Raw genomic sequence first — 55,412 nt, 5'->3', positions numbered from 1 at the left:
GGAGTTATAGGACAAAAAGAGTTGGTAGAAAACCCCGCAACGCTAGTAGAATCAAGCGTTGCGGGGTTTTCATCTTCTTTAAAACAAGATGAAGGGTGGACAAAAAGAGTTGGTAAAAAGTGCTTCAAACCCCTGATACACAAGGCTTTTCGCTGCTTACATCTTCGGTGAAACAAAGAGACGAATAAGAGCGGCTTTCCGGTGACGCTATATACACTCACCAGAGCCGCTTTCTGCAAAGGAACTGTTAAAGGTAATGCCGACAGATGGAAGTATTGCAGAGATATACAAAAGACTCTCGCAACAGAAAAAGGTGGAGAGTTCAATCCCGATGTGGGGTGATGCAATCGTATGGAATGAACTCCATAGGACAACTCCCTACCCCGAACTCTGGAGCCAGCACCAACTCTTTTTGTCCGCTTAGCCTCTTTTTGTGCGGAAAGCGGTTCGCTTGGTGTCTCAGTTTCTGAAATTGTCGCGAATCAGGGAGATCAGAATACTTCCCCAGAGCAGCAGCATGTAGACGGACTGTTGATGGTTCTGTTCAAAGCGCTGCAGGGCTTTTAGCTTGGGGTTCCCATCCGCCGCGTTTGGATTTCGGGCTGCAAGCTTCCTACACCTGAAACGCAGCACTTCGGACAGGCAGAACAAGAGGCCGGCAAGCGCAAACAGCGGAATTTTCCGGTCGAGCGCAATGCAAAACGCGCCTGCCAGAACGCTGAGATTTGCGGTGAGTACGCGCACCACAGAGAAAATATAGAGTTGCTTTGCACCGGACATAGCAGAAACCTCCTGTTTCGGTGAAATCAACCGGACGCTTCGAAATGCATTCCGCAAAACAGATTGATTATTGTTTTCCGAAGAGCATGGTTGCGAGCGAATCCCGCTTCAATTCGCGGGTCAGTCTCGACTCCAGATCGGCGAGGTAGGCGCGGGTCTGGCAAGGCTTTTGCGTCGCCTCGATCCACTCGCAGCAGTAGCCGCCGGCGGTGCAGTGGTTCACGCGCTCTTCCGGCTCAAAGACTTTCAGAAGGTCAAAGAGCGTGAGCGCGGAGAGATCCGCCGTGAGGCGCACGCCGCCGCCCACGCCGCGCACGGCGTGAATATAGTCGGAGGCCGCGAGCTTTCGTATGATTTTATAAGCAAATTTTTGCGGAATCAGTTCTTCTTCGCAGAGTGCGCGCATGGTGTGCATATCGCCGTCGCCGAGACCGCGCAGAATGCGGAGCGCGTAGTCGAGTTCCCTTGAGATTAACAAAACAATCCCCCCTCTTCGTGTGAATCCTAAAAGTATACCGAAAAGGGGGGGGAAGAACAAGCTGTTTTTTTCAGAGACTCAGTCGTAGGTTGTCTCCACATCCATCGTGAACAGAATCAGAACGAGGCGGAAGATGTAGTAGGCGGGCAGAAGCCGCGCGACCAGAAAGTAAAGCAGATAGCGCGGGTCCCCCGCTGCGCGGAGTGCCTTCGGATCCAGGTAGACATGGTTCTCATTGTTCTTCGCGTGCAGCGCATAGAAGAAGAGCGCGAGGAAGAGGAGCAGCACCTTCAGGCCGATGCAAAGCAGCGGATCGATGGGCGCATAGGACAAGAGAAGCGCCGTCACAATAGAAGCAACATAGAGATAAAATGCGACGAAACAGAGTTTCTTCCGACTTGCCGGACTCATATTGGTCCCTCCTTCCGAAAACGGTTGCACGCAGCTCTTTTGTATATATTTAGCATAGTACAGAAGGGAGAAAAAACAATAAGTTTAAGCAAGGTGTAAGAAAACTGTCAGAATCAAAACAGTAGCGCCACTCAAATGACGAGCTCACCGCGCTTCATGACGCGGGACACGATGTTCACGCCGGTCCGGTAGGGCAGGAACTGAATTGAGGGATAGTGCAGGAAGATGAGGTCCGCCTGCTTGCCCGGGTCGATGCTGCCGATTTCTTTCTCTCTGCCGACTGCCGCCGCGCCGTTTAAAGTGAGTGCCGTGACGACTTCTTCAATCCGCATGTTCATGTAGATACAGCCGAGCGCAATGAGGAGCGGAATCGAATTGCTGAAGCAGCTGCCGGGATTCAAATCCGAGGCGAGTGCGACCGCACAGCCCGCGTCGATCAGCTTCCGCGCGGGTGCATAGGGTTCCTTTAAGCAGAAGGCCGTGAGCGGCAGGAGAGTCGCAATCGTGTTGCCCTCTGCGAGAAGACGTATGCCCTCATCGGAGGCCTTCAAGAGGTGGTCTGCGGAGTGTGCGCCGCAGCGCACCGCCATCTCGGAGCCGCCGAAGTTTTCTGCAATCTCATCCGCATGGACTTTCAGGCGGAAACCGAGTTTTTTTGCCTCCTGCAGGTACCAGGTAGAGTCCTCGATGTTAAAGACGCCGGTCTCGGTGAAGATATCGGCAAATTCCGCAAGGTCTTCTTTTTTTACCTCCGGCATGACTTCGGTCAGCATGTACCGGAGAAACGCGCGCTCCTTGCCCTTCCATTCGGGGAGTACACTGTGGGGGCCTAAAAAGGTGCGCACCACATCGACTGGGTGGCTCTCGTCGAGTATCTTCATTGCGCGGAGCATGCGGAGTTCGGTGTCCTTATCCATGCCGTAACCGCTCTTGCCCTCGACCGTGGTCACACCGAAGCGGAGCATGGTGTCAAGCCGCTCTTTGCCGACTGCCACGAAATCCTTGACCGAGGCAGCGCGGGTCGGGGTCACGGTCGCATTGATACCGCCGCCCTTTTCCATGATCGAGAGATAGCTCTCACCCTGCAGGCGCCAGCCGAATTCATCGGCGCGATAGCCGCCGAAGAGAAAGTGAGTGTGGGAATCCACGAAGCCCGGCAGAACTGCCTGTCCGCCCGCATCGATGAGCTCCGCCGCCTGGAAATCCACTTTCTTGTCGAGGTCCTCGGTGCTGCCGACCAGGGCAATGTGTCCGTCCTCAATCAGAACGGCACCGTTTTTGATGATGCCGACCTCTTTCATTTCGCTGCCGTGCTTTGCCTTGTCGCCGCTGCAGGTCACGAGCTCTGCTGCGCGGCGGATGTAAGTTCGCTTCATATGCGTTGTCCTCCTCAGAGAGTTAATGTGCTGTCAAATAAAAACCGCGGCGCAGGGGAACTGCGCCGCAGTGAAAACTCAGTGCTTTTCGGTTGCGCGCCGGAATGCCTGCTCGACAAGGCTGTCGCTCGCAATATAGGGCATGGTGATGTGGTCGCTGTCCTTGAACTTTTCGTTGTAGGCCGCAACCGTCTCGATGGAGTGCTCGTTCCGCGCCCAGTTTCTGCGGGAGACACCGACCATGGTATCCCACGGAATCGACTCGCGGATAATCTGATCTGTGAGCTCGCTGCCGTCGAGAACCAGGCCGAAGCCGCCGTTGATGGCCTTGCCGATGCCAACGCCGCCGCCGTTATGGAGTGCAATCAGGCTCATGCCGCGCGCCGCATTGCCGGCGAAGCAGTGGGTTGCCATGTCAGCCGTGAACTGTGAGCCGTCGTAGATGTTGGAAGTCTCGCGGTAGGGAGAATCCGTTCCGCCGGTGTCGTGGTGGTCGCGGCCCAGCATGACCGGTCCGATTTCCCCGTTCCGCACCATCTCGTTGAAGCGGAGCGCAATGTCTCTTCTGCCGAGCGCGTCCTGGTAGAGAATGCGGCACTGGGTGCCGACGACCAGCTTGTTCTTGTCCGCGTCGCGAATCCAGACCCAGTTGTCTCTGTCCTGGAAGCGGCGGTTCGGATCTATGATTTCCATGGCTGCGTGGTCGGTCTTTAAGAGATCCTCGTGCTTACCGGAGAGGCAGCACCAGCGGAACGGACCGTAGCCGTAGTCAAAGAGCATCGGACCCATGATATCCTCGACATAGGACGGGAAGATGAAGCCCTCGGTCGTGTCGCGCTTGTTCTTTGCGATTTCCGGGTTGCCCGCGTCGAAGATGGCCTTCATGAAGGAGTTGCCGTAGTCAAAGAAGTAGGAGCCGCGCTCCACGAGCTTCTGAATCAGGTGGAAGTGCTTTGTCAGGGTCTCATCGACCAGCTTGATAAACTGTTCTCTGTCCTCGGCGAGAAGACGCGTTCTCTCCTCAAAGCTGATGCCCTGCGGGCAGTAGCCGCCGTCGTAGGGGACGTGGCAGGAGGTCTGGTCGGAGAGAAGTTCGATCTTCTCGTTGTGATCGACCGCGTACTGCAGGAGATCCACGATGTTGCCGTGGAAGGCAATCGACATGGGCTCCTTCTTCTCGAGGGACTCGTGTGCGAAGCGGAACGCTTCCTCGGGGGTCTCCGCGACTTTGGAGACCCAGCCCTGGCTGTGTCTGGTCTCGATGCGGGAGTAGTCGACTTCCGCGACAATGCCGACGCCGCCCGCAATCTCGACTGCCTTCGGCTGAGCGCCGCTCATGCCGCCAAGACCGCTGGTCACGAAAAGGTGGCCTGCGAGATCGCCATCCGCCGGTACGCCGAGATACTTACGGCCGGCATTCAGAATCGTATTGAAGGTGCCGTGGACAATGCCCTGCGGGCCGATGTACATCCAGCCGCCTGCGGTCATCTGACCGTAGCTCGAGCAGCCCATCGCGGTGATGCGGGTCCAGTCCTTTAAGTTATCCGCCTCGCCGACCAGCAGACCGTTTGTGATGATGACGCGCGGCGCCTGCTTGTGGGAGTGGAAGAGACCCAGCGGGTGGCCGGACATCACGACTAAGGTCTGCTCGTCGGTCAGCGCCTCCAGGTACTTCTTTAAGAGCTGATACTGCATCCAGTTCTGGCATACCGAGCCGGTCTCGCCGTAGGTCACGAGCTCGTAGGGATAGAGCGCGATCTCGGGGCTTAAGTTATTGTCAATCATGACCTGGAACGCCTTGCCCTGCAGGCAGTTGCCGCGGTATTCATCGATCGGCTTGCCGTGCAACGGCTCCTTCGGCATGAAGCGGTAGCCGTAAATGCGGCCGTGGGTCAAAAGCTCTTCCATAAATTCGTCCGCGAGCGCCTCGTGGAGCTCTTCCGGAACATAGCGGAGCGCGTTTTTCAGCGCTAGCTTTTTCTCGTGATCGGAGAGCTCGAGGTCTCGCCGCGGTGCGCGGCGAAGCTTCGGGTCGAATTTCGGATATTCGGGGAGCACAGCGTCAAGCTTGATGGTCATGCAAGCGCCGATTTCCTGGTTGGTCATGGGGCACCTTCCTTTCTGCAGATCGTGCAAACACAGTCAGAACTATTTCATGATTGAGACCCAGTATAAACGGGTAGAGTCGAAAAAACGTCTAATTTCGGAGGAATAAAAGGATTAAATTTGACGGTTATGCTGGACTTTGCTGTCGGCTCGCTCCTATAATAAGGGCAGAATGAAAGAGGAGGCAGGGAAGTTGGAGACAATCGAGATTCGGTTTCTGGGCAATCCGGAGATTCGGAGAAACGGAACCCGCGTGAGTTTTCCGTACCGCAAGGCAGAGGCCTTTTTCTATTACCTTGCCTACCGGCAGCGCGCAAGCCGCGAGGAGCTGATTCATCTGCTCTGGGGCGACGAAGAGGAGAGCACCGGCAGAAAAAAACTCAGGGACGCGGTCTATCAGGTGCGGCGTCAGCTCGGCAGCGAGGTGCTGACGAGTCAGGGAAACGCGGAACTCGCCCTCTCCGCAGAGGTGCGGCTCTCGACCGACTTATCGCGCTGCGACGCACCGTTTCTCGAGCATTTTTTTGTGAAGAACTGCTACGAGTTCGAGGAATGGGCCGAGGGTGTCCGCAGTGAGCGGCAGCGGCAGGACAGCGCAGTCGCCAGACAGCAGTATGAGGTGGCCTATCAAGAGGAGGATGTCGCGGGGATGCAGCGCGCGGCAAAAGTGCTGCTCGCGGAAGACCCGTTTAACGAGGCTTTATATCTGGAACTCATGCAGCGCTATGCGACCTGCGGGCAGCATCACATGGCGCTCCGCCTGTATCGCGACATGGAAAAACTGTTCCGCGAGGAGCTCGAGACAGCCCCCTCCCACGAGGCGACACAGCTGTTTCAGCAGATTTTTACCATGAAAGAGCAACTTCCGCCGGTCGAGGAGAAGAGCAGCGGTCCGGGCCACATCGGCCGCGAAAAAGAACTGCTCGAAATCAGCGGTTTTTTGCAGGCGGGCGGCACAAAGAGTATCGCCCTGATTGAGGGCGAAGAGGGATGCGGCAAGACCGGTTTTCTCGATGCCTGCCGGAAGCTCGCGGCGGGGAACGGGATGCTTGCGCTCCACGCAATCTGTTACCGCCAGGGCGCCGAGTTTTTCCTGAGTCCGTTCGGCGATATCTTTGAAGAGCTGCGTCAGCTCGCCGCGGAGGGGAAGCTCGGCGATATTTCGGAGGAGGAGACTGCTTTGACGATTGCCGAACTTGCGGGCGGCGTGGAGGAGGGCAGCGGCTATCTCCGCTACCAGGCGGTGGAGCAGCGGCTCCTGGGTCTCTTGCAGTCTCTGTGCCGGAAAAAGCGCGTGCTCATCACCATCGATGAAATTCAGTGGATGGATGAGGTGAGTTACCGTCTGCTCCTAAAGTTGTTGCAGAGTCTCGACGCCGCACAGCTTCGGCTGATCTGCACTTACCAGGGGCAGGAGGAGGCAAAAGTTGTGCGGCAGCTGGAGCGCCCGGTTCGCGAGGATCGCGTCCGGTTTCTCGCGCTGAAGCCGTTTTCGCGGGCGGAGTCTGACCGCATTGTGCTCCGCGTGTTTCCGGAATTCCGGGAGACGCCTGAGCGCCTCGCCGCGCTTTATGAGATGACTGAGGGCAATGCCTTCTTTTTACAGGAGATGATTGCGCTGATTCGGGAAAAGGGCTTTGTGCTCCGGAAGACCCCCAAGATTGACCGTCTGATTGCGGCCAGACTCTCCGGTCTCACGGGCGCCGAGCGAGAGGTACTCTCCTGCATGGCAATCTTTCCGGAAAAAATCAATATGGAAGAACTCGAGTACCTCCTGCCGCATATGAATCGTCTGGAACTACTCGGGCATCTCGAGAGTCTCGAGGGCAACCGGCTGATTCAGGAGCTCACGGTCGGATTTGAGGTCTGCTACAAGTTTGTGCACCGTGTCTTCCAGGAATATCTCTATGAACAGCAGAGCGCGGGGCGCACGCGGCTTTATCACCGCATGCTCGCCGAGTACTATGAGCGTACACAAGGCGGGCGCTACGCAGCACTGCCTGTCATTGCGCACCACTGGATGCGTGCCCTCTGCCCGGTCAAGGCCTACGGCTACCAGATTCGCTATTTGCAGGAGTTCTATACGATACTGAACGAGAACTTTCCGATTGTGCACTCGGAGATCACCGATCTCGACGGGCAGTTCGGCGCGCTCGCGGAGGCGGAGAAGATGCTGGAGCTCGCCAAGAACGTGATACGCCTCGAGGACAATTCGCCCGAAGTGAGCCGCATGAAAATGCAGATGTTATATATTCTCGGGCGGCACGACATCGCGGCCGGACACTACGACAGCGGTATCGCGGCGATCGAACAGTGCATGATGGCGGCGCGGCGCTACGCGGACCTCGATATGCTCTTTTCCTGTTATCTGCAGCATATTTTTCACGGCATTCAGACTTTAAACCTCGAAAAAGCGGAGCGCTATACAGCGCTCGGATTAGAAGAGTCGGCGGAAGGTCACGCCGAGATGCACGCGGCGTTTCGGCGTCTTTGCGGCTGGTGCCTGTTAAGACGGGGGCAGTTTGAAGCGGCGAATGCAGCGCTTCGGGAAGCGCGCAGTGCGTTTGAGGCGCTCGAAGCGGAACAGGCGGAGAAGTCTCCGAAGTACCGCGCGAGCATTGCGGCCTGCATTGCCTACTGCGGAGACATTGAGCGGTTGCAGGGCAAGCTCGAAGCGGCGCTCGCCGCCTACCGGGACGCCGCGACCATCGGCAGTGTCTCCGGAGAGACAAACGGGATGGCGCAGATTTATTCCGGCATCGGGCAGCTGCTCTATCTGCTCGGGCGGGATGCCGAGAGCGGCGAATACCTGACCCGGGCTGCCGGCATCCTCACGGCGAGCAACTATCGCTGGGGGCTCGAGCGAACCGAGTGCTACCTCGCGCTGCTGGCAATCCGACAGAGACAGACTGCGGCAGCGGCGGAACATCTCAAAAAGGCCCGCTACATAGCGGAGCGAATCCGGAATCCGGAGACGGAAGAATTGCTTCGGGAAGCAGAGGTCGCGCTTGCGCGCGCAGAGGGGCGGTAGTCCCGCCCTTTTTGCATGTAATTGAGAGGGGCAGTCGGCTGCGCTGTCCTATTTTGCGGACTCGGATTGATGCAGTGTCACTTTGCGGCGGACAGAGCGGAGCGGCAATTCCTAAATTTTTCCACAAATATTTCTCTAAAAAAACATAAATAGACGCTTTTTTGACGGGACTTCTGTAGACTGTACTTGAAAAAATTGCTGAAAGCACACAGCTTTGCAGACAGGAGGACATAGAGAGATGGAGAAGATTCTGATTACCGGACAAGATCTGACCGTGGAGCAGATTGTTGCGGTCTGCCGGGAACACGCGGTCGTGGAGCTCTCGCCGGAGAGCAGAGAGGCAGTTCTGGCTTCCCGGAAAATTGTCGATGATCTGGTCGCCGAGAAAAAGGTGGTCTACGGCATTACGACGGGCTTCGGCAAGTTCAGCGATGTCGTCATCAGCACGGACGAGTGCAAGGAACTGCAGAAGAACCTGATTATCACGCATGCGGTCGGCGCGGGCGATCCCTTCCCGGAGGATGTGGCGCGCGGCATGCTGCTGCTCCGCATCAACAATCTCTCGAAGGGGTACTCCGGCATTCGCCTCGAGACGCTTGAGACCATGATTGCGATGCTCAACAAGGGCGTGACACCGTTCATTCCCGAGAAGGGTTCGCTCGGCGCATCCGGTGATTTGGCGCCGCTTTCGCACATGGTTCTCGTGATGCTGGGACTCGGCAAGGCTTACTACGAGGGCGAGTTGCTCTCCGGCGCAGAGGCGATGAAGAGAGCCGGCATTCCGGTTGTTGAACTCTCGGCAAAGGAAGGGCTTGCGCTGAACAACGGCACCCAGGCGATGACTTCGGTCGGCGCTCTCGCACTTCACGATGCGACACAGCTCTTAAAGATTGCCGACATTGCGGATGCGCTCTGCTTTGAGGCGCAGAACGGTGTCATGGATGCACTCGAGGACAGAGTCCATGCGATTCGCCCGCACGAGGGCCAGGGCAAGACCGCAAAGAACCTGCGCCGTCTGCTCGCAGACTCGAAGAATACGACCCGTCAGGGTGAGATTCGCGTGCAGGACGCTTACTCGCTCCGCTGCAGCCCGCAGATTCACGGTGCTTCGAAGGACGCGGTGAAGTATGTGCAGGGCAGAGTGGACATTGAGATTAACTCGGTCACGGATAACCCGCTCATTTTCAAAGAGGACAGAGCCGGTATTTCCGGCGGTAACTTCCACGGCCAGCCGATGGCACTGCCGTTTGACTTCTTAAAGATTGCGGAGGCAGAGCTTGCAAATGTCTCGGAGCGCCGCATCGAGAGACTGGTGAACCCTGCGTACTCGGCACTGCCGGCTTTTCTGACCCCGCACGGCGGCGTCTGCTCCGGTTTCATGATTGTGCAGTATTCGGCGGCGGCTCTGGTCTCGGAGAACAAGGTTCTCGCACATCCGGCGAGCGTGGACAGCATCCCGAGCTCGGCCGGTCAGGAGGACCATGTCAGCATGGGCACCATTGCGGCGCGCCAGGCAGCGGAAATCGGCAAGAATGTGCGCAGAGTCCTCGCGATGGAACTCATGGTTGCCTGCCAGGGCATTGATATGCGCGGCAACAAGGGACTGGGACGCGGCACGCAGGCGGCGTATGACCTCGTGCGGAAGGGGTGCGCATACCTCGACGATGACAGAGAGCTCTACGAGGATATCAACTACTGCGAGCGGATTCTCACGGACGGCTCCCTGATTCGGGCGGTTGAGGCGGCCATCGGCGGAGAACTGGAAGTCTGACAAAAGAGCGCTCTGAGGCGCAATCAAACAGAAAAGAGGAGAGTATGGAAGAGACAAAGACAGGCAGCAAGAAAGTAAGACTGCCGAATTTCATTGAGGCGCTTATTCCCATCGTCGTCATGATGGGACTCATGTTACTCGGGTATGTCGGAAAGACGGGCTATACGGATGCGCATATGCCCCTGGTCGTATCGATTTGCGTCGCCTGCATCATCGGCGGCCTCTGCGGCCACAGCTTCTCGGATATGCTTGCAGGTATGCTGGATCGTCTGAATGCGACGATGGAAGCAATTTTGATTCTCTGCACCGTCGGTATTCTGGTTGCATCCTTCATCATGTCGGGAACCATCCCGGCTGTCATCTATTACGGGTTGGATCTTCTGACCCCGCGGCTTTTCCTGCCGGTCGGCTGCATCATGTGCGCGATTGTAGGTCTTGCCTGCGGTTCTTCCTGGACCGCAACGGCGACCATCGGTATTGCCTTCCTCGGCATCGGTGCGGGGCTCGGCATCAACCCCGCAATCACCGCCGGTATGATTATCTCCGGCGCATACCTCGGCGATAAGTTCTCGCCGCTCTCGGATACCACCAACCTCGCGGCGGCGGTTGCCGGCACGGGACTCTTCGATCACGTGACGGCAATGGTTTCCACGACGGCGCCGACTTTTGTGATTGCCCTGATTCTCTATACAATACTCGGCATCAACATCAACACCGCGGGCTACGACCCGGAGGTTGCAGCAGGTCTGCAGACTGCGCTCGCTTCGAAGTTCAACATCAACCCGCTGTTGCTGATTCCGATTATCGTGGTCATCGCAGCCTGCGTGATGAAGCTCCCGGGTCTGGTCGGTATTGCCGTCTCGGTCTTCTGCGGCGTGCTCTTTGCGGCGATTTTCCAGGGTATGACCGGCATCGGCACTATCTTCAACACGCTGCACTACGGCATCACGGTTGAGACCGGAAACGAAATCGCGGACAAGCTCTTAAACCGCGGCGGTATGGATCACCAGATGTGGACCATCAACCTGATACTCCTTGCAGTCGCCTACGGCGGTGCGCTGGAGCGTTGCGGTTGCGTCGACGCGCTGTTTGGCGGCCTCAAGAATAAACTGCACTCGGTCGGTCAGCTGGTGCTTGCAACCCTGCTCACCTCGCTCTTCTGCGATGCGACCATGTGCGACCAGTTCCTCGGCATCGGTGTTCCGGCACCGCTCTACAGTGACAAGTACGATGAGATGGGACTTGCGCGCAACATGCTCTCGAGAACCCTCGAGGACTGCGGCACCCTCTGGGCGGTTATGTTCCCGTGGACGGGCTGCGGCGCATATCAGATGGGCGTGCTCGGTGTACACCCCTTCGCATACTTCCCGTTCGCTTTCGTGAACCTGCTGAACCCGATTTATGCGGCAATCACGGCCTTCCTGGGACGCAATGTCTTCTGGGCAGACGGCGCGTATACCAATATCTTCGGCAAGACCACGATGCATAAGCCGGCGGCCGCACCCGAAGAGGCGCATGAGGTAGCCCTTAAGAATCTTGAGAGACTGCGCGCGGAGGGCAAGGCGCCGAAGGTTAGCAAGTAAGGTGCCCCTGCTCCGCAGAAAGACGGAGCGATAAGACAAATCAAGACAGAAAGGAAAACACATGCTTCCATGGGAGAATGAGGGGGGCGTCGTCTATACGGCGCGGGAGTTGCGGCCCCGAAAACGCTGGGTCACTTACGGAGGCTACTGCCTCGCGGTGCTCTTACTCGCGGCGGGCCTCCTGACCCGCTACCGCATCGCCCTGCTCTTCGGCGCCCTTTACCTCTTGGCGCTCCTCATGGACAAGCAGGTGGTTGTGAGCGAAAAGGGAATCGAGCAGTTCTATCAGATGCGTATCACGACGCACTACGAGTGCTATCCCTGGAATGAGATCGATACCGTGGTTCTCGAGGACAGGGGGCATCCCACACTTGCAGCCTTATATTTCCGGCGGGGCGACAAGACAAAGCGGCTCTTTTTTGACAAGGAGGACGCGGAGAAAATCCTCTTGCTCGCCCGCAAACAGAATTCCGCAATGCGCATAGAGCGCGTGGAGAAAAAGTAAAGAGGAAAGAGCGCCCGGCGTGCCGGGCGCTCTTTCCTTCCGCCTTGCGAAAGACTACAATGCGTAGTATAGAAACAAGTTAAAGCAAGCAGAGGCGGGGCGTATGACGGACAAACCGGTTTTAGACATCTTTTCAGTCGAACGGAGGAGAAAAGCGATGAAGGTGAGAAAGAGAACCGCAAAGGATTACCGCGTGAGCCGCTGGAGCGGCGGGGAGACCAGAGAGTTTTTGCTCTTTCCGGAGGGCGCAAGCTATGCCGGACGGGATTTTCTCTGGCGCGTGAGTTCGGCGACCGTGGAGCTTCCCGAGAGTGATTTTACGCCGCTGCCGGATTACCGGAGGTTTCTCACGCCGCTCAGCGGCGCACTTCGCCTCTCGCAAAACGGCGGCGCCTTCCGGGCGCTCGGCGCGCTCGAGGTGCTCGAGTTCGACGGCGGGGCCGAGACCAAGTCCCGCGGCGAGGTGACGGACTTTAATTTGATGCTCCGGAAGGGCGCGGCGACCGGCGGTATGACAACGGCCGTGCTGGGGGCGGGAGAGAGCTGCCGACTCGCCGACCTGTTCCCGGCAGAAGCGGCAAAGAGCGAGGCCCTTCTGCTATACTGCTATGCGGGAGCGGCAGCGCTCCGGAGCGCGGAAAAGGAGTGGGTCGCAGAGGTCGGCGCCTATTTGCTGCTCTCGCCGGAAGAGGGAGAAACTGCGGGACTTCCGCTCGCCGATATGGAACTGTTGGCGGTCGCGGAACATACGATTCTTGCCTTTGCGTGGATGCGGAGGCTCTGAGAGGAAGAGATGATGAAAGAAATTTTTGAGAGAAGAAGTGTGAGAAAGTTTGCGGCGCGGGAGGTGGAAGCGGAAAAGTTGGAGGCAGTGCTCCGCGCCGGTATGGCAGCGCCCTCGGCGGGAAACCAGCGCCCCTGGGAGTTCTATATCGTGAGAGACCGTGAGAAGCTCGAGGCCCTGTCGCAAATCAGCCGCTATGCGGGACCGGTCGCCGCAGCCCCGCTCGCGATTGTCGCGGTCTGCGACCCGGCGGGCAAGCGTTTTGCCGAGGTTGCACCGACCGACATGGCAATCTGCACCGAACACCTCTGGCTCGGCGCCGTCTCTGAGGGGCTCGGGGCTGTCTGGATCGGTGTGTATCCCTTTGAAGATCGCGTGAAACTGGCGAATCAGATTCTGGGAATTCCGGCGGGACAGTTTGTGTTCTCCGTTTTGCCGCTTGGCTATCCCGCGGAGGAAAAAGCGCCGGAGGATCGCTTTGATCCCGCGCGCATCCATGAGGTGTAAGCAAAAATGTATGAAACAATAAGATTTAAAACGACTAACCGTTATGAAATACATAAGTATAAAATCTAAAGGATTTCTAAACAAATATTGAAAAACAGAGGGAACTGTACTAATCTGTCAAATGTTTATCAATCCCAAAGTCTCGGGATTGCAAGTGTCTGGAAAGGGAGGAACAGTTATGGCAACATTTATGATTGGCCTCGCGATTCTGATCTGTGGCGGATTTTTGTACGGCTCTCTCTGTGAGCGCGTCTTCGGCCCGGACAACCGTGAGACCCCTGCGTATGCGAAGCAGGACGGCGTGGACTATGTCCCGATGCCGACCTGGAAGAATGCGTTAATTAACCTTTTGAACATTGCGGGAACCGGCCCCATCCTCGGGCCGATTCAGGGTATTTTGTTCGGACCGATTGCGCTGCTTACGATTCCGATCGGCAATGTGATCGGCGGTGCGATGCACGACTACTTCGCGGGCATGATCTGCACGAGAGACGGCGGCATCCAGATGCCGGACATGGTCAAGAAGTACACGAACAAGGGCGTCTTCTGGGTCTATGACATCTTTGTCTGCGTTCTCTTGCTTCTGGTTGGCGCGGTCTTCATTTATACGCCCGGCGATATTGCGGCGACGCAGGTCTTCGGTTTCTCGGGCGGCGCAACCGATCCGACAACCTGGATCATCTACGGCGCGATTTTTGTCTACTACTACATCGCAACGGTGTTCCCGATCGATAAGATCATCGGCCGCGTCTATCCGATTTTCGGTGCGGTTCTCGTGTTCTCGGCAGTCGGTGTCTTCATCGCGATGGTTGTCTTCCGCTATCCGCTTGTGAACATCTGGGACAGCTGGAACACCGGTGCGTTCGCATACGGTGACTACTTCTTCGGCGTCGGCGATATGAAGTCCTTCGGTCACTTTATGCCGATCTTCTTCGTGACGGTGGCCTGCGGTATTCTCTCGGGCTTCCACTCGACGCAGACCGCACTGATTGCGCGCACCATAAAGAGCGAGCACGAGGGCAAGATGACCTTCTACAATATGATGATTGTCGAGGGCTTTATCGCAATGGTCTGGGCAGCGGGTACGATGGCGCTGATTCAGATGGGTGCCGCAAAGGGCGGCCTCACGATGCAGTTTGACAACGGCGTGCTGAAGTACTTCCAGCAGGCGGCGGACGGTAGCATGAAGGCAATTTCCGCGACCTCGGTGGTCGGTGTGCTCTGTCGAAAGGCACTCGGCCCGGTCGGCGGTGCGATTGCTCTGATCGGTGTCATTGTGCTCCCGGTTACCTCCGGTGACACGGCACTTCGCGCACTGCGCCTCACGATTGCGGATACCTTCCACATCAAACAGGATAACAACGCGCGCCGTCTGGCGCTTGCAACGCCGATTTTTGTGCTGGTCTTCGGCATTCTGATCTGGTCGAAGTTTGACGCAAACGGCTTTAACCAGCTTTGGAGATACTTCGCTTGGTCGAATCAGGCGATGGCACTCTTTGCACTCGCAGCAGCTGCGATTTACCTCCTGATTGAGAAGAAGGGCGCCTATGTCTGGATGCCGTTGATTCCGGGTATCTTCTATACGATCGTCTGCGGCAGCTACATTCTGAACGCAAAGATCGGTTTCCACCTTCCGTGGAATGCGGCTTACATCGGCGGCGTTCTGCTCGCGGTGCTCTACACCGTCGCAGTTTTTGTGCGAGGCAAGAGACCCGCAAACACCCTTTGACAGTAGAAAGAGGTCCGGCATTGACCGGGCCTCTTTTTTTCAGATTTTGAGACGAAGAGAGGAAAAGAGATGAGAGAAGAAAGTCTGGATTTTTTGCGCGCCGAGGGGGTTTCGGCGCAGTTGCTGGATGAGGTGCTCGCGTTTCGCAAGTACTATAAGCTGGATGAGGCCGAAGCGGCGCGTGTGCCGGTGCCGCTCTATCCCTACTACGGCCGGGAGGTCTGGGAGGAGGCGCTGAGCGCTCTGCTCGCGGGAGAGCATCTGCTCCTTACGGGCGGCAAGGCGAGCGGCAAGAATGTGCTCGCGGAGGGACTGGCGGCTGCTTTCGGGCGCCCGCTCTGGGACATTTCCCTCTATGTGAACGCGGATGCCGCGAGCTTAATCGGGACGGACACTTTTCGGGACGGTGAGGTGCAGCTTCGGAAGGGACCGGTGCTTCGCGCGGCCGAGTGCGGCGGTTTCGGTGTGCTCGATGAAATCAATATGGCGAAGAATGAGAGTCTCGCGGTGTTGCACGCGGCTCTCGACTTTCGTCGCGTCATCGATATCCCCGGCTATGACCGCGTGCAGCTTCACGAGGCGACCCGCTTCATCGGCACGATGAATTACGGCTACGCGGGTACGCGAGAATTAAACGAGGCACTTGCCTCCCGTTTCCTCGTGATTCAGATGCCGGTGATTCCGGAGGCCGATGTGCAGCGCCTATTGCTTGGCAAATATCCGACGCTCCGCCCCGAATATGCGGCGCAGTTTGCGGCACTCTTTGACGAAATCCGAAAGAAGAGCGAGAGCGGCGAGATCAGCAGTCGCGCGCTGGATCTCCGCGGTATGATTGCCGCCATCGGCATGATGGCGCGCGGGCTTTCGCCGGTGAGAGCGCTGCGCCTCGGCGTCGTGAACAAATGTTTTGACGGCTACGAGCAGACCCTGGTCAGCGATCTCGTCGCAGCGCGGCTGCCGGAGAGCCTCGAAGCGGGCCGTATTTTCGCATGAAACTGAACGAATTCGAGAAGCGGCGCGCCGCAAATCTGATCTGGAATGCCGCGGGCAATTACGGCATATCCCCGGGCTTCCGGATGTATGACGCGAAGGGGAGAGCGGATCTCTACTGGAACAGCATCATCGGCGCCGCGCACCGCTACTATGACTGGGACAGGCTGATGGAATTTTATCAGAGCTTTCATGAGACCGTAGACCAGGGCGTCTATGAGAGCTTGTTCTGGCTCGCGCTCGAGAACAGCACCTTTGAGAAGATGCGCGCGGAGCGCCCGGCTGCGGCGGTGCTCCGCGAACACTATGCGAGGGAACAGTTGAAAAATTTCATGCCGAGCATCGCGGAGAGCCGCGAGGGCTGGATTCTGGAGGGACATTACCGGACGGCGCTCGGCGAGGATTCGGGACTGCCGGACCTCGTGGACCGGAAGCTGCTAAAGGCCTTGGAGCTGCCGGGAGATCTCGACACGGAGGCGTGGATACAGGAAGTCGGCAAGACCCTCGCCCACTATTTTACGTATTTGCCGGGCGCACCGGCATCCGCGCAGAAGCACAGGCGCTTTGCGCTGCCGAAGTTTGTCTTCCGGAAGCGGCGCACGGCGGAGGAGGCCGAACCGCTGCAGCCGAATGTGCGGCGACTCGCGATGGGATTCGGCGAGGCGCTGCCGAAAGAGGGCAGTGAGACGGGCATAAAAAACTTCGGCGAGCGTTATCAGGAGAAGACCGAGGCGCAGCTTTGGCAGTATATTCACGACTACTTCGGCGCGCCGCTCTACGAAAAAGCAAAGGAGCGGGAACTTACGGCCGAATTTTGTACGGGTGCCCACGCGGGGAGCCGCCTCTATCTGACTGACGGGCGACTGCCGAAAGAAGAGCGCGACAAACTGAAGGGTTTTCCGAAGCGCATGCGCCGCGAAATGGAACTGCGCTATGAAAAGACGAAGCGCGCGCACGAGGGCGACCTCGCGCGGGACCATGTGGCGGTCACAGAACTCAGAGAACATCTTAAAAATGCGCTGCAGCAGCTCCGCGACCCCGTGGACATTCCGAGCAAAGCCGGGCAGCTGATCCCGGGGCGTCTGTACCGTGCACTCTGCCTGAACGACAACCGGATTTTTGCGAAGCGGCTGCCGGGTGACGAGAGCCAGGTGAGTGTGGACATACTCCTCGATGCGAGCACTTCGCAGGAACAGAGGACAGAACTGGTCGCGCGGCAGGCTTACATTCTGGCCGAGAGCCTGAGCGCCCTGAAGGTACCGCTTCGCGTCTGGGGCTATCTCTCGATGAGCGGCTACACGGTGCTGACCCGGTATCTCGACTACGGCGAGCGGGGCAAAAATCAGGAGATTTTTCGCTACTTCACGGCGGGCGCGAACCGGGACGGTCTCGCCTATCGCGCGGTCTGCGGTCTTATGGAAGAGTATCCCGCCGAGCGGAAGATTCTGATTGTCTTAAGCGATGTGAAGCCGAATGATATGGTGAAGATACGCTACGAAGGGCAGGATCAAGCTTATAGCGGCAAGGCTGCCGTCGAGAATTGCGCCGAAGAGCTCAGACAGGCGCGGGGGAAGGGCATCACGCCGCTCTGCGTCTACACCGGAGATGAGGCGGGGATAGCGGATGTACAGCGGATTTTCGGGCAGAACTTCGTGAAGATCAATTCGCTGAACCGCTTTGCGGCGGCTGCTGGGAAACTTCTGGAAGGGGCGCTCTCGAATCCTGCTTAGCAGCGAGGCGGAGTTTTCGCCGGATCTGGTTCAGGCGCCGCTCGAGATAGCCGCGGTTCATGTACTCGGCGAGCACATACTGGTCGAGTGCCGGGACGGTGCAGGCGTAGAAGCCGAGATGCTCGCGGTAACTTTCGAGGAGGCGTTTCGGGAGCACCATATAGGCGATGCGCATCGAGGGCGCGAGCGTTTTGGTAAAGGTATTGAGGTAAATCACAGAGTCGTTGGAGTCCATCGCATAGATGGTCTCCAGCGGCTTTTTTTGGAGCGAAAACTCGGAGGCATAGTCATCCTCCACGAGAAAAGCAGTTCTCTCTTTGGCCCAGCGGAGGTATTCCCAGCGCTTCGCGGCGTTTGCGGTCACGCCGCTCGGAAAGCTCTGATAGGGTGTCACATGAAGGAGAGCGGCACGGGAGGAAGCGAGTCCCTCGGCGCTCACCCCGTAGGCGTCGAGCGGCAGGAGTTCGTAGGGGCGGGCGTAGGCGCTGTAGACGAGGCGTATCTTCTCATAGGACTGCGCCTCGATGCCGTAGAGTGCCGCGCGGGGCAGGAGCTGCGCGACCAGTCCGTAGAGGTACTCGGTGCCGGAGCCGATTACAATCTGCGCGGGATCCGCCTGCATGCCGCGGTAGCGGAGCAGATAGGCGCTGATTGCCGCGCGGAAACGAAGTACGCCTTGGTTTTCGGGGCGGGCGAGGAGCTCATTCGGGAAGCGGAGCAGCACATCGCGGACAATGTGGGAGAAGGGCGTAAAGGGGAAGTCGGCCGCGAGTTCGCCGAGGGAGGCGTGCGGTGCGGTGCTTTCGGCTTCGGAAGTCGCGGGGGCGGAAGTTGTGTTTGCGTCCGCGGCGGGGCCTTCGGGCGCAGGCATCGGTTCCGCGGTGAGAGCGGGTTGCAAGTCCGCCGTCGCAGCCGGATTTGCACTGCCGCTTTCCGGAATCGTGAGTGCGGAGACAAAAAAGCCGCTCCGCGCCTTGACCTCGAGATAGCCCTCGTCGAGCAGGGCCGCGTAGGCGCTGCCGACGGTCGAGAGACTTAGGCCGAGGTGCTCCGCGAGCGCGCGCTTGGAAGGCAGGCGCTCGCCGGGAAGCAGTTTCTTTGCGAGAATGTCGCGCCGTATGGCGTGGTAGAGAAAGCGGTACTTGCGCTGCTTTCCGCGCGCGTCCATGAAGTAAGTGAGCATGAGAGCCTCCGTTCAAGCTGCTGTGATTTTGCTGACTGGTATGATTTTATCGCAAACTGATATCATTAAAAATATGAAAACTGAATCTTTTTTATATCCAGTTTTGCGCTACAATCGTACTCATCGAAACAAAGGGGGATGATGTCATGACAGGAAAACAGATAGCAACAGCGACAAACACAGATCAGAGACTTCATAAAATCGTATTGACGGGACTCATGGCGGCGCTCTGCTACGCGGCCTTTGCGTTTTTGAAAATTCCGATTCCGACGCCCGGCGGCGGTATGGTGGCCCTGCATGTCGGCAATGCCTTCTGCGTGCTCGCGGCGCTCTACCTGGGCGGCGTGTACGGCGGTCTTGCGGGCGCCATCGGCATGACGATTGCGGATTTAATGGATCCGAAGTATGTGACGTCCGCGCCGAAGACCTTTTTGCTCAAGTTCTTAATCGGTTTGATTGCGGGCTTCATCGCACATAAGCTCGGCCACATTACGGAAGATCACGACAGAAAATATCTCTTTTTCTGGACGCTCCTCGCTTCGGCGGTCGCGCTCGGCTTTAATGTGATTGCGGATCCGATTGTGGGCTATCTCTATAAGACCTATCTGCTCGGCATTCCGCAGGATGTGTCGAAGATTATGGCGACCTGGGCGGCCGGAGTGACTGCAATCAACTCAGTCGCGGGCACTGTGGTCGTGGTCATTGCCTATGCGGCGCTGCGTCCGGTTCTGAAGAAAGCAGGGCAGTTCTTCTACTTGGGGTAAAGATATGCGGCGCTTCGAAGCAAGGAAGCGGGGCGTAGAGACAGAGAGATATCTGACAGTGATTTAGGCTGCGGCAGGTTGCCGCAGCTTTTCTTGTTGTCAAAGTGGCAGAAACAGGCTATACAAGATAAAAACGGCGAGACAGTCAGGAGGGACGGAATGAAACGGGTGTATCTCTTTGATGTGGACGGGACGCTCTGGGACAGTGCGCGGGTGGTCACGGATTCCTGGAACGAGGTATTGAAAGAGAGACGGGGGAGAGGGACGCTCACGGTCGACGACATGCACAGCTTTATGGGACACACGATGGACGAGATTGCGGTGCGCATCTCGCCGGACGCAGACCCTGAGGAGCAGAGAGAAATGATGGACGCCTGCATGCGCCATGAGATTCACTATCTGGAGTCGCACAGCGGCTATTTTTATCCGGGGGTGCTGAAGACGCTCCGCGCCCTGCATGAGAGCGGCAAGGAACTCTACATTGTCTCAAACTGCCAGGAGGGCTATATTGAGTCCCTGCTCGCAGCGGGAAATTTAAGCAGCGGCGAGGACGGCGTGATTCGCGATTTCATTTGCTACGGCGAGACGAGACGCCCGAAGGGAGAAAATATAGAGCTGATTCTCGAGCGGAACGAACGCAGCCCGGAGGAGGCCGTGTACATCGGGGACACCGAGATGGATCAGGCCGCGGCTGCGGAGGCCGGCGTCGATTTTTACCATGTGCGTTACGGCTTCGGGCGGGTTCACGGGGCGCTCCGCGAGCTCGACTCCCTCGAAGAACTCTTAGAGGACTGAGGCAGAGCGGTAAACTGAGGCTTGTCAGAAGGGAGGCAGTCTGCTATGCTGAATAGGCATTTTGGGCTGTCGCCAAGCGGTAAGGCAAAGGACTTTGACTCCTTCACTCGACGGTTCGAATCCGGCCAGCCCAGGCACGCAGCGGGAGCGCAAGCTCCCGCTGTTTTTTTCGCAAGGTATTTATTTTCTTTTGCGCAGGCGGCTCTTATAATACTGCTGTCAGGCAACTGTGTTTTGAAATGAGGTAAGAGACATGTATCTGGAGAACATCAACAGCCCTACGGATGTGAAGAAGCTGAGCATAGAAGAGATGACTGTGCTCGCGGCCGAGATGCGCGAGGCGCTCATCGTTCGCGCGAGCCGGCACATGGGGCATGTGGGGCCGGATCTCGGCTTTATCGAGGCGACGATTGCGCTCCACGCGGTATTCTCCTCACCGGAAGATAAAATCATCTACGACATCTCCCACCAGACCTATCCGCACAAGATGCTGACCGGGCGGCGGGAGGCCTACACGGACCCCGCGCACTACGACGATGTCTCGGCCTACTCGAATCCGAAGGAGAGCCCGCACGACTTCTTTGAACTCGGGCATACCTCGGTCTCAATCGATCTCGCGCTCGGGATGGCAAAGGCTAGGGATTTGCTCGGCGGAACGGAAAAAGTAGTCGCGGTCATAGGCGACGGCTCACTTTCGGGCGGCGAGGCGCTCGAGGGGCTCAACACCGCGGGCGAATTCAGGGGGCAGTTTCTCATCCTGGTGAACGACAACCAGATGTCAATCGCCGAGAATCACGGCGGGCTCTATGCTTCGCTGAAGGCGCTCCGCGAGAGCAACGGGACTTCCGAGAATAACTTGTTCCGCGCGATGGGCCTTGACTACCGCTATGAGGCGGCGGGCAATGACATCGGCGCGCTGATTCGGGCACTGAATGCGGTGAAGGACTTGAATCATCCGGTTGTGCTCCACATCAATACCCTTAAGGGCAAGGGCTATGGTCCTGCGGAGACCCGGAAGGAGGAGTTCCACTGGCACTTCCCCTTCGACCGGGAGAGCGGCGAGACCCTGCCGGACTTCCGCTTTGAGGGCGAGAGCTATGAGGAGGCGACCGCAGACTTTCTCTTACAGGCAGCGGCGGAAGATCCCGCCGTGCTCGTTTTGACTTCCGGCGTGCCGGGCACCATCGATTTAACGCCCGAGCGCCGCGCTGCGCTCGGAAGGCAGTACCTCGATGTCGGCATTGCGGAGCAGACAGCGCTCGCCATCGCCTCGGGCGCGGCAAAGCGCGGGGCAAAGCCGGTCTACTTTACAGAGGCAACTTTCTTACAGCGCGCCTACGACCAGCTGGTTCACGATATTTGCATCCAGAAGAGCCCGGTCACGATATTGCTCGGCAGCGCCTCGCTCTTCGGTATGAGCGATGTGACGCACAGCGGCGTACTGGCACTCCCGATGCTTTGCAATATCCCGGAACTCATTGTGCTCGCGCCGACCTCGGTCGAAGAGTACTTGAGCATGCTCCGCTGGTCCCTGAAGCAGAGAGAAAATTCGGTCGCGATCCTGATTCCCTCCACCGAACTTTGCCACGCGACGGTACCAGTACGGGAGAATTTTTCGCTGCCCGCGCGCTATGAAATTGTGCAGCGAGGTAAGGAACTCGCGATTCTCTCTCCCGGCGATATGCGACTGCTCGGCGAAAAGACAGCCGCAGTGTTCGAAGAGAAGTACGGCATACGCCCGACTCTTATGAACCCGGGCGTGGTCTCGGATCTCGATGAAGCGCTGCTGGAAGCGCTCAGGGAGGAGCACCGCGCCGTGCTGGTGCTGGAAGACGGTCTGCTCTCCGGCGGCTTCGGGGCGAAAGTGGCGGGCTTCTACGGAGACAGCGAGATGAAGGTCTTGCTCCGCGGCCTTCCGAAGGCCTTTTATGACCGCTACCGCATCTCCGCGCTCTTAAAAGCGCAGGGCATGACGCCCGAACAGCTTGCGGAAGCTTGCGCGGCGGCAATCGAGGCGAAATAATCTTTGAGAGGAGGCCGGATGAAGCGCTATATCTCAGATTTACATTTTTTTCACGACAAGTTAAACCGCGAGATGGACTGCCGGGGCTTTGCCTCCCTCGAAGAAATGCACGCGCATATGATTGACGCCTGGAATCAAACGGTGTCGCCGAAAGATGAGGTGTTCATCCTCGGCGACTTCTCGGTGGGGAAGGCCGAGCAGACCAATGAAATTGTGCGGCAGCTGAAGGGTGAGCTCTATCTGATTCGAGGCAATCACGACTATTTTCTTAAAAAGAGCACCTTTGACCGCAGCCGCTTTCACTGGATTCAGGACTACGCGGAATTTCACGACGAGGGGAGAAAGGTGATACTCTCGCATTATCCGGTTTTTTGCTACAACGGGCAGAACCGGCTGACCGCAGAGGGGGAACCGCGGAGTGTCATGCTCTACGGCCATCTGCACGACACGTTCGACGAAGTGCTTGTGAACCGCTTCATCGCGGAGACGCAGGCGGCGAAGCGCCCACAGAGAGACAGAGAGACAGGGGAAATCCTCGAAAAGGACATCCCCTGTCTCATGATTAACTGTTTTTGTATGTTTTCGGAGTACCGTCCGCTCGGTCTTCTCGAGTGGATTGCGCTTGACCGGGCGCGGCGCCTCAGTGCACTGCAACGCGATAGCCGATAATCATGCCGTTTTGCTCGGCATAGAAGCAGTCAAGGCCGCCCGCCGGCCGCACCTCGACCGAAGCGGTCTGAAACGTCTCCCGAATGGCGCTTGCCAGCGCCTCGGCGACCGGCTGGTTCAGGCAGTGTACAATCACGACTTCCTGAACGGCGCGTCCTTTTTCTTTCAGGTCCTGTACGATTGCGTCCAGGACTTTTTTTGTGCCGCGAACCTTGCCCTTGATTTGTATGGTTCCCTCGGGGCTCGCGATGCCGATGCCCCAGAAGCCGAGCGTATTCGCAAGAAAACCGGTCAGGCGGCTCATGCGCCCGTTCCGAATCAGATTGTTAAACGAGGAGAGCGCATAGACAATGAAGGTGCGGTCTATGAGGGTCGGGATGCGGGAGATAATCTCCGCATAATCCAAGCCGTCCAGAATCATGCGCGCGGTCTCGCGGATTAAGAGCATAATCGAGGGACCGTCCGTCCGCGTGTTAAAGACGGTGATGCGTTTTCCCGGTTCCTCTTCCTCGACCATGAGGCGCGCGGTCTCGGCACTCTGAAAGCTGCCCGAGAGCTCGGAGGAAATGGTGAAGGCAATCACATCGCCGGGTTTCCGGAAGGCCTCGGCAAAGGCAGCCGGAGAGGGGCAGGAAGTGCGGGCGGTCTTACTCTTTTGCAGGTCCGCCATCATCTCCGGAATCGAAACAGTTCCGTCGTCCACATATTCCTTCTGATCGGTATAGAGGTAAAAGGGGACGCTCTGGTACAGAATATCTTCACGCTTTTCTTCAAAGCGTATGTCGTCGCAGCTGGAATCGGTCACGATATTCCACATAGCAGACCTCCTGAAAACAATGTCATCGGTGATTTTATTATAGCGCGAAAGCAGTATGTCGTCAAAACGGATGCATTCGGAAATTGTTGCGGAGTTCTTACGAAATAAAGTCGATTTAATAACTTCTATTGACCCGAGGTGCCCGTTTTTTTATGATAGCGCTGTCAAATGAATTTTGCTTTTGCCTGTGCCAGAGTTAGGGCGCAGGCCGGAAAGAGGGGAGTCTCACTTATGAAGAAGAAGGGAATGTTCGGAAAGTTTGCGCGCAGTCTTGCTGCCTGCGCGATGACAGCATCGCTCGCGGCACTCAGCCTGCCGCTCAGTGCGTTTGCGGCCGGCAATGCAAAGCTGTCGCTTCGTCACTTCACGGCGGGAAGCGGTGTTGCGGTACAGGGAGATGCAAGCGTGCAGGTATTTCTCACGAGTGCGCCGGGCACCTATTCGCTGGAGAGAAACGGCGAAAAGCAGGAGATTCGCTTTGCGACGCTCTCGGATGCGGTTCGCGCGCAGTACGGCGTGGATAGCGCGTACGCGAGCTATGCGACCGTGAACCTCTACGGCAACGACGCGGCGAAAATCGACGGCCTTGCGGACGGCACGAGCTATTTTGTGAAGGAGGATACCGCAAATCTTTCGAGTGTCTACGCGAGAGAACCCTACTACTTCAGCAACCAGGGTTCGGTTTCCGCGCATGCGGAGACCGAGACGGTCAGCGTTGACCACAGAACGGGCGAGACCCCGGTCGTGATTCGAAAGACCTGGGATGACAGCAATAATGTCTCGGCTCGTCCGGCGGAGATCAAGGTCCGCTTCGATGCGCTGGACGCGGAGCAGAATGTGATTCCGGGCAAGTCGAGAATTGCGACTGTTCGGCCCAATGCGGACGGACAGTGGTACTTTGTCGAGGGTCTGCACCAGCTCGAGAGAGCGACGGATGCCAATGCGGTGCGCGCTTCGCGCTCCAACGCACAGCTTGCGAGCGCCTCGGAGGCAGAGCGAGAGGGCGAGGTGCAGTCGGTGCATTCCTACAGACTGTCCGAGGTTCTGGGCGGCGGAAACTATGTGTTGCGTTTCCCGGCGGCAAGCCGAATCCGCGCGGTGGGGCAGGATATGAACTTTGACCTCGTAAACAGCTACTATTTCTCGAGCAGCAGCAGCGGCGGCGGAAGCTACACCGGCAGCGGCAGAATGTCGGGGAGGAGCGCAGCATACCGGGGCAGCGCGACGAACACGAGCGCGACAGTGCCGGGCAGCGGTGACAGCAACTTTACGCCGTCGGCCAATGCGACGGTCGACGGTACCGGCAGACTGACGGCGCCAAGCACAGGGACGGCGCTCCGCAACGCGGGGAACAGACTTGCGGGACAGGCGCGTGTCAGCGGCAGAAAGGGCAGAATGCCGAAGACAGGTCAGCCGGCAAGTGCGGCGGCAGTTTTCTGCGCAGCCGGTCTCGGTGTCCTTCTTTTCTTCCGGAGAAAAGAAGAGATCTGAGTCATCTTTTCAAAAGTACAGTCGGGTTTGATGAAAACGCCGCGGGGCACAGAGGTCCCGCGGCGTTTTTTCGTGCAAGTTCTGCCTTCGGAAGGTATGGCATGAATTTGCGTGCCTGTGCTAAGATAAAAGCGGAGAAATGCTTATCCGCATCGGAAAGGAGAGCAGAGATGAGAAGAGACCGGAGAAGGGTATCTGTGACCGCACTGGGGATTGCGCTGGCAGTCGGCGCACTCACCGCCTGCGGCGGGAAACAAGCGGAGAGCCCGGCGGAAAGTCAGACGACAGCGAGTGCGGAAATCACGCAGGCAGCGGCGAGCACAGCCGTTTCGACAGAAGAGAGCGTGCAGGCCGCAAATCCCTGGATCGATGTCCGGGACCTGAAGGAAGCGCTGAAAGAGACCGGCGTGGAGCTGAAGGCACCGGAGGAGATCGGGGACTTTCACCTGAGCCATATCCAGGCAATACAGGACGGCGGTATTGTCCAGGTCTTTTACGGCAGCCTCGCGGATCAGACCGAGACGCAGGCACTGCTCCGTAAGGCAAAGAGCATGGAAGATATCAGCGGAGACAACACGGTCTATCCGGAGGACCGCAGGGTCAGCGATAGCGAGGGAGAGGTGCGTCTCCGCGGCCAGGACGGCAGAGTGTATCTCGCAACCTGGCAGCGCGGCGACTATAGCTATTCGCTGAGCCTCGCACAGGGAATGGAAGAAACAAAGGTCATGGAGGTTATTACAAGGATTCAATGAGCAAACAGAAATTAGAAGAGAATCGGGATTTAATTGTCAACAACCGTTTTGCGCTGCACAATCATGTGGTGCTCACGGATTTGGAAGAAGAGAGCGCCGAGGGCTATCTGGACGTTGAGGACGATGTAACCAATGCCTACGGCATGGTACACGGCGGCGCATTTTACGCACTCGCCGATGTGATTGCCGGGATGACGGCGCGCGGCAGCGGTCACGCCTATGTGACGCAGACCGCGGATTTGCACTATCTTGCGTCGACCGAGGAGAAGCGCATTTACGGGCACAGCTATGTGCTGCGCCGCGGCAGCAAGACTGCCGTGATTGCGGCCGAGGTGACCGATTCCGAGGGGAAAAAGTTATTTCTCGCGACCTTCACGTTTTACTGCGTGGATGGCCGCGTCGCTGTAAAGAGAGAGGAGAATACGCGTGCCGACTCATAACCGGAGAAAGAAAATCAATATTGTGGGACACAAGAATCCGGACACGGATTCGATTTGTGCGGCACTCAGCTATTGCTGGCTGAAAAAGCAGATCGATCCGAAGGGAGAGTACGAGGCGCGGCGAGCGGGCAGTGTGAACCGCGAGTCGCAGTTCGTACTCGACTACTGGAAGATGAAGGCGCCGCGTCTCATCATGAGCGTGAGCCCGCAGATGAAGGACATCGACTTCCGCATTCAGCCCGGCATTGACGGAGAGATGAGTCTCCGAGAGGTCTGGAAGAAGATGCGCGAGGAGGACATTGAGACCCTCTGCATCACGACGCCGGAGCAGGAGCTCCAGGGACTGGTCTCGGTCACCGACATCATGAATATCAACATGAATCTCCTCGACAACGGCATTCTCGCGACAGCGAAGACGCCGTATAAGAACCTGATTGCGACCCTGGAGGCAGAGCTGATTTCCGGCGACCCGGAGGCCTGCATCGAAGAGGGACATATCTATATCGGCACGAGCCCCGAGGTCATCGAGGAGTTCGTCGGCGAGAACGATATTGTACTGGTCTCGAACCGCTATGAGGCACAGATTTGCGCAATCGAGTGCGGTGCGTCCTGCATTGTGGTCTGTTGCGGCGCGCTCGCGGGCAAGACCATTTTAAGCCGCGCGAAGGAGAAGAACTGCACGGTGCTAACAAGCCCGTTCGACACCTACACGGCGGCGCGTCTCATCAGCACGGCAATTCCGGTGCGCCACATCATGCAGAGCAACAATATTCTGCAGTTCGGCCTCAACACCTATGTCGAGGACGCGAAGAAGATTATGGCTTCCGTGCGTCACCGTTACTTCCCGATTCTCGACTCCGACGGCAAGTATGTCGGTGTCGTGAGCCGCAGAAACCTCTTAAATCTGCACCCGAAGCGGGTCATTCTGGTGGACCACAACGAGTTCACGCAGACCGTGGACGGCATGGAGCAGGCGGACATTCTCGAGATCATCGATCACCACAGAATCGGCAATCTGGAGACCGGCAGCCCGGCCTACTTCCGGAACGAGCCGGTCGGCTGTACGAATACCATTATCTATACGATCATGCAGGAGAAGAACCTGACACCGCCGAAGGAAATCGCGGGACTCATGCTCTCGGCAATTCTCTCGGACACTCTGATGTTCCGCTCGCCAACCTGCACGGCGCGGGACCGCGCGGCCGCAGAGGCGCTCGCAACCATCGCCGAAGTCGATATCGAGAGCTACGCGAACCAGATGTTTGAGGCCGGAGAAGATCTGACCGGTCGGAGCGCCGAGGATATTTTCTTCGCGGACTTCAAGGTCTTCACCTTCGGCGACATCCGTTTCGGCGTGAGCCAGAGCACCTTTATGACCGAGAAAAACCGGAAGATGGCTGAGGAGCTCGTGAGACCCTTCCTCGAGAGCGCGGCAAACCGCGCGGGTGTCGATACGGTCTACTACATGGCGACCGACACGCCGTCGGAGAGCACCGAACTCTTCTGGTACGGCAACATGGCGGAGGAGTATGCGCAGCGCGCCTTCCGCCGCAAGCCGGAACAAGAGGGTTACTTCTATCTGCCGGGTGTCGTGAGCCGGAAGAAACAGATGATACCGCCGCTCCGCATGGCAATGCAGGCGGAGGCATGAGAGGAGAGCGTATGAAACGGGTGAGTGCCCTGCTCGCACAGGGCTTGGAAGAAGTGGAATGCCTGATGGTCGTTGATTTGCTGCGGCGCGCCGAGGTGCAGGTGACGCTGGTCTCTGTGAGCGGAGAGCGGGTCGTGACAGGTTCTCACGGCATTGCGATTGTGACGGACCGCCTGATTGAGGAGATGGACTTCTCGGCGGAAGATATGATCTTCCTGCCGGGCGGTATGCCGGGGGTCAGCAATCTGGTGCGCCACGCCCTGGTTGCCCAGACCTTGAAGGCGCAGGCGGAACAGGGGAAGGAACTCGCGGCCATCTGTGCGGCGCCGAGCATACTCGGAAAGATGGGGCTTTTTGCGAACAAGCGCTTTACCTGCTATCCGGGCTGGGAAAAGGGCATTGACGGCATCAACGGCGCGGAGTGGACAGGCGCCGCGGTGGAGCAGAGCGAGGGCCTCACGACAGGGCGCGGACTCGGCACGGCGATGGACTTTGGGCTCGCGCTGGTCGCAAAACTCTGCGGCAGCGAGACAGCGGAAAAAATCAAGCGCGGTATCCAGCACCCGGACACTCTTTACGACTGAGTGACGCGCAATGCAGCGGTTTTTTCGGCGCTATCCGGCACTCCGGGAGTTCTTACTCTTTAACCTACTCTCGAACTGCTCGACGCTGGTGAATTTTCTGATGACCTATCTCGGCACACATGTTTTGTTTCGCAAGTTGCGGACCGTACCGTTTTCCTTTCTGGTTTTCCGCTATCGGAATGTCGCAGAGGATCTGGGACTTGCGGGCTTTTTGAGTTTTTTGCTTGCGACCGCGCTCGCGCAGACTGTCAATTTTTTCGTGCAGCGAAAGCTGGTATTTCATTCGTCGGCAGCGGCGGGACAGGCGGCACTTCGCTTTGCGCTGCTCGCAGTCCTGTTGGTGCTGCTCTCGGCGGCACTGCCGGCCTACACGTTGCCGCGATTCGGCATCATGGCCTCGGCAGTGCTGAACATTGTCATGCAGGTCGCAATCAGTTTTCCGGCGATGAAGTTCTGGATTATGCCGCGGCGCAGTCAGGAGACAGTAGACAGATGAAAGAAAAAAAGACAGAGATTCCGGAAGGTTGTATCGGGCGGCTCGGTCTGCTCGAAAAGGCAGCGCTGTTATCCGGCGGCGGCGCGTGGAAGAGCCGGGCACTCCCCAGACGGGGATTGCCGGCTCTTTTCTTTTCCGACGGGCCGCACGGGCTCCGGAAACAGGAGGGCGTCGGCGACCACCTCGGACTGAACGCCTCGCTGCCCGCAACCTGTTTTCCGACGGCGGCGACAGTCGCCAACAGCTGGGACACAGCGCTTGCGGAGGAGGTAGGCGAGGCGCTCGGAAGCGAGGCGCGCTCGCAGGGCGTGGATGTGCTGCTCGGTCCGGGGCTCAACATCAAACGGAGCCCGCTCTGCGGTCGCAATTTCGAGTACTTTTCGGAGGACCCCTATCTCTCCGGGAAGCTCGCGGCGGCTTATGTGCGCGGTATCCAGCGCGGCGGCGCGCTCGCCTGCGTGAAGCACTATGCCGTGAACTCACAAGAATTCCGGCGCATGATACTGAACGCCGAGGTCGACGAAAGAGCGCTCCGGGAGATTTATCTGACCGGCTTTGAAATTGCAATCAAAGAGGGAAAGCCCGGTGCGCTGATGACGAGTTACAATCAGGTGAACGGGTTCCAGTCGAATGAAAATCCGCAGCTGATGCTCGAGATTCTCCGGAAAGAGTGGGGCTACGACGGCATGGTCGTGACGGACTGGGGCGGCTCGGACGACCATATCCGCGGGATCCGGTGCCGCACCACAATCGAGATGCCCGACCCGGGGCTCCATGCGGCGCGGGAAGTGATGCATGCGGTAGAGCGCGGGGAGCTCTCCGAGGCAGAAATCGACGCCTGTCTCGCCGACTATTTCCGCACCCTGCGGCGAGCTGCGGGACAGGCAAAAAAGGCTGTGCCTGTGGATCCGCTTCGGCAGCACGCACTCGCGCGCCGCGCCGCGCGGGAGAGCGCGGTGCTCTTAAAGAACGACGGCATTCTGCCGCTCACCGGTGAGGAGACGGTCGCTTTAATCGGAGACTTTGCGCGCGTGCCGCGCTACCAGGGAGCCGGGTCTTCGCTCGTGAACAGCCGGCGGGTCGAGACACTCGAAGGACAGCTCTCACAGCGCCTCGGGCGTAAACTGATCGGCTGCGCGAGCGGCTATGCGCGGCACGGAAACGACACCAAGCGACAGGAGGCGAGACGGCTCCGTAAGGCCTTGCGGCTCGCGCGCCGCGCGGATTGTGTGATTTTCTGCGGCGGGCTCGATGAGATGGCGGAGACCGAGGGTCTGGACCGGAAGACCCTGGCGCTCCCGGCGGTGCAGCAGAGGGCCCTCCGTGCGCTTTCGGCCGTGAATCCGAATCTTGTCCTTGTGCTGAGCGCGGGTTCGGTCGTGGATCTCGCACCGGCCGCCACAGGGAGAGCCATCCTGCACGGCTACCTCGGTGGCGAGGCGGGCGCCGGCGCGATGGCGGAACTCCTCTACGGCGATGCGAACCCCTCCGGCAAACTCGCCGAAAGCTATCCGCTGGCGCTTTCGGACACACCGGCCTATCCCTATCGGAAACTGCGCGGTAACTGTGCGGAGTACCGCGAGAGCATTTATGTCGGCTATCGCTATTACGACAAGGCGAAAGTGCCGCTCCGCTACCCGTTCGGCTTCGGTCTCTCGTATACGCGTTTTGTCTACGAGGATTTGCGACTCGGCGAAGCGGGGGTCCGCTTCCGGCTTCGGAATACCGGCAGTCGGGCGGGCGCGGAGATTGCGGAGCTCTATATCGGTGCCGAAGAGAGCCAGACCTTCCGGCCGGAAAAAGAACTGAAGGGCTTTGCCAAGGTCTTTTTGCAGGCGGGGGAGGAGAGGGAAGTATTCATTCCCTTTGACGATAAGAGTTTCCGGGTCTTTGACAGTGTGTCTAACCGCTTTCTCGAAGAGAGCGGGCGCTACCGGATTCTGATCGGCGCCTCCGCGGCCGATATTCGCTTGAACGGGGAACTCGTGCGAGCCGGAGAGAAGCTTTGCCGCGCCGAGGAAAAAAAGCGCCTGCCCCACTATTTCAGCGGGGCGGCGCAACAGGTCGGAAGGGCGGAGTTTGAGCGACTGCTCGGGCGGAAACTCGAGCGACACCCGATTGCCGAAGAGCTCTTCCGCGGCGATGCGGTTCATGAGCTCCGGCGCTCCCGCGGGCTTCTCGCGCGGATGCTCTACCGGCAGCTTCGGCGTGCGCTGAACAGGAGTGCGGCGCGAAGAGAGCCGGACCTGAATCTGATCTTTACCTATCACATGCCCTTCCGCGCCTTTTCGAAGTTCGGCAGCGGGAAAATATCGCCCGGCATGACCGAGGGACTGCTCATGATGCTGAACGGGCATCTCTTCGGCGGCTTCCGGAAATTTGTCATAGAGAGCATAAAAAACCGCCGGGAGAACCGGCGGAATGAGAAAGCGCTGCGTTGATTAAACGCGCGCTTTTTCTTTTTGAAAGAGTTCCGGGAGCGCGTCGTTCCGAATGTCGGAAATCAGCGGGTAGCCCGGTACATCGGTGATTGCGAGCGGCAGCTTCGCAAAGCGGAGGGCTGCCTGTACCGTCGCCGAGGAGGACCAGAAGACCGGCGTTTCGCCGTCGCGGATGCTGCCTGCCTCGCCGAAATCGGGTTTATTTAAATCGGCAATACCGATTTCTTCGGGGGCGCCGATCTGAATCGGTGCGCCGTGCACCAATTCCATGGGCTCGGTCAGCTGATAGGCCTTCTTGACCGCAGCCTGCGGCAGGGGGCGCATCGAGACCAGCACGGGGCCGCGGAAGGGACCGGCCGGGCAGGTGCGGAGCTTGGTCTGATAAATCGGCATCGCGCGATGTTCTTCCACATGGCGCACAGGAAGACCGGCCGCGAGCAGTGCCCCGTCGAAGGAGGCCGAGCAGCCGAGCAGGAAGCCGACGGAGCCTATGTTCCAGAGTGCTTTCACTTCGCGCACTTCCTTCGAGACCTCGCCGTTTAAAAAGACACGATAGCGCGGAAAGTCCGTGCAGAGATTCGCGCCGGGGGCGAGGAAAGAGGAGAGCGGTTTCTCCCGTATCACCTCGAGCACGGGGCAAGCCTCCGGATTCCAGGAGGCAAAGCGGAGAAAATCGTCCGCGTAAGCAGCCGGGAGAATCAGGAGGCTTGCCTTCACATAGTCCGGGCAGAGCGCGGAAGTCGCGGCGGTCAGCTTGTTATCTCGGGCGAGCGCACGAACCTCCCGCGGTGTCAGCTTCGTATCGTCTTCTGTATGCATGAAATGGTTTCCTTTTCTGATTTTTAGAATAGAATCTCAGCGCCCGAAGGCATAGGCAAAGACGCGGAGCGCATCCCGCTCGGCGCGCTTTGCATCCTGCGCGGCGGCAACGGAGACCTTGGCAAAGCGAACCTTATCGTTCGCTTTCAGCTGCGAGAGCAGGCGGAAGTCCGCGCTGATCACATTGGCAATCTTTGTGTAACCGCCGGTGGTCTGCCGGTCCGCGAGCATGATAATCGGCGTTCCCGATGCGGGAACCTGAATCGCGCCGAAGGCAATGCCGTCGGAGATGATGTCGGCGCCGTTTTTGTGCGCAATCGCCGCGCCGCTTAGGCGGCAGCCCATGCGGTCAAATTCCGGCGTCACCGTATAGGTCTCATTCAGGAAAGTCTGCAGACCTTCCTCGCTGAACGCGTCGTCCTGAGGTCCGAGGACCACACGCAGGGTGTAAACCTCCCGCGGCACAAATTCCGGGGTGAAGCGGCGCACATCGAGATTCGGAATCGTCGCTGCGGGCGCGCGGAAGCCGAGCTCATCGCCCTTCTCGAGCTTGCGTCCGGAGAAGCCGCCGAGCTTTGCTTTCAAATAGGTCGAGCGGCTGCCCATGACGGGCGGAATGTCGAGGCCGCCGTGGAAGGCGAGATAAGCGCGGCAGCCGCTCTTCGGCGCCGTGAAGCGGAGCGTCTGTCCGCTCTTCACCGCGTACGCGCCGTAAGGCGCGAGGGGCTGTCCGTCTAAGGTCGCACCGAGGTCGCCGCCGGTCAGCGCAATGACATTGTCTGCGGTAAACTTGAGCGCGGGGCCGAGGAGCGTGCACTCGAGCACAGCCTCCTCCTCGGGGTTGTCGCAGAGAATATTCGCGAGGCGCATGGCGCGCGGATCCATAACGCCGGACACCGGGACACCGAAGGCCTGGTAGCCGCTGCGGCCGAGATCCTGGACCGTGGTCAGTGCGCCGGGGGTAATCACCTGAATGCTCATGCCTTAACCTCCTCTCGCTTCCGGATGTTCAGCCGATAAGTTCCCGCCTCAATTTCCGCTTCAATCTTCCGGTATTCCTCCGCGGTAATCGGGGAGAAGTGAATATACTGGCCGGCGCGCGGCAGAATCGGGACCTCGCGATCGGGGTCATACATACGAACGGGAGTTCTTCCGATCAACTGCCAGCCGCCGGGCGAGGCAATCGGATAGATGCCGGTCTGTTTGCCGGCGATGCCGACCGAACCCGCCGGAATCAGGACGCGCGGCGTCTCTAAGCGCGGTGTCTCGAGCTTCGGATTCAGGCCGCCGAGATAGGTGAAGCCCGGGGTGAAGCCGAGCATGTAGATCAGATATTCCGGCTCGCTGTGCAGTTTGATGACTTCCGCTTCGGAAAGACCGGCGTGCTCTGCGACATGTGCGAGGTCGGGCCCCATCTCCCCGCCGTAGAGGACGGGAATTTCAAGAACTTCGCTCGGCGGCAGCGCCGTGAGATCGATTTCGCTCGCGAGCGCGCGGAGTTTTTGAAGGAGCTCCTCATAGGAGAGCAGGCAGGGATCATAGTGAATCATCAGCGTGCAGTAAGTCGGGACGGTCTCAATGAGTCCCGGGATATGCCGCGCGGTGAGCAGAAGCTGAAATGCGCGTATTTTCTGGTTGATCTCTTCCGAGATCCGGTCGCCGAAGACAGCGCTCACGGCGCTGTCTCCGTTTACCAGAAAGCGCGGAAATGAAGTATCCATGACAATCCTTTCTGCGCAAACTTGCGGGAGTGATTACGAGAAGAGCTTTCCGAGGTTCGGGAGTGCCGTGATCGCGAGATAAGCCGAGAAGACGACGACAACCCAGCCGATGATATAGAGAACCATCGGGTGATGATAGTCCTTGCCGACTACCTTCGGGTTCCGGCAGGCGAGCAGCATGCAGCAGAGCGAAATCGGAAGAATCAGGCCGTTCACCGCGCCCGCGAAGATAACCATCTTCTTCGCGCCGCCGAGCACTGCCATGATAAGGGTCGAGAATGCGATGAAGCCGACGATGAACTGACTCTCATGCTCGCGCACATAGGGGTGCAGGGTCTTTAAGAACGAGACCGAGGTGTAGGCTGCGCCGATGACCGAGGTAACACCCGCGGAGAAGAGCGCGAGACCGAAGAGGCGGTAGCCCAGATTGCCGGCTGCGAGGCGGAACGCTTCGGCTGCCGGGTTCTTCGCGGAGGTGATTGCATCCACATTGGCGGTGACCAGAGCGGTGCCCTGGGTGCAGACGCCGAGCACGCAGAGGAAGAGCAGAATGCGCACGGTGCCGGAGACCGAGATACCGGTCAGAACCGACTGGCGGAAATGCCGGACCTCGCCCTTGTTGCCGCCGTAGCCTGCGTCGAGCAGGCGGTGTGCGCCGGAGAAGGTGATGTAGCCGCCGCAGGAACCGCCGAGCAGGGTCAGCATAGGTCCTACCATGGAGCCCGGGCGCTCCGGTGTGAACATGCGAACCACCGCTTCACCGACCGGGGGCTTCGAGGAAATTGCGACAAAGAGCATCACGAGGATGATGATGCCGCCGAGAATCTGCGCGACCTTATCGACGGCTGCCTTGCCGCTCTTCGAGAGGAAGATGCAGATTGCGAGTGAGCCGCCGAGGATAGCGCCGATTTTTTCGTGGAGACCGAACATCGCGTCAAAGCCGAGCGCGACACCGCCGACATTGCCGATGTTAAAGGCGAGACCGCCGAGGACCACGAGGAAGGTCAAAAACACGCCGAGACCCGGGAGCACGGTGTTTGCGATTTCCTGCCCGCGCTTGCCCGAGACGCCGATTACGGACCAGATATTGGTCTGCGCGACCGCATCCATGATGATGACGCAGAGAATGACAAAGGCAAACGAAGCGAGATACTTTGCCGTGAACTGGGAAGTCTGGGTTAAGAAGCCCGGGCCGATGGCGGAAGTTGCCATCAGGAAAGCTGCGCCGAGTTTCACGGAGAGACTGTGGCTGTTCTGGTTGCTTTTCATATTGCTACCCCTCTTATAATCTAATCTTGAAGACTTACTTGATAAAGTTGCCGAGCGCTTCGACCTGCACACCTTCTTCGGTGAGGGTCTTCCGGATTTCGCGGACAAATTCGACCGCAGACGGGTTGTCGCCGTGCACGCAAATCGAATCCGCGCGGAGCGGGACTTCCTCGCCGGTGATCGCCGTGACCTTGCCTTCCTTTACCATACGTACGGTGCGGGCAATCGCAAGCTGCTTGTCATGAATCACGGCGCCCTCCTTGGAGCGCGGCACCAGGGAGCCGTCTGCCTGGTAGGCGCGGTCCGCAAAGACCTCGGAGGCCGTGCGGAGACCGACAGCCTCTGCCTCTGTGAGCAGGAAGCTGTTCGCGAGGCCGAGAAGAATCAGCTTGTCATCGAATTCCGCGACTGCCTCTGCAATGGCGCGCGCGAGCGCCGCGTCCTTTGCCGCCATGTTGTAGAGTGCGCCGTGCGGCTTGACATGCTGGAGCGTAAGTCCCGCAGCCTTTGCGAAGGCATAGAGCGCACCGAGCTGGTAGCTCATATAGGCCTTTACTTCCTTCGGGGAGCAGGCCATGTTGCGGCGACCGAAGCCCATGAGATCCGGGAAGCCCGGGTGTGCGCCGATTGCGACCCCTGCCTCCCGACACAACCGGGCGGTCTCCGCCATGACGAGAGGGTCGCCGGCATGGTAGCCGCAGGCCACATTCGCCGAGGAAATCTGCGCGATAACCTCCTTGTCGAGACCTATGGTGTAGGCGCCGAAGCTCTCACCGAGATCCGAATTGAGATCCACATGATACATAGTATTACCTCCTTCTTGTTTGTGCGGAACTGCGAAGTTCAACGTGAAACTGCACAGTTTCCGGTAAAGATGACTGAACAGATAGAGAATTTCTGCGTAAAAATAAGCAAAACGCCTCAAAGTGGATTGTAACACGCCGGTACTTGTACTTCAAGAAATACATAATTCCAAGTGCTTTGGTAGGAATTAATCTTGCCAGTGGGAACCGTGCCGCGCTATAATGCTAAAAACGCAATATTTGTGTGAACTTGCGCAGGGCGCAAGGGAGGGAGAATTATGAGCAAAGACTTACTGACAGTGCGGGATTTATCCGTGCGGGTCGAAGAGAAAAATATTCTGAAGAGCCTGAACCTTTCGGTGAAGCCCGGTGAGACCCATGTCCTGATGGGACCGAACGGCGCCGGCAAATCGACGCTCGGCAACACGCTGATGGGCAATCCGCACTATGAGGTAATCGGCGGCTCGGTCGAGTTCCAGGGACAGAACCTCTTAGACCTCCCGGTCAACGAGCGCGCGAAGGCGGGCATTTTCATGTCCTTTCAGAATCCGCTCGAGGTGCCGGGCATCAGCCTCGCGAACTTTATCCGGAATGCAATCGAGCAGAGAACCGGCAAGCGCATCCGCCTCTGGGATTTCCGGAAGGAAATCGCAAAGGCGCTTGAGGTGCTGAACATGGACCCGAGCTATGCGGATCGCGACTTAAATGTGGGCTTCTCGGGCGGTGAGAAGAAGAAGGCGGAGATTTTACAACTGCTCATGCTGAAGCCGAGTCTTGCGATTCTCGACGAGACCGATTCCGGCCTCGATGTGGACGCGGTCAGAACCGTGAGTCGCGGCATTGAGGAGTACCAGAAGGACAAGGATTCGGCGCTCATCATCATCACCCACAACATGGGTATTCTGTCCTCGCTCAAGGTGGACAAGACCCATGTGCTGGTGAAGGGGTCGATTGTCGCGGACGGCGACGGCAGCCTGGTCGAGGAAATCAACCGTGAGGGCTTTGCCAAGTTTGAGAACAAGGAGTGAGTATGTCGGAAGAGAGAGAAAAAGAGAGGACCTATGTGGAAGACATAGACCGTTCGATCTATGACTTCCGAAACGAAGAGAAGGATGCCTACCGCATTCAGTCGGGACTCACACCGGAGATTATCCGGGAGATTTCGAAGACGAAGAACGACCCGGCGTGGATGCTGGAGCACCGCCTGAAGTCCCTCGAGATTTTCGAGCGGAGCGAGATGCCGGTCTGGGGACCCTCGATCGAAGGTCTCAACATGGACAAGATTGCGACCTATGTGCGCCCGAACACGAAGATGAGCGCCGAGTGGTCGGAGGTGCCGGAGGAAATCAAAGATACCTTTGAGAAGCTCGGCATTCCGCAGGCGGAGCGAGAGAGTCTCGCGGGCGTCGGCGCGCAGTACGACTCGGAGCTCGTCTACCACAACGTAAAAAAAGAGGTCGCGGAGCAGGGCGTCATCTACACCGATCTCGAGAGCGCGATGCACGGCCCCTACGAGCAGATGATACGCGATCACTTCATGAAGCTGGTGCCGCCGACGGATCACAAGTTCGCGGCGCTGCACGGTGCGGTCTGGTCGGGCGGTTCCTTTGTCTATGTGCCGCCGGGCGTGCGCGTTGAAATTCCGTTGCAGTCCTACTTCCGTCTGAACGCGCCGGGCGCGGGACAGTTTGAGCACACGCTGATCATTGTCGACGAGGGCGCTTATCTTCACTTTATCGAGGGCTGTTCGGCGCCGAAGTACAATGTCGCAAACCTGCACGCGGGCTGCGTGGAACTCTTTGTCGGCAAGCGCGCAACGATTCGCTATTCGACGATTGAGAACTGGTCGAAGAATATGTACAACCTGAACACGAAGCGCGCCAGAGTCGAGGAAGACGGCAAAGTCGAGTGGATTTCCGGTTCCTTCGGCTCTCATGTCGGCTACCTCTACCCGATGAGCGTGCTCGCGGGCGACCGCGCGCGCTCCGAATTCTCGGGCGTCACGTTTGCGGGTGCGGGGCAGAACCTCGACACCGGCTGTAAGGTCGTGCACATCGGCAAGAATACAAGTTCCTATGTGAACACCCGATCGATTTCAAAGAGCGGCGGCATCTCGACCTTCCGCTCGGCGGTTGTGGTGCAGGCGAGCGCGGAGAACGCAAAGAGCTCTACCTCCTGCCAGTCTCTGATGCTCGATGCCGAGAGCCGTTCGGATACGATTCCGGCAATCGAGGTCAAGACCAACAAGGCGGATGTGGGCCACGAGGCAAAGATAGGCCGCATCTCGGACGACGCGGTCTTCTATCTCATGAGCCGCGGTGTCTCCGAGGAGGATGCGAGGGCGCTGATCGTCAGCGGTTTCGCGGACAATGTCGGCAAGGAACTGCCGCTTGAGTACGCGGTCGAGATGAACAACCTGATCAGACTTGAGATGAAGGGTGCAATCGGATAAGGAGGGCGAGATGAAATTTAATACGTTGGCGAGCCCGACTTTCGGTTGGCTCAAGATGAACGGCGGGGAACTGTTAGACCTCCCCGCGATGGAGCGCCTCTCCCCGGCGATTGAGTTGCCGGAGGGGGTGCGCGTGGAGAAGTTAAACGGCGTCGGGGTGCGTGAGATGCGGACGGGCGGCGGCGAAGAATTCGGAAAGGCCCTCGCGGCCGCAAAGCTCCCGGTGTTAATCTGCACGGTTCCGGCGGGACAGCGGATTGCGGAGCGGGATGCACTCCGCCTCTCGTTCAAACTGCCGGATGAGGGCGAAGAGTACGACCCGAAGGGACGCATCGCCCTGAAGAGCGCAAAGACCAATAACGCACCGGCGCAGGCGGGCAAGTTTGCCGAGGTCGAGTTGAATCTCGAGGCAAGCAGCTCCCTCACGGCCGTCATGGACTATCGCTCGGAAGAAGACGCAAAGGGTCTTGCGGGCGTTCAGACCAGAATTACGCTCGGCGAGGGCGCAAAGCTCACACTGGTGCAGATTGTGCGCCCGGGCAGCGGCTACACCTTTTTGAACGATGTCGGCGCGGTCTGCGCGAAGGATGCCGAGCTCCGTGTGATTCACCTGGTGCTCTCTGGCAAGCATGTGTACCAGGGCTTCAGCGCCGCAATGGACGGTGACCGTTCGCAACTCGCGGTGGATGTCGGCTATGTCGGGGAGGACCGCGCGCGTTACGACCTGAATTATGAGAGCATTCACACCGGCAAAAAGACCGGTGCGGAGATTCACGGTAAGGGCATCCTGCGCGGTCACGCGAAAAAAGTGTTCCGCGACAGCATTGACCTCCGGAAGGGCTGCTCCGGCAGCGAGGGCAACGAGACCGAGGACGTGCTCCTCATGGACGAGACCGTCGAGAACCGCTCGCTGCCGATTATTCTCTGCAGCGAGGACGATGTGGTCGGCAACCACGGCGCGACGATAGGCCGTCTTGACGAGGACCTGCTCTTTTACATGGAGTCCCGCGGTATGCAGAAGGATGATGTTTACGAGATGATGGCGAAGGCGAGAATCGACGCGATTGTGCGGAAAATTCCGGACGCAAAGACGCGCCATGACTTGCTGGAGCTCGATGAGGAAGAGGAGCGGGAAGAGCGATGACGAGTGAAGAGAGAAGAGCGATAGACGCGAAAATCCGCAAGGATTTTCCGCTGATTCATGCACATCCGGAGATTGCCTACCTCGACAACTCTGCGACGACGCAGAAGCCGGAGAGCGTGCTCCGCGCGATGCAGCACTATTACCTTGAGGAAAATGCGAATCCGCTGCGCGGCCTCTACGAGCTCTCGGTCAAGGCGACCGAGGCCTATGAGGATGCGCGGGAGGCGGTCCGTGAATTTATTCATGCGGCGAGCCATGAGGAGATCATCTTCACGCGGAATGCGACCGAGAGTCTGAACCTGCTCGCCTACGCTGCGACGGAGGCCTTTCTCGGCGAGGGCGATGAGATCCTGATCACCGTGATGGAGCATCACTCGAACCTGATTCCCTGGCAGCAGGCGGCGGCGCGTAAGGGCGCGGTTTTAAAGTTCCTCGAGCCGGACGAAGAGGGTTATATTTCCGAAGAGCAGTTCCGCCGTATGCTGAGTCCGAAGACGAAACTCGTCTCGATGACGCACATCTCGAATGTGCTCGGCGTCAAAAACGATGTGAAGACCTTTGCGCGCCTTGCGCACGAGAACGGCAGCCTGTTCGTTCTGGACGGCGCACAGTCCGTGCCGCACATTCCGGTCGATGTGGTCGACCTCGATGTGGATTTTCTCGCGTTTTCCGGCCACAAGATGCTCGCCCCCATGGGCATCGGCGTTCTCTACGGCAAGCGGGATCTTCTGCTCGCCATGCCGCCCTTCCTGTTCGGCGGCGAGATGATCGAATATGTGAGCCGCGAGAAGGCGACCTGGGCGGAGCTCCCGCACAAATTTGAGGCGGGCACCGTCAATGTGGGCGGTGCGGTCGGTCTCCGTGCGGCAATCGACTACTACAAGCAGCTTGGCTGGGACACGATTCTGGAGCGCGAAGCGCACCTCAGCTGTCTCGCGATGGAGAAACTCTCCGCGATTCCGCACCTCAGAGTGCTCGGACCGAAGGGCGGCGAGGAACACCACGGCATTTTCACCTTTACGATTGAGGGTGTACACCCGCACGACATTGCGGCAATTCTCGACGCCGACAAGGTGAATATCCGCGCGGGACATCACTGCGCACAGCCGCTCATGCAGTTTATGAAGACACCGTCCACGACGCGCGCAAGTTTTGCTTTCTATAACACCGAGGAGGAATTGGACCGTCTGGCAGAGAGTCTCCGCAAGGTGCGCCGCGAGATGGGCTATCAGGAGTGACCATGAACGAAAAGACTTTTTACAATGAAATTCTGACCGACCATAATCTCCATCCGGGCAATAAGCATGACATCCCGGATGCGAACCTGGTCCTCGAGGGAGTGAACCCGAGCTGCGGCGACGACATCATCTTAAAGCTCAAGGTCGTTGACGGCGTGATTCGGGACGGCGGTTTCACCGGTGACGGCTGCGCGGTCTCCCAGGCTTCGGCGGATATGATGCTGGACCTTGTGATCGGCAAGACTGAGGCGGAGGCAAAGCGCCTCGCCGACATTTTTTTCCGCATGATCAAGGGCAATATCACCGAGGAAGAGCGCGAAGAACTTGAAGAGGCAGGCATCCTGAAGGACATTGCGCACATGCCGGCGCGCGTCAAGTGCGCGGTGCTCGGCTGGCACACCATGGAAGAGATGCTGAACGGCAATGCAGAGCCGGTCACAACCGAGGACAAGTAAATGGGACTGAATCCCCTGCAGCTCATGAAGCTTTTCGGCATGAACCAGAAATTCCAAAAGAACCACCCGAAAGTCAGCGCCTTTTTTCGCACACAGTTTGCGGGCGGTCTGACCGAGGACACGATACTGGAACTCAGCGTCACCAAGCCGGGCGAGGAGACCGTGAGCACCAATATGCGGATCCGGAAAGAAGACTTGGAGTTGCTCGAAGAATTGAAGAAGATGAAATAAGTCAGCTATCTAAAAGAAGCTACCGCAAATAACTTGCGGTAGCTTCTTTTTGTTATACACACATGACGCACACAGGAAACAGTGAAAAACTCAAGGCTTTGTTGTCATGTAAAAGTTGATAAAGGCAAACAGTAAGAGCGTGCCCGGGATTACAAAGACAAAACTTGGGAATATAGCAGGAGCATTCAGCCACTGCCCGGTTTGGACGGTGGCAGCCCAGTGGACATAAGATGCGAGAAAGAGAATTGCAAAGACCAGCGCTGCTGTGCAGAGTAGCAGGGTGGCAATGAATAAACGAAATTGTTTCTGCGACATGATATATCCTCCTCTCTTAGAGACCGTTAAAAGAAGACAGCTTTCATCCCAAGTGCTTCCACAGCGCTAACTCAGCGCTTGTTGCTCTTTCTCCAGATGTGCATCTTCTCCGCTTCCTGAATCAGCTCGTCGCGGAAGTCCGGATGCGCGATTGAGATGATGCGCTCCGCGCGCTGCCAGTTGCTCACGCCCTTTAAGTTGACCATACCGTACTCGGTCACGAGATAGTGAATCGCGCTTCTCGGATCGGAGACCGTGGAGCCCGGAGTCAGGGTTGCGCGGATGCGGGACTTTCTCTCGCCGGTCTTGGTCTCAAAGGAGGAGCTCATGCAGATAAAGCTCTTGCCGCCCTTCGAGAGGTAGGCGCCGAGCACAAAGTCGAGCTGGCCGCCGGTGCCGGAAATCTGCTTCGGCCCTGCGGACTCCGCGTTGACCTGACCGAAGAGGTCCATATCCACGGCGTTGTTGATCGAGATAAAGTTGTCGATCTGACCGATCACATAGGGATCGTTCGTATAGTCGACCGGTACGCTCATGCAACCGGGGTTATTGTTGAGGTGGTCGTAGAGCTTTTTCGTGCCCGCCGCGAAGGCATAGACTTCGCGCCCCTTGTCGAAGGGCTTTTTCAGGTTTGTAATCTTGCCGGCGTCATAGAGATCCACAAAGGCGTCGACATACATCTCGGTGTGCACGCCGAGATCCTTTAAGTCGGAGGCCGCAATCATGCTGCCCACGGTGTTCGGCATGCCGCCGATGCCGAGCTGGAGGCAGGCGCCGTTTGGAATCTGCTCCACAATGAGGCGCGCGACTTCGCGGTCCACCTCGGTCGGCGGCGCTCCCGCGCCGAGTTCCTGCATGGGGTCGTTCTCGCCCTCTACAATATAGTCGACATCAGAGATATGAATCGCGTTCTGGTAGCCGCCGAGACACACCGGCTGGTTTTTGTTGACCTCGACCACGACTTTACCTGCGGAAGCGCACATTGCCGCGAGGTGGGAAGCCTGCGGGCCGAAGTTAAAGTAGCCATGCTCGTCCATCGGGGCGACCTGCAAAAAGGCGACCGCAGGCTTCTCGATGTTGTCCTCGCGGTAGAAGCGCGGGAGTTCCGCATAGCGCATCGGGTTAAAGAAGCCGAAGCCCTCCGAGACCGCTTTTCTCTCCCAGCCGCCGAGGTGCCAGGAGTTCCAGCAGAAGTGCTCGGCCGGATTCTCAATCTCAAAGATCGCGGGCTTCCGTACCAGGACGCCGCCGCGAATCTTGACATCGCAGAGTTCCGGCATGCGGCGTGCGAGCGCCTTGTCAATGGCGACCGGCGTGCCGACACACCAGCCGTAGTCAATCCAGTCACCGGACCGAACGAGGGCGGCAGCCTGTTCGGCGCTCACCAGTTTTTGTTTGTATTCTTCGTGCATGTTCATTTTGACCTCCCGTTGCGCTTTTATTCCGCGCAGTTTCAGCAGTATGAATAAATTCTAAGTCCTAGTGTAACATTCCGCCGCCGCCTTTTCAACGCAGAAGCAGTCCGGGCGAAGAAACGCAAAAAAAGCCATAAAGTGCGCAAGATGAAGCAGACGAAGGCCGCAAGAAGCGCGAGAAAAAGCGCAAGAATAGCCGGAAAACGCCGCGCGGGGCGCGGAGAAACTCCGTGAAAAAGTACAGTCCGATTTGACAAAAAGCTTCTTTTTGCGCTATTATTGCCATAGGTCTTAGTGAGTGAGAGTATGCATTCTCACAGTTGAGACAAGTTCGATAGCATATATCGCACAGCGAAGGAGGAACAGGATATGTCGAAGAAAATTGTTCTTGCAGGCGCATGCCGCACCGCAATCGGTAAGATGGGCGGCGGCCTCAGCACCACGCCGGCAGTGGAGCTCGGCGCACTGGTCATCAAGGAGGCTCTGCAGAGAGCAGGCGTGAAGCCGGAGCAGGTGGATCATGTCTACATGGGTAACGTACTGCAGGCGGCTCTGGGTCAGAACCCGGCGCGTCAGGCAGCACTGAAGGCAGGTCTTCCCTACACGTCCACGGCAGTCACGGTGAACATTGTCTGCGGTTCCGGTCTGAACTGCGTCAACATGGCGGCGCAGATGATTGAGGCGGGCGATGCGGACATCGTCGTCGCAGGCGGTATGGAGAATATGTCAATGGCACCGTATGCGCTGACCAAGGCGCGTTTCGGCTATCGCATGAACAATGCGACCATGATTGACACGATGGTCAACGACGGCCTCTGGGATGCGTTCAACGACTATCACATGGGTATTACGGCGGAGAATGTTGCCGAGAAGTACGGCATCACGAGAGAGCAGCTCGATGAGTTTGCGGCAAATAGTCAGCAGAAGGCTGTCGCGGCACAGGCGAGCGGCGCATTCGACGAGGAGATTGTCCCGGTTGAGGTGAAGTCCAAGAAGGGCACGGTTGTCTTCAACAAGGATGAGGGCCCGAGAGAGGGAACCACGGCAGAGTCCCTTTCCAAGCTGAAGCCGGCATTCAAGAAGGACGGCATTGTGACCGCAGGTAACTCCTCCGGTATCAACGACGGCGCTGCGGCGGTGGTCGTGATGAGCGAGGAGAAGGCGAAGGAACTCGGTGTGAAGCCGATGGCAGTCTGGATCGGCGGCGCACTCGGCGGTGTGGATCCGGCTATCATGGGTGTCGGCCCGGTGGAGGCTTCCACGAGACTCTTCAAGAAGACCGGCCTCGGCGTGCAGGATCTTGACCTGATCGAGTCGAACGAGGCATTTGCGGCGCAGTCGGTTGCGGTCGCGGGCGATCTGAAGTTCGACATGTCCAAGGTCAATGTAAACGGCGGTGCGATTGCACTCGGCCACCCGATCGGCGCTTCCGGTTGCCGCATTCTCGTGACGTTGCTCTATGCGATGAAGCATAAGAATGCCAAGAGAGGTCTTGCTACGCTCTGCATCGGCGGCGGACAGGGCTGCGCAACGATTGTTGAGCAGTACAACTAAGAGTGATCGGAGGGTCTTCGCATGCGCGGAGACCCTCGGTTGATTTTTCCGAGGAGGCGAGACAAATGGGATATGTAAAGTATGAGACCAAGGGCGCTGTCGCCGTTGTGACCATTGACCGCGAGAAGGCGCTGAATGCGCTGAATGCGGAGGTGCTGGATGACTTAAAGGCAACCTTTGAGGGGATTGACACGGAGACCGTGCGCTGCGTGATCGTGACGGGTGCCGGAGAAAAGTCCTTTGTCGCGGGCGCGGATATCGCGGCGATGTCCGGCATGGACGCACAGGGTGGCGAGGCTTTCGGCAAGAAGGGCAACGACATCTTCCGCATGATCGAGACCTTCCCGCTGCCGGTCATTGCGGCAGTCAACGGCTTTGCGCTCGGCGGCGGCTGTGAGCTCGCGATGAGCTGTGACTTCCGGATTTGCGCGGAGCAGGCAATCTTCGGCCAGCCGGAAGTGGGCCTCGGTATTACCCCGGGCTTCGGCGGTACCCAGCGTCTTGCGCGCCTCGTGGGACCGGGCATGGCGAAGCAGCTCATTTACACGGCAAAGAACATCAAGGCGGCGGAGGCATTTCGCATCGGCCTCGTGAATGCGGTGTATCCGGCGGAGGAACTCATGGCGGCGGCCGAGAAACTCGCGGGACAGATTGCGGCCAATGCGCCGGTTGCGGTCCGCGCCTGCAAGAAGGCAATCAACGAGGGGCTCGAGCAGCCCATGGAAGAAGCCATTGTGACCGAGGAAAAACTCTTCGGCAGTTGCTTTGCGACCGAGGATCAGAAGACGGGGATGCAGGCCTTCCTCGAGAAGAAGAAGGGCGTGAGCTTCCAAAACCGTTGAGTAACTTGTGAAAAACGGTTATCCGAAAATCACATAATAAAATTTCAAGTTCATCTGGAAAAAGTGCATACATTATAGTAGTATGGTGAGAGATTGTGCCGGAATCGGCAAAACGCACAGAGGAGGGAACAGCATGAAGGTAGGCGTCATCGGCGCCGGCACCATGGGTGGCGGCATTGCGCAGGCGTTTGCGCAGGTAGACGGTTATGAAGTTTATCTCTGCGATCTGACAGATGCATTCGCAGAGGGCGGAAAGAAGAGAATCGAGAAGGGTCTCGCGGGACGTGTCGCAAAGGGCAAGCTTTCGCAGGAAGAGATGGACAAGATTCTTAACTGCATCCACACCGGCACCAAGGACATCTGCAAGGACTGCGATCTGGTCATTGAGGCAGCCATCGAGAACATGCAGATTAAGAAGCAGACCTTCAAGGAGCTCTCCGAGATCTGCAAGAAGGACTGCCTGTTCGCGACCAACACCTCCTCGCTCTCGATTACCGAGATCGGTGCGGGCCTGGATCGCCCGGTGACCGGCATGCACTTCTTCAACCCGGCTCCGGTCATGAAGCTGGTTGAGGTGATTTCCGGCCTGGATACCCCGCAGGAGGATCTGGATCGTATCACGAAGATTGCGGAGGACATCGGCAAGACGGTTGTCCCGATGCAGGAGTTTGCGGGCTTTGTCGTGAACCGCATCCTGATCCCGATGATCAACGAGGCAATCGGCGTCTATGCGGATAACAATGTCCCGGCAGAGAAGATTGATGAGGCAATGAAGCTCGGCGCGAACCACCCGATGGGACCGCTGGCGCTCGGCGACCTCATTGGCCTCGATGTCGTGCTCGCAATCATGGAAGTGCTGCAGAGCGAGACCGGCGACACGAAGTACAGACCGCATCCGGAACTTCGCAAGATGGTTCGCGGCGGCAGACTCGGCAGAAAGACCGGCAGAGGTTTCTACGACTATACGAAGTAAGCGATTCTGGTAATTACACCGGAGCAGTCCGACGGGTAAGGGTTTCCCTTCCCGTTTGGATTTGCTCCAGTGCGTTAATTATTTAACATGGAGGAAGGATCAATGGATTTCGCACTGGACAAGAAACATGAGATGGCGCGCTCGCTCTTCAGAGACTTCGCGGAAAACGAAGTAAAGCCGCTGGCGCAGGAGATTGACGAGGAGGAGCGCTTCCCCGTTGAGACCGTTGAGAAGATGGCGCGTTACGGTTTCCTCGGTATTCCGATTCCGAAGGAGTACGGCGGCCAGGGATGTGATGTTCTGACTTACGCAATGTGTGTCGAGGAGCTCTCGAAGGTCTGCGGCACGACCGGCGTTATCGTCTCCGCGCACACCTCGCTCTGCATGGACCCGATTCTGACCTACGGCACCGAGGAGCAGAAGCAGAAGTATCTGCCGGATCTCGCGAGCGGCAAGAAGCTCGGCGCTTTCGGCCTCACAGAGCCGGGCGCGGGTACCGATGCGCAGGGTCAGCAGACCAAGGCTGTGCTGGACGGCGACGAGTGGGTTCTGAACGGCTCCAAGTGCTTCATCACGAACGGCAAGTATGCCGATGTCTATGTGATTATCGCAGTGACCGGCACGGTTGAGAAGCACGGCAGAAGCATGAAGGAGATTTCGGCGTTCATCGTCGAGAAGGGCACCCCGGGCTTCACCTTCGGCGTGAAGGAGAAGAAGATGGGTATCCGCGCTTCCGCGACCTACGAGCTCATCTTCCAGGATTGCCGCATTCCGAAGGACGCGATGCTCGGCCAGAAGGGCAAGGGCTTCCACGTCGCAATGCACACGCTGGACGGCGGCCGTATCGGTATTGCTTCCCAGGCACTGGGCCTCGCAGAGGGCGCTCTCGAGAGAACGATCGCTTACGTGAAGGAGAGAAAGCAGTTCGGCAGAGCCATTGCGGCCTTCCAGAACACGCAGTTCCAGCTCGCTGACATGGCGACGGATTGCGAGGCGGCGCAGCTCCTTGTCTACAAGGCGGCGGTCGCAAAGCAGACCCAGACCACTTACGGCGTCGAGGCTGCAAAGGCAAAGCTCTTCGCGGCAAACACGGCAATGTCTGTCACCACCAAGTGCGTGCAGCTGCACGGCGGTTACGGCTATATCAGAGAGTACGATGTGGAGCGCATGATGCGCGACGCGAAGATCACGGAGATTTACGAGGGCACGTCCGAAGTGCAGCGCATGGTAATCTCTGCAAGCTTACTGAAGTAATCAAGAGGAGGGACAGATCGTGAAAATTATCGTTTGCATTAAGCAGGTTCCGGACACCAAGGGCGGCGTTGCATTCAACCCGGACGGAACGCTGAACAGAGCTGCCATGCTCGCTATCATGAACCCGGATGACAAGGCAGGACTTGAGGCGGCTCTCCGCTTAAAGGATGAGCTCGGCGCAGAGGTCACTGTGCTCACGATGGGACTTCCGAAGGCGACCGATATGCTGCGCGAGGCATATGCGATGGGCGCGGACAAGATGATTCTGGTCACCGACCGCGTGCTCGGCGGCGCAGATACCTGGGCTACCTCGAGCACGATTGCCGCAGCGCTCAGAAACCTTGAGTATGATCTCATCATCACCGGCCGCCAGGCAATCGACGGCGATACCGCACAGGTCGGCCCGCAGATTGCGGAGCACCTGGGTCTCCCGGTTGTCTCCTATACGCAGGACCTGAAGATTGACGGCGACTATGCGATTGTGCAGCGTCAGTTTGAAGACAGATACCATGTGCTGAAGGTGAAGCTTCCCTGCCTGTGCACGGCACTCGCAGAGCTGAATCCGCCGCGCTACATGACGGTCGGTCGTCTCTTTGACGCGTTCGATCAGGACGTGACGACTTGGGGCAGAAAGGATCTGCCGACCCTGGAGGACAAGGACATGGGTCTTGCGGGCTCCCCGACCAAGATTGCGAGAGCTTCCGATAAGGTCAAGAAGGGCAAGGGCGTCAAGGTGAATCTGGACGCACAGGAGTCCGTGAAGTACCTGATGGATCAGCTGGTCGAGAGACACGTCATCTAATAGAGCGGGAGAGAGGTGAAGGCAATGAACTTAGAAGAGTACAAGGGCGTATATATCTTTGCCGAGCAGGTAGACGGCAAAGTCAGCAACATTGCATACGAGTTGATCGGTGAGGCAAAGAACCTCGCAGAGGCACTGAAGACCGATGTCACGGCAGTGCTGATCGGTTCCGGCGTGAAGGGCGAGGCCGAGAAGCTCGGCGCTTACGGCGCGGACCGTGTGATTCTGGTCGATGATCCGGAGCTCAAGGAGTACAGAACCGAGCCGTACACGCACGCGCTCGCGGAAGTCATCAACAAATACAAGCCGGAGATTGTCCTGATCGGCGCAACCCCGATCGGTCGCGATCTCGGCCCGAGCACCTCGGCGCGCGTTGCAACCGGCCTCACGGCAGACTGCACGAAGCTCGAGATTGGCGACTTCCCGCTGACTGTTCCGGCCGGGAAGGAAGATACCCAGAAGCACAACCAGCTGCTCATGACGCGTCCGGCATTCGGCGGCAACACGATTGCGACGATTGCCTGCCCGAACAACCGCCCGCAGATGGCAACGGTTCGCCCGGGTGTCATGCAGAAGAGAGCCAAGGAAGACGGCAGAAAGTTTGAGCTCGTGGAGTTCAACCCGGGCTTTACGCCGAACAAGCGTTATGTCGAGATTCTCGAGGTCGTGAAGAAGATCAGCGATACGGTCGACATCATGAACGCGAAGATTCTGGTCTCCGGCGGCCGCGGTGTCGGCAGCGCAGAGAACTTCAAGATTCTCGATGAGCTCGCAGAGGTTCTCGGCGGAGAGGTTTCCTGCTCCCGTGCGGTGGTTGACGCAGGCTGGAAGCCGCAGGCGCTCCAGGTCGGTCAGACCGGTAAGACAGTTCGCCCGCAGCTCTACTTCGCAATCGGCATTTCCGGTGCAATCCAGCACCTTGCCGGTATGGAGGACTCCGACCTCATCATCGCCATCAACAAGGATGAGGATGCGCCGATTTTCGATGTCGCGGACATCGGCATTGTCGGCGATCTGAACCAGATTGTCCCGGCGCTCACGAAGCAGATTGCCAACTATCTGGCGACGAAGAAGCAGTAAGTGCTGCTAAAAACACTGTGACCTGACGAAGAAGAGACTTCCGGCGCTTGCCGGGGGTCTCTTTGTTGTATCGCTGTCTTTGCAAAGAGAGCGGGAGGATGGCGGATGCCGTACACAAAAGACAATTTTGATGACTGGATTTTCTTTCTTTCAGATAAAATGGATTACTTTACCGGCGAGTTTGCAAGGGAACAGGGACTTGCGCTCGACTACTCTCCGGAAAGTCTGGATGCGCTCGAACACTGGCTGCTCGGCAAGTATGAAAAGAGCATGGATCTGGTCGAGGACAAGGAGCCCTATGGGCACGATTACCGCCTGGCGGATCTCTGCGGCATTTATGTGGGAGAGGTGTACCGGCGGCAACTCGGCGGGACCTGGTACATGATACTGGATCAGCCGAAAAACGTTTACTATAAGCTCCCGTCCCTGATCTATGACACGAGAACGGGACCGTATTACATCTGCCCGGTGACCCTGGCCACAGCCTGCATCCAGAGAAAACGCGGCGATTATATGCGCTGGGTGCTCGGGAATTATATCGAGGAGAATCAGCAACGCAAGGGCGGGAAGCACTGACCGTAAGCGCGCGTCCGGGCAGTATGCCAAGGGAAAGAATCCGTTTGAACGCTGCCCGGCGCCCCTCGCCACAGCCTGCATCCGGAGAAAGCGCGGCGACTGTATGCGCCTTGTGCGCGGAATTACAGGGAGAAGAACCGACGAAGCGGGGACAGGGTGACTTTATCGCTTCTATGTGTTAAACTATAACCCGTTTTTCTGATATTGCTTGTTAGACGGGGGAGTTGGATTCATGAAGCGAGAAAGTTTTGGGTCCCGATTGGGATTTATTCTGGTGAGCGCGGGCTGCGCGATCGGAATCGGAAACGTCTGGAAGTTTCCCTATGTGACAGGGGCAAACGGGGGCGGCCTCTTTGTGCTCTTTTATCTGCTCTTTCTGGTCATTATGGGAATCCCGGTGCTCACCATGGAATTTTCGGTGGGGCGCGCGGGCAGGAAGAGCGCGGTCGGCGCCTATAAGGCACTGGAGCCGAAGGGGAGTTTTTGGCACCTGCACGGCTGGGTCTGCTTAATCGGCTGTGCGCTTCTCATGATGTACTACACGACCGTCTCCGGCTGGATGGTCTCGTATTTTGTGAAGTTCCTCCGCGGCGACTTTGCGAAGGTGAGCGGCGAGGCGGTGGATCAGGTCTTCACAAATATGCTCGGAAATCCGGGTGAGATGGGCTTTTACATGGTGCTCACCGTGGTGCTCGGCTTCCTGATTTGTTCGTTCGGCCTGCAGAAGGGCTTGGAGCGCATCACGAAGGTCATGATGGCGGGGCTCCTTGGGCTCATCCTCCTGCTCGGCGTGCACAGTCTGGTGCTCCCGGGTGCGATGGAGGGCGTCAGATTCTACCTGCTACCGGATCTCGGCAGAGCCAAGGCGCAGGGCTTCGGCAAGGTCATCACGGCGGCCATGAACCAGTCCTTCTTTACGCTGAGCCTCGGCGTCGGCGCCATGGAGATTTTCGGCTCCTACATGGACCGGGAGAAAACACTTGCCGGCGAGGCAGCCTGGATTTGTGTGCTCGACACCTTTGTGGCGCTCTTAAGCGGCCTCATCATCTTCCCGGCCTGCTTCAGCTACGGTGTGCAGCCGGATGCGGGGCCGTCGCTCATTTTCATCACCCTGCCGCGCGTCTTTTTGCACATGAGTCTGGGACGGCTCTGGGGCGCACTCTTTTTCCTCTTCATGACCTTTGCGAGTTTCTCGACGGTCATCGCGGTGTTTGAAAACCTGATGGCGAATCTGATGGACTCGCTTCACTGGAGCCGGAAAAAGGCAGCGCTGGTCTGCTGCAGCTTCATTCTGATTGCGAGCGTTCCCTGCGTGCTCGGCTACAATGTCTGGAGCCATGTGCATCTGATCGGCGGCAAAGATGTGCTGGACAGCGAGGACTTTATTGTCTCGAATCTGCTGCTGCCGCTCGGCTCCCTGATTTTTCTTCTGTTCTGCACGACCAAGTGGGGCTGGGGCTTTGATCACTACCTCGCGGAGGCAAATGATGGCAAGGGCATCAAACTACCGCGCGCGTTGAAATATTATTTCCGGTTCGGACTGCCGATCCTAGTGCTGATCATTCTGTTCCAGGGACTTTTTACCTAAACAAAAGCGAAATAAACCGGTAAAGACCGCAGCTTTTCAGGAGGCTGTGGTCTTTTTTATGTTATACTGGACAAAACGGCGAGGAGGAAGATATGCGGCGAAACGACAGAGAGGTACGGGACAGGGCAGAGATTCAGCGTATTCTGGAGGTCGCGAAGGTGCTGCGCCTCGGGCTTACGGACGGGGACTATCCCTACATCGTTCCCCTGCACTACGGCTATGTTTACGCGGGCGATGTGCTCCGCTTCTACATGCACGGCGCAAAGGAAGGGAAAAAGCTCGCGCTCGCGGTGGCAAATCCCCACGCGTTTGTCGAGCTCGACTGCGAGGTCGAGACGACGGGGGAGGGCGATGTCGCCTGTGTCTACGGCGCAAATTATGCGAGCCTCATGGCGCGCGGCGAGGTCACGGTGGTCGAGGATCCCGAAGAGAAGATTGCGGGTCTAAAGCTCCTCATGCGGGCGCAGACCGGCAGAGACTTCGAAATCACAGCGCAACAGGCGGCGGGCGTCACAGTGTTCCGCTTTGACGCAGAGAGCTACAGCGTCAAGGAGAGAAAGAAGAAGTAAAGACAGTCAGGACAGCTGCAGGCAGCGAGCCAGCAATACACAAGAAGACTGTGTTATACAGCGCGACAGCGGGAGGAGAAAGAACAAAATGGCAGAAGTCCGGAAGATCGATTTGACTTGCCCGAGTTGCGGCGCAGAGATGCAGATTTCCGAAGACCAGAAGATGGCGGTTTGTCCCTATTGCCGGAAGAAACTCTATTTTGCAATGGAAAACGGCAAGCTGACCGCAAAGGAAGCCGAGGAGCGCTCCTACGGCGAGACCAGAGGAAAACTTCGCGCCGAAGCAGAGGCCGAGGCGGCCGAGGAGAGACGGAAGAGCTTCCGGAAGTGGAAGCATCGTCTGATCGGAATCAGTATATTTGTCGGCTTGGTTCTGGGGGCCGGTCTGTACGGCGAAGCCAAGAAGCAGCGCGTGGATCCCTTCCCCTATGTCACGGTCGAATTTTCCGGTGTGAGCGGCGAGGGTAAGGCGGAATTAAAGCGCGGCAACTACCCGGCTTCCGTGAACGAATATTATCTCGGCTATCAGGTAGAGCCGAGAGAACGCCTTTCAAACGGCGATACGGTGACCGTGCAGGCAACGAGCGATCGTTACCGGCTCACAAAGAGCGTGGAAAAGTACACTGTCACGGGGCTGGATAGTTATTTAAGCGACCTCAATACGCTGGACAGCACAAAACTCGAGATGCTGCACAGCACGAGCCTTGCAGCCATTCGAAAGACCTATTTTCCGAACAGCATCTCGGGCATCAAGCGGAGCGAGGAACTCTCGGCGAAGCCGGTGAAACTGGTGTTGCTCTCAAAGGGAAATAAGAATGTGCTGAGCGACATCTTTGAAATGACTTACCGCGGTCCTGACGGCAAGGAGAAGACCGTGTACCAGTGCACGCGCTACCGGAATGTGCTGTTCCGGAGCGGCAATAACACAAGCTTTGACTACAGCACCTATATGGCGACGGGGCACTCCGTATACCTCGGCAGCACCACGAACGACGACACGGCGAGCGGCTACGACACGCTCGAAGAGGCAGTGGCGGATTCCAGAAAGACCTCCGAGAGCGATATGACCGTTACGGAGCGGGATGAATAAACAAGATTTTTTGCGCAGAGAGCAGAGACTTTGTCTGCTTGCACGGAGGAGGGTGAAATGGCAATTCATATGAGCTTGCGCCTTGCGTGGCATAGTAAAGGCTGGAACGGACATATTTGCGACAGTCCGTGCGAGAATACTTATTGTGTGGGGCAGTATTCGTATCCGGGAACTAATATTGCCGAGAACCGAGACTTGGATTTTGAGACAGAACATGCCGGGGAGTCGTTTTCGCTCCATCCGTGTAAAGCAAGTTGTGGTTGCAGTGTCAATGCATTCGGAAAGGACCCGATTCAGATTCAAATTGAACCGCCGAAGTGGTGGAAAGAGGAAGATGCAGGTTCTGCCTGCATTACCTTGCCACCGGCTACAGCATGTACTTGGTGCTATGAAGCTATGTACAGCGATGCGGTATTGAACAAGACGAGTGCCTCTTACAAATATGATAACAACGAGCGCGCGGAGAAGGCTAAGGCATATTTTTCGCAGTTTGAGGCGGGAAAGTCTCTTGTTTTTTACTACGCGGGATTTAGCAATCCTTTTTCTGAGAATGAAGAAAACAATTATGTCGTGGTGGGGGTTTCTCGTCTCAAAGAGATTGGAGATTTTCAATACTATCCGAAGGTGTCGAAAGCAATATCGGAGAAATACGCCGGTGGAATGATATGGCAAAAACCGATTACATCCAATTATCCGGAGGAGGGCTTTTGTATTCCGTTTTGGGAGTACATGGATCGAGAAGAAGTCCTGAATCAATTGGTCATTCAACCGCAGCATAAAGCACCGTTTCAATTTGTCTCTCGTGAGATAGAGAATGACGATGCCATCGAGATTGTGAATCAATTATTGAGTGCGGTGGATGTACTGATTGCACTGGGTGACGATACGGAAAATTGGAGTGTGCGCAGAAAATGGCTGGGCAACATCTTAAATGAACTATGGACCGCACGCGGCCCCTATCCCGGGTTTGCGTCTGTTCTGGAAAATCTGGAACTCGGCGGAATCGAGGCTGATTATTTGAGGCTCGGAGATGAAGTTGAAATGAAACGTTTTCGCAATCAGGTCTGCGAGCTTTTGATGGGAAAACGGGATGAGGTTTTCGAACATGTATTCCCAGCAGATGAATTGAAAAGACTGCGCAGAGAGTTCCAATTGCGTGACGATGCGGAACAAAAATTATTGATGGATGTGCTTCCGCGTTTCGCACTTCCCGCGCAGCAAATGCATGCCATTTGATATGTACCCAGAATTCTGGACACATTGACTATCGTTAGGCACCGCAACTGGATGCTATCCTGTATTGTACAGGAGGCATCCAGTTTGTTTTCTTCTGGA

The 55,412-nt window shown here is 57.7% G+C and carries 51 protein-coding genes and 1 tRNA gene; 38 read left to right on the top strand and 14 right to left on the bottom strand.

The window, feature by feature from the left end:
* Positions 1 to 459 precede the first annotated feature (459 nt).
* The 5 genes from ACO4XG_RS08120 to ACO4XG_RS08100 all read right to left on the bottom strand — a co-directional run bounded on the left by ACO4XG_RS08120 (position 460) and on the right by ACO4XG_RS08100 (position 5,151).
* Positions 460 to 780 (bottom strand): hypothetical protein, encoded by a 321-nt coding sequence (locus ACO4XG_RS08120; protein WP_308509473.1) that lies wholly within the window; start codon positions 778 to 780, stop codon positions 460 to 462.
* A 67-nt stretch (positions 781 to 847) separates the two neighbouring features.
* The gene (locus ACO4XG_RS08115; RefSeq protein WP_308509472.1) at positions 848 to 1,258 is read right to left on the bottom strand and encodes an RrF2 family transcriptional regulator; all 411 of its coding nucleotides are present in this window, start codon (positions 1,256 to 1,258) and stop codon (positions 848 to 850) included.
* 78 nt (positions 1,259 to 1,336) lie between these two features.
* On the bottom strand, positions 1,337 to 1,669 hold the full coding sequence (locus tag ACO4XG_RS08110; protein WP_308509471.1) for a hypothetical protein: 333 nt from the start codon (positions 1,667 to 1,669) through the stop codon (positions 1,337 to 1,339).
* A gap of 131 nt (positions 1,670 to 1,800) precedes the next feature.
* Positions 1,801 to 3,045 carry an imidazolonepropionase gene (gene hutI / locus ACO4XG_RS08105; RefSeq protein ID WP_308509470.1) on the bottom strand — a complete coding sequence of 415 codons (1,245 nt, stop codon included), beginning with the start codon at positions 3,043 to 3,045 and terminating at the stop codon, positions 1,801 to 1,803.
* Between the two features lie 78 nt (positions 3,046 to 3,123).
* A complete protein-coding gene (locus tag ACO4XG_RS08100) occupies positions 3,124 to 5,151 on the bottom strand; it encodes a urocanate hydratase (protein WP_308509469.1) in 2,028 nt (675 codons plus the stop codon).
* 193 nt (positions 5,152 to 5,344) lie between these two features.
* Here ACO4XG_RS08100 and ACO4XG_RS08095 point away from each other — a divergent pair, with 193 nt between their 5' ends.
* The 9 genes from ACO4XG_RS08095 to ACO4XG_RS08055 all read left to right on the top strand — a co-directional run bounded on the left by ACO4XG_RS08095 (position 5,345) and on the right by ACO4XG_RS08055 (position 17,781).
* Complete coding sequence (locus ACO4XG_RS08095; protein WP_308509468.1) at positions 5,345 to 8,182, top strand: ATP-binding protein; 2,838 nt, start codon at positions 5,345 to 5,347, stop codon at positions 8,180 to 8,182.
* 238 nt (positions 8,183 to 8,420) lie between these two features.
* The gene (gene hutH, locus ACO4XG_RS08090) at positions 8,421 to 9,953 is read left to right on the top strand and encodes a histidine ammonia-lyase (RefSeq protein ID WP_308509467.1); all 1,533 of its coding nucleotides are present in this window, start codon (positions 8,421 to 8,423) and stop codon (positions 9,951 to 9,953) included.
* Positions 9,954 to 9,997: 44 nt separating this feature from the next.
* Positions 9,998 to 11,536 (top strand): Na+/H+ antiporter NhaC, encoded by a 1,539-nt coding sequence (gene nhaC / locus ACO4XG_RS08085; RefSeq protein ID WP_308509466.1) that lies wholly within the window; start codon positions 9,998 to 10,000, stop codon positions 11,534 to 11,536.
* 61 nt (positions 11,537 to 11,597) lie between these two features.
* A complete protein-coding gene (locus ACO4XG_RS08080; RefSeq protein WP_308509465.1) occupies positions 11,598 to 12,041 on the top strand; it encodes a hypothetical protein in 444 nt (147 codons plus the stop codon).
* A 157-nt stretch (positions 12,042 to 12,198) separates the two neighbouring features.
* Positions 12,199 to 12,825, top strand: a complete 627-nt coding sequence (locus tag ACO4XG_RS08075; RefSeq protein WP_308509464.1) for a HutD/Ves family protein — start codon at positions 12,199 to 12,201, stop codon at positions 12,823 to 12,825.
* Positions 12,826 to 12,834: 9 nt separating this feature from the next.
* The gene (locus ACO4XG_RS08070; RefSeq protein ID WP_308509463.1) at positions 12,835 to 13,332 is read left to right on the top strand and encodes a nitroreductase family protein; all 498 of its coding nucleotides are present in this window, start codon (positions 12,835 to 12,837) and stop codon (positions 13,330 to 13,332) included.
* 178 nt (positions 13,333 to 13,510) lie between these two features.
* On the top strand, positions 13,511 to 15,061 hold the full coding sequence (locus ACO4XG_RS08065) for a carbon starvation CstA family protein (protein WP_308509462.1): 1,551 nt from the start codon (positions 13,511 to 13,513) through the stop codon (positions 15,059 to 15,061).
* Between the two features lie 69 nt (positions 15,062 to 15,130).
* Positions 15,131 to 16,054 (top strand): AAA family ATPase, encoded by a 924-nt coding sequence (locus tag ACO4XG_RS08060; RefSeq protein ID WP_308509461.1) that lies wholly within the window; start codon positions 15,131 to 15,133, stop codon positions 16,052 to 16,054.
* The gene (locus tag ACO4XG_RS08055) at positions 16,051 to 17,781 is read left to right on the top strand and encodes a vWA domain-containing protein (protein WP_308509460.1); all 1,731 of its coding nucleotides are present in this window, start codon (positions 16,051 to 16,053) and stop codon (positions 17,779 to 17,781) included. Before ACO4XG_RS08060 ends, ACO4XG_RS08055 begins: the two co-directional genes overlap by 4 nt.
* Here the strand turns inward: ACO4XG_RS08055 and pdxR are convergent.
* Positions 17,711 to 18,964, bottom strand: a complete 1,254-nt coding sequence (pdxR, locus tag ACO4XG_RS08050) for a MocR-like pyridoxine biosynthesis transcription factor PdxR (RefSeq protein WP_308509459.1) — start codon at positions 18,962 to 18,964, stop codon at positions 17,711 to 17,713. The two genes, ACO4XG_RS08055 and pdxR, sit on opposite strands and share 71 nt — an antisense overlap.
* Before the next feature lie 146 nt (positions 18,965 to 19,110).
* Between pdxR and ACO4XG_RS08045 the strand changes: the two genes are divergently transcribed.
* The 5 genes from ACO4XG_RS08045 to ACO4XG_RS08025 all read left to right on the top strand — a co-directional run bounded on the left by ACO4XG_RS08045 (position 19,111) and on the right by ACO4XG_RS08025 (position 23,215).
* Positions 19,111 to 19,728: an ECF transporter S component gene (locus ACO4XG_RS08045; protein WP_308509458.1), complete on the top strand. Its 618-nt coding sequence runs from the start codon at positions 19,111 to 19,113 to the stop codon at positions 19,726 to 19,728.
* Positions 19,729 to 19,887: 159 nt separating this feature from the next.
* Positions 19,888 to 20,523 carry an HAD family hydrolase gene (locus ACO4XG_RS08040; protein ID WP_308509457.1) on the top strand — a complete coding sequence of 212 codons (636 nt, stop codon included), beginning with the start codon at positions 19,888 to 19,890 and terminating at the stop codon, positions 20,521 to 20,523.
* A 62-nt stretch (positions 20,524 to 20,585) separates the two neighbouring features.
* Positions 20,586 to 20,657, top strand: a tRNA-Gln gene (locus tag ACO4XG_RS08035).
* 119 nt (positions 20,658 to 20,776) lie between these two features.
* The gene (locus ACO4XG_RS08030) at positions 20,777 to 22,546 is read left to right on the top strand and encodes a 1-deoxy-D-xylulose-5-phosphate synthase (RefSeq protein ID WP_308509456.1); all 1,770 of its coding nucleotides are present in this window, start codon (positions 20,777 to 20,779) and stop codon (positions 22,544 to 22,546) included.
* A gap of 18 nt (positions 22,547 to 22,564) precedes the next feature.
* Entirely contained in the window at positions 22,565 to 23,215 is a 651-nt protein-coding gene (locus ACO4XG_RS08025; protein ID WP_308509455.1) for a metallophosphoesterase family protein, read from the top strand.
* Here the strand turns inward: ACO4XG_RS08025 and ACO4XG_RS08020 are convergent.
* Positions 23,187 to 24,032: a DegV family protein gene (locus ACO4XG_RS08020; protein WP_308509454.1), complete on the bottom strand. Its 846-nt coding sequence runs from the start codon at positions 24,030 to 24,032 to the stop codon at positions 23,187 to 23,189. The genes ACO4XG_RS08025 and ACO4XG_RS08020 overlap by 29 nt on opposite strands.
* Positions 24,033 to 24,263: 231 nt before the next feature.
* Between ACO4XG_RS08020 and ACO4XG_RS08015 the strand changes: the two genes are divergently transcribed.
* From ACO4XG_RS08015 to ACO4XG_RS07985, 7 genes are all read left to right on the top strand, one after another.
* Positions 24,264 to 25,523: a hypothetical protein gene (locus ACO4XG_RS08015; RefSeq protein WP_308509453.1), complete on the top strand. Its 1,260-nt coding sequence runs from the start codon at positions 24,264 to 24,266 to the stop codon at positions 25,521 to 25,523.
* A gap of 170 nt (positions 25,524 to 25,693) precedes the next feature.
* Entirely contained in the window at positions 25,694 to 26,275 is a 582-nt protein-coding gene (locus ACO4XG_RS08010) for a hypothetical protein (protein WP_308509452.1), read from the top strand.
* Positions 26,272 to 26,715 carry a PaaI family thioesterase gene (locus ACO4XG_RS08005; protein ID WP_308509451.1) on the top strand — a complete coding sequence of 148 codons (444 nt, stop codon included), beginning with the start codon at positions 26,272 to 26,274 and terminating at the stop codon, positions 26,713 to 26,715. Before ACO4XG_RS08010 ends, ACO4XG_RS08005 begins: the two co-directional genes overlap by 4 nt.
* Positions 26,702 to 28,366, top strand: coding sequence for a putative manganese-dependent inorganic diphosphatase (locus ACO4XG_RS08000; RefSeq protein ID WP_308509450.1), 1,665 nt, complete (start codon positions 26,702 to 26,704; stop codon positions 28,364 to 28,366). The genes ACO4XG_RS08005 and ACO4XG_RS08000 overlap by 14 nt, the downstream gene beginning before the upstream one ends.
* A gap of 11 nt (positions 28,367 to 28,377) precedes the next feature.
* Entirely contained in the window at positions 28,378 to 28,950 is a 573-nt protein-coding gene (locus tag ACO4XG_RS07995) for a DJ-1 family glyoxalase III (RefSeq protein ID WP_308509449.1), read from the top strand.
* A 10-nt stretch (positions 28,951 to 28,960) separates the two neighbouring features.
* Entirely contained in the window at positions 28,961 to 29,446 is a 486-nt protein-coding gene (locus ACO4XG_RS07990) for a GtrA family protein (RefSeq protein WP_308509448.1), read from the top strand.
* Positions 29,443 to 31,887 carry a beta-glucosidase gene (locus ACO4XG_RS07985; RefSeq protein ID WP_308509447.1) on the top strand — a complete coding sequence of 815 codons (2,445 nt, stop codon included), beginning with the start codon at positions 29,443 to 29,445 and terminating at the stop codon, positions 31,885 to 31,887. Before ACO4XG_RS07990 ends, ACO4XG_RS07985 begins: the two co-directional genes overlap by 4 nt.
* Here the strand turns inward: ACO4XG_RS07985 and ACO4XG_RS07980 are convergent, their stop codons facing one another.
* The 5 genes from ACO4XG_RS07980 to ACO4XG_RS07960 are packed head-to-tail and all read right to left on the bottom strand — an operon-like array spanning position 31,888 to position 36,501.
* Complete coding sequence (locus ACO4XG_RS07980) at positions 31,888 to 32,706, bottom strand: D-glutamate cyclase family protein (RefSeq protein WP_308509446.1); 819 nt, start codon at positions 32,704 to 32,706, stop codon at positions 31,888 to 31,890.
* A 36-nt stretch (positions 32,707 to 32,742) separates the two neighbouring features.
* Positions 32,743 to 33,687, bottom strand: a complete 945-nt coding sequence (locus tag ACO4XG_RS07975; RefSeq protein WP_308509445.1) for a 5-oxoprolinase subunit C family protein — start codon at positions 33,685 to 33,687, stop codon at positions 32,743 to 32,745.
* A complete protein-coding gene (pxpB, locus tag ACO4XG_RS07970) occupies positions 33,684 to 34,427 on the bottom strand; it encodes a 5-oxoprolinase subunit PxpB (protein ID WP_308509444.1) in 744 nt (247 codons plus the stop codon). Before pxpB ends, ACO4XG_RS07975 begins: the two co-directional genes overlap by 4 nt.
* A gap of 33 nt (positions 34,428 to 34,460) precedes the next feature.
* Positions 34,461 to 35,696: an NRAMP family divalent metal transporter gene (locus ACO4XG_RS07965; protein WP_308509443.1), complete on the bottom strand. Its 1,236-nt coding sequence runs from the start codon at positions 35,694 to 35,696 to the stop codon at positions 34,461 to 34,463.
* Positions 35,697 to 35,730: 34 nt separating this feature from the next.
* A complete protein-coding gene (locus ACO4XG_RS07960) occupies positions 35,731 to 36,501 on the bottom strand; it encodes a LamB/YcsF family protein (RefSeq protein ID WP_308509442.1) in 771 nt (256 codons plus the stop codon).
* A 276-nt stretch (positions 36,502 to 36,777) separates the two neighbouring features.
* On the opposite strand from ACO4XG_RS07960, the gene sufC reads away from it, so the two are divergent.
* From sufC to ACO4XG_RS07930, 6 genes are read left to right on the top strand one after another with little or no spacing between them, the layout of a single operon-like run.
* The gene (gene sufC / locus ACO4XG_RS07955; protein ID WP_308509441.1) at positions 36,778 to 37,527 is read left to right on the top strand and encodes a Fe-S cluster assembly ATPase SufC; all 750 of its coding nucleotides are present in this window, start codon (positions 36,778 to 36,780) and stop codon (positions 37,525 to 37,527) included.
* Between the two features lie 2 nt (positions 37,528 to 37,529).
* On the top strand, positions 37,530 to 38,951 hold the full coding sequence (sufB, locus tag ACO4XG_RS07950; protein WP_308509440.1) for a Fe-S cluster assembly protein SufB: 1,422 nt from the start codon (positions 37,530 to 37,532) through the stop codon (positions 38,949 to 38,951).
* A 10-nt stretch (positions 38,952 to 38,961) separates the two neighbouring features.
* Entirely contained in the window at positions 38,962 to 40,095 is a 1,134-nt protein-coding gene (locus ACO4XG_RS07945; protein ID WP_308509439.1) for a SufB/SufD family protein, read from the top strand.
* Positions 40,092 to 41,333, top strand: a complete 1,242-nt coding sequence (locus ACO4XG_RS07940) for an aminotransferase class V-fold PLP-dependent enzyme (RefSeq protein ID WP_308509438.1) — start codon at positions 40,092 to 40,094, stop codon at positions 41,331 to 41,333. Before ACO4XG_RS07945 ends, ACO4XG_RS07940 begins: the two co-directional genes overlap by 4 nt.
* Positions 41,334 to 41,335: 2 nt before the next feature.
* Positions 41,336 to 41,788 (top strand): Fe-S cluster assembly sulfur transfer protein SufU, encoded by a 453-nt coding sequence (sufU, locus tag ACO4XG_RS07935; protein WP_308509437.1) that lies wholly within the window; start codon positions 41,336 to 41,338, stop codon positions 41,786 to 41,788.
* Complete coding sequence (locus tag ACO4XG_RS07930; RefSeq protein WP_009532751.1) at positions 41,789 to 42,019, top strand: hypothetical protein; 231 nt, start codon at positions 41,789 to 41,791, stop codon at positions 42,017 to 42,019.
* 90 nt (positions 42,020 to 42,109) lie between these two features.
* On the opposite strand, the gene ACO4XG_RS07925 is transcribed toward ACO4XG_RS07930, so the two are convergent.
* Entirely contained in the window at positions 42,110 to 42,334 is a 225-nt protein-coding gene (locus ACO4XG_RS07925; protein WP_308509436.1) for a hypothetical protein, read from the bottom strand.
* 71 nt (positions 42,335 to 42,405) lie between these two features.
* On the bottom strand, positions 42,406 to 43,752 hold the full coding sequence (locus ACO4XG_RS07920; protein WP_308509435.1) for a butyryl-CoA:acetate CoA-transferase: 1,347 nt from the start codon (positions 43,750 to 43,752) through the stop codon (positions 42,406 to 42,408).
* A 366-nt stretch (positions 43,753 to 44,118) separates the two neighbouring features.
* Here ACO4XG_RS07920 and ACO4XG_RS07915 point away from each other — a divergent pair, with 366 nt between their 5' ends.
* The 11 genes from ACO4XG_RS07915 to ACO4XG_RS07865 all read left to right on the top strand — a co-directional run bounded on the left by ACO4XG_RS07915 (position 44,119) and on the right by ACO4XG_RS07865 (position 55,313).
* Positions 44,119 to 45,303: an acetyl-CoA C-acetyltransferase gene (locus tag ACO4XG_RS07915; protein ID WP_308509434.1), complete on the top strand. Its 1,185-nt coding sequence runs from the start codon at positions 44,119 to 44,121 to the stop codon at positions 45,301 to 45,303.
* Positions 45,304 to 45,368: 65 nt separating this feature from the next.
* Complete coding sequence (locus ACO4XG_RS07910) at positions 45,369 to 46,145, top strand: enoyl-CoA hydratase-related protein (protein ID WP_308509433.1); 777 nt, start codon at positions 45,369 to 45,371, stop codon at positions 46,143 to 46,145.
* A gap of 133 nt (positions 46,146 to 46,278) precedes the next feature.
* Positions 46,279 to 47,118 (top strand): 3-hydroxyacyl-CoA dehydrogenase NAD-binding domain-containing protein, encoded by an 840-nt coding sequence (locus ACO4XG_RS07905; protein WP_308509432.1) that lies wholly within the window; start codon positions 46,279 to 46,281, stop codon positions 47,116 to 47,118.
* Positions 47,119 to 47,220: 102 nt separating this feature from the next.
* Positions 47,221 to 48,372: an acyl-CoA dehydrogenase gene (locus ACO4XG_RS07900; protein ID WP_308509431.1), complete on the top strand. Its 1,152-nt coding sequence runs from the start codon at positions 47,221 to 47,223 to the stop codon at positions 48,370 to 48,372.
* 19 nt (positions 48,373 to 48,391) lie between these two features.
* The gene (locus tag ACO4XG_RS07895; protein ID WP_009532744.1) at positions 48,392 to 49,174 is read left to right on the top strand and encodes an electron transfer flavoprotein subunit beta/FixA family protein; all 783 of its coding nucleotides are present in this window, start codon (positions 48,392 to 48,394) and stop codon (positions 49,172 to 49,174) included.
* 24 nt (positions 49,175 to 49,198) lie between these two features.
* Positions 49,199 to 50,254 carry an electron transfer flavoprotein subunit alpha/FixB family protein gene (locus ACO4XG_RS07890; RefSeq protein ID WP_308509430.1) on the top strand — a complete coding sequence of 352 codons (1,056 nt, stop codon included), beginning with the start codon at positions 49,199 to 49,201 and terminating at the stop codon, positions 50,252 to 50,254.
* Positions 50,255 to 50,359: 105 nt separating this feature from the next.
* Complete coding sequence (locus tag ACO4XG_RS07885) at positions 50,360 to 50,830, top strand: hypothetical protein (protein ID WP_308509429.1); 471 nt, start codon at positions 50,360 to 50,362, stop codon at positions 50,828 to 50,830.
* Positions 50,831 to 51,062: 232 nt separating this feature from the next.
* A complete protein-coding gene (locus ACO4XG_RS07880) occupies positions 51,063 to 52,418 on the top strand; it encodes a sodium-dependent transporter (protein ID WP_308509428.1) in 1,356 nt (451 codons plus the stop codon).
* A 92-nt stretch (positions 52,419 to 52,510) separates the two neighbouring features.
* Positions 52,511 to 52,987, top strand: coding sequence for a pyridoxamine 5'-phosphate oxidase family protein (locus ACO4XG_RS07875; RefSeq protein WP_308509427.1), 477 nt, complete (start codon positions 52,511 to 52,513; stop codon positions 52,985 to 52,987).
* An 88-nt stretch (positions 52,988 to 53,075) separates the two neighbouring features.
* Complete coding sequence (locus ACO4XG_RS07870) at positions 53,076 to 54,077, top strand: TFIIB-type zinc ribbon-containing protein (protein WP_308509426.1); 1,002 nt, start codon at positions 53,076 to 53,078, stop codon at positions 54,075 to 54,077.
* Positions 54,078 to 54,134: 57 nt separating this feature from the next.
* The gene (locus ACO4XG_RS07865) at positions 54,135 to 55,313 is read left to right on the top strand and encodes a hypothetical protein (RefSeq protein ID WP_308509425.1); all 1,179 of its coding nucleotides are present in this window, start codon (positions 54,135 to 54,137) and stop codon (positions 55,311 to 55,313) included.
* The last annotated feature ends 99 nt before the right edge of the window (positions 55,314 to 55,412 follow it).

The sequence above is a fragment of the Stomatobaculum sp. genome (genome assembly GCF_057248925.1).
The sequence above is the reverse complement of the archived record's forward strand: the minus strand, read 5'-3'. Positions and strand labels throughout refer to the sequence as shown.

What these genes read in the sequence shown, in the direction of transcription:
- ACO4XG_RS08075 (WP_308509464.1), top strand. Translation starts at nt 12,199, where the DNA reads ATGAAGGTGAGAAAGAGAACCGCAAAGGATTACCGCGTGAGCCGCTGG.
- ACO4XG_RS07875 (WP_308509427.1), top strand. Translation starts at nt 52,511, where the DNA reads ATGCGGCGAAACGACAGAGAGGTACGGGACAGGGCAGAGATTCAGCGT.
- sufB (WP_308509440.1), top strand. Translation starts at nt 37,530, where the DNA reads ATGTCGGAAGAGAGAGAAAAAGAGAGGACCTATGTGGAAGACATAGAC.
- ACO4XG_RS07915 (WP_308509434.1), top strand. Translation starts at nt 44,119, where the DNA reads ATGTCGAAGAAAATTGTTCTTGCAGGCGCATGCCGCACCGCAATCGGT.
- ACO4XG_RS08070 (WP_308509463.1), top strand. Translation starts at nt 12,835, where the DNA reads ATGATGAAAGAAATTTTTGAGAGAAGAAGTGTGAGAAAGTTTGCGGCG.
- ACO4XG_RS07890 (WP_308509430.1), top strand. Translation starts at nt 49,199, where the DNA reads ATGAACTTAGAAGAGTACAAGGGCGTATATATCTTTGCCGAGCAGGTA.
- ACO4XG_RS08120 (WP_308509473.1), bottom strand. Translation starts at nt 780, where the DNA reads ATGTCCGGTGCAAAGCAACTCTATATTTTCTCTGTGGTGCGCGTACTC.
- sufU (WP_308509437.1), top strand. Translation starts at nt 41,336, where the DNA reads ATGAACGAAAAGACTTTTTACAATGAAATTCTGACCGACCATAATCTC.
- ACO4XG_RS07885 (WP_308509429.1), top strand. Translation starts at nt 50,360, where the DNA reads ATGCCGTACACAAAAGACAATTTTGATGACTGGATTTTCTTTCTTTCA.
- ACO4XG_RS08055 (WP_308509460.1), top strand. Translation starts at nt 16,051, where the DNA reads ATGAAACTGAACGAATTCGAGAAGCGGCGCGCCGCAAATCTGATCTGG.
- ACO4XG_RS07945 (WP_308509439.1), top strand. Translation starts at nt 38,962, where the DNA reads ATGAAATTTAATACGTTGGCGAGCCCGACTTTCGGTTGGCTCAAGATG.
- ACO4XG_RS07925 (WP_308509436.1), bottom strand. Translation starts at nt 42,334, where the DNA reads ATGTCGCAGAAACAATTTCGTTTATTCATTGCCACCCTGCTACTCTGC.
- sufC (WP_308509441.1), top strand. Translation starts at nt 36,778, where the DNA reads ATGAGCAAAGACTTACTGACAGTGCGGGATTTATCCGTGCGGGTCGAA.
- ACO4XG_RS07940 (WP_308509438.1), top strand. Translation starts at nt 40,092, where the DNA reads ATGACGAGTGAAGAGAGAAGAGCGATAGACGCGAAAATCCGCAAGGAT.
- ACO4XG_RS07980 (WP_308509446.1), bottom strand. Translation starts at nt 32,706, where the DNA reads ATGCATACAGAAGACGATACGAAGCTGACACCGCGGGAGGTTCGTGCG.
- ACO4XG_RS07865 (WP_308509425.1), top strand. Translation starts at nt 54,135, where the DNA reads ATGGCAATTCATATGAGCTTGCGCCTTGCGTGGCATAGTAAAGGCTGG.
- ACO4XG_RS07965 (WP_308509443.1), bottom strand. Translation starts at nt 35,696, where the DNA reads ATGAAAAGCAACCAGAACAGCCACAGTCTCTCCGTGAAACTCGGCGCA.
- ACO4XG_RS07870 (WP_308509426.1), top strand. Translation starts at nt 53,076, where the DNA reads ATGGCAGAAGTCCGGAAGATCGATTTGACTTGCCCGAGTTGCGGCGCA.
- nhaC (WP_308509466.1), top strand. Translation starts at nt 9,998, where the DNA reads ATGGAAGAGACAAAGACAGGCAGCAAGAAAGTAAGACTGCCGAATTTC.
- hutH (WP_308509467.1), top strand. Translation starts at nt 8,421, where the DNA reads ATGGAGAAGATTCTGATTACCGGACAAGATCTGACCGTGGAGCAGATT.
- ACO4XG_RS08080 (WP_308509465.1), top strand. Translation starts at nt 11,598, where the DNA reads ATGCTTCCATGGGAGAATGAGGGGGGCGTCGTCTATACGGCGCGGGAG.
- hutI (WP_308509470.1), bottom strand. Translation starts at nt 3,045, where the DNA reads ATGAAGCGAACTTACATCCGCCGCGCAGCAGAGCTCGTGACCTGCAGC.
- pxpB (WP_308509444.1), bottom strand. Translation starts at nt 34,427, where the DNA reads ATGGATACTTCATTTCCGCGCTTTCTGGTAAACGGAGACAGCGCCGTG.
- ACO4XG_RS07910 (WP_308509433.1), top strand. Translation starts at nt 45,369, where the DNA reads ATGGGATATGTAAAGTATGAGACCAAGGGCGCTGTCGCCGTTGTGACC.
- ACO4XG_RS08060 (WP_308509461.1), top strand. Translation starts at nt 15,131, where the DNA reads ATGAGAGAAGAAAGTCTGGATTTTTTGCGCGCCGAGGGGGTTTCGGCG.
- ACO4XG_RS08020 (WP_308509454.1), bottom strand. Translation starts at nt 24,032, where the DNA reads ATGTGGAATATCGTGACCGATTCCAGCTGCGACGACATACGCTTTGAA.
- ACO4XG_RS07975 (WP_308509445.1), bottom strand. Translation starts at nt 33,687, where the DNA reads ATGAGCATTCAGGTGATTACCCCCGGCGCACTGACCACGGTCCAGGAT.
- ACO4XG_RS08040 (WP_308509457.1), top strand. Translation starts at nt 19,888, where the DNA reads ATGAAACGGGTGTATCTCTTTGATGTGGACGGGACGCTCTGGGACAGT.
- ACO4XG_RS08005 (WP_308509451.1), top strand. Translation starts at nt 26,272, where the DNA reads ATGAGCAAACAGAAATTAGAAGAGAATCGGGATTTAATTGTCAACAAC.
- ACO4XG_RS07930 (WP_009532751.1), top strand. Translation starts at nt 41,789, where the DNA reads ATGGGACTGAATCCCCTGCAGCTCATGAAGCTTTTCGGCATGAACCAG.
- ACO4XG_RS08045 (WP_308509458.1), top strand. Translation starts at nt 19,111, where the DNA reads ATGACAGGAAAACAGATAGCAACAGCGACAAACACAGATCAGAGACTT.
- ACO4XG_RS08025 (WP_308509455.1), top strand. Translation starts at nt 22,565, where the DNA reads ATGAAGCGCTATATCTCAGATTTACATTTTTTTCACGACAAGTTAAAC.
- ACO4XG_RS08015 (WP_308509453.1), top strand. Translation starts at nt 24,264, where the DNA reads ATGAAGAAGAAGGGAATGTTCGGAAAGTTTGCGCGCAGTCTTGCTGCC.
- ACO4XG_RS07985 (WP_308509447.1), top strand. Translation starts at nt 29,443, where the DNA reads ATGAAAGAAAAAAAGACAGAGATTCCGGAAGGTTGTATCGGGCGGCTC.
- ACO4XG_RS08010 (WP_308509452.1), top strand. Translation starts at nt 25,694, where the DNA reads ATGAGAAGAGACCGGAGAAGGGTATCTGTGACCGCACTGGGGATTGCG.
- ACO4XG_RS07905 (WP_308509432.1), top strand. Translation starts at nt 46,279, where the DNA reads ATGAAGGTAGGCGTCATCGGCGCCGGCACCATGGGTGGCGGCATTGCG.
- ACO4XG_RS07880 (WP_308509428.1), top strand. Translation starts at nt 51,063, where the DNA reads ATGAAGCGAGAAAGTTTTGGGTCCCGATTGGGATTTATTCTGGTGAGC.
- ACO4XG_RS07900 (WP_308509431.1), top strand. Translation starts at nt 47,221, where the DNA reads ATGGATTTCGCACTGGACAAGAAACATGAGATGGCGCGCTCGCTCTTC.
- ACO4XG_RS07960 (WP_308509442.1), bottom strand. Translation starts at nt 36,501, where the DNA reads ATGTATCATGTGGATCTCAATTCGGATCTCGGTGAGAGCTTCGGCGCC.
- ACO4XG_RS08110 (WP_308509471.1), bottom strand. Translation starts at nt 1,669, where the DNA reads ATGAGTCCGGCAAGTCGGAAGAAACTCTGTTTCGTCGCATTTTATCTC.
- pdxR (WP_308509459.1), bottom strand. Translation starts at nt 18,964, where the DNA reads ATGCTCACTTACTTCATGGACGCGCGCGGAAAGCAGCGCAAGTACCGC.
- ACO4XG_RS08100 (WP_308509469.1), bottom strand. Translation starts at nt 5,151, where the DNA reads ATGACCAACCAGGAAATCGGCGCTTGCATGACCATCAAGCTTGACGCT.
- ACO4XG_RS07990 (WP_308509448.1), top strand. Translation starts at nt 28,961, where the DNA reads ATGCAGCGGTTTTTTCGGCGCTATCCGGCACTCCGGGAGTTCTTACTC.
- ACO4XG_RS07920 (WP_308509435.1), bottom strand. Translation starts at nt 43,752, where the DNA reads ATGAACATGCACGAAGAATACAAACAAAAACTGGTGAGCGCCGAACAG.
- ACO4XG_RS08030 (WP_308509456.1), top strand. Translation starts at nt 20,777, where the DNA reads ATGTATCTGGAGAACATCAACAGCCCTACGGATGTGAAGAAGCTGAGC.
- ACO4XG_RS07995 (WP_308509449.1), top strand. Translation starts at nt 28,378, where the DNA reads ATGAAACGGGTGAGTGCCCTGCTCGCACAGGGCTTGGAAGAAGTGGAA.
- ACO4XG_RS08065 (WP_308509462.1), top strand. Translation starts at nt 13,511, where the DNA reads ATGGCAACATTTATGATTGGCCTCGCGATTCTGATCTGTGGCGGATTT.